Raw genomic sequence first — 57,671 nt, 5'->3', positions numbered from 1 at the left:
GATGTTTACCAACACTCTGCCCATGCGTACACCGGAACTCTTCACCAAGAATTATCGGTAAAAAACTCTGGTATCGCACATAGGGTGCAACATTATACGGACTACTGAACAAAGCGCAACGATCACCGGCAGATCTTCATTTTCTGTTATGATCCTTGGTCCAATTTTACTTTAAATATCGGCTTATTCTCGATCTGCATTTGGCAACCACCATATACTCCACTACCACCCCTTTACATCCCTTTATTTCACAGACAATTTTATCCTGTGGATAAAAAGCGCTTAAACTGTGTAAAAGAATGAAGATCTATATCGTCTTTTGCGCTATGATCCCGGGTCATGATTTGGATCTTATCCTCGGATCATGGGGGGAGCGATGACATTAAAAATCGCCATACACATGACAATCGATCCTTCCTCGCCTTAGAGGAGTCGTTGTTTTGTACCCAATATAATGAGCTAACCACTCCGATTTCTTTAATTGTTAATTGGCCTTGTTTTAGGGGAGTCCACCGTGTCACTTTCGCTTTGGCAGCAATGTCTTGCCCGATTGCAGGATGAATTACCTGCCACAGAATTCAGTATGTGGATACGCCCCCTTCAGGCAGAGCTAAGTGGTAACACTCTGGCACTTTATGCCCCAAATCGGTTTGTTCTGGATTGGGTAAGAGAGAAGTATATCAACAACATCAACGGGTTGTTGAATGACTTCTGTGGAGCAGAAGTACCATTATTACGTTTTGAAGTTGGCAATAAACCCATTTCTCAAAATGATAGCCCGCCACAAAGGGTTGTTGCTCACACGCCGGTTGCACCTACGCCACAAAACACATCAGTACGCCCTAGTTGGGATAACACTGCGGTACAACCAGAACTATCTTATCGCTCTAATGTTAACCCAAAACATACTTTTGATAACTTTGTTGAAGGTAAATCCAACCAACTTGCTCGCGCTGCTGCAAGACAGGTAGCGGATAATCCCGGCGGTGCTTATAACCCACTATTTCTTTATGGTGGCACAGGTTTGGGTAAAACCCATCTATTACATGCCGTAGGCAACAGTATTATGGCACGTAAGGCGAATGCCAAGGTGGTTTATATGCATTCTGAACGTTTCGTTCAGGATATGGTCAAAGCATTACAAAATAATGCAATAGAAGAGTTCAAACGCTATTACCGTTCTGTAGACGCATTATTGATCGATGATATTCAGTTTTTTGCCAATAAAGAACGTTCTCAAGAAGAGTTCTTCCATACATTCAATGCATTACTGGAAGGTAATCAACAGATTATTCTGACATCAGATCGCTATCCAAAAGAGATCAATGGGGTAGAAGATCGGTTAAAATCCCGTTTTGGCTGGGGGTTAACCGTTGCCATTGAACCACCAGAACTCGAAACTCGTGTCGCTATCTTGATGAAAAAGGCAGACGAAAACGAAATCCAGTTGCCTGGAGAAGTTGCTTTCTTTATAGCTAAACGTCTGCGTTCTAATGTCCGTGAACTCGAAGGGGCATTGAACAGGGTAATAGCGAATGCCAATTTTACCGGTCGAGCGATTACTATTGATTTTGTACGTGAAGCATTACGTGACTTATTAGCACTGCAAGAAAAACTGGTTACCATTGATAATATTCAGAAAACAGTCGCTGAGTATTATAAAATCAAGGTGGCCGATTTACTTTCCAAACGGCGCTCCCGTTCCGTTGCCCGTCCAAGGCAAATGGCAATGGCGCTGGCAAAAGAGTTAACCAACCACAGCTTGCCTGAAATCGGGGATGCCTTTGGTGGACGTGACCACACAACTGTGTTGCATGCTTGTCGTAAGATCGAGCAACTGCGTGAAGAAAGTCACGACATCAAAGAGGATTTTTCTAACTTAATCAGAACATTGTCTTCCTAGTGCTATGAAATTTATCATTGAACGCGAGCAATTGTTAAAACCACTGCAACAGGTCAGTAGCCCGCTGAGTGGGCGCCCTACTCTGCCTATCCTTGGTAACTTATTACTACAGGTTACAGAAGGTTCCCTGTTGCTGACCGGCACAGATTTAGAAATGGAAATGATGGCAAGAGTCACGCTTTCATCGCCACACGCAGAAGGTGCAACCACGGTACCGGCGCGTAAATTCTTTGATATCTGGCGAGGTTTGCCAGATGGGGCCGAAATCAGTGTAGAACTGGATGGCGACCGCTTATTGGTGCGTTCTGGCCGCAGCCGTTTCTCGCTCTCCACATTGCCTGCATCTGATTTTCCAAATCTCGATGACTGGCAAAGTGAAGTGGAGTTTTCACTGCCCCAAGCCACACTGAAACGCCTTATTGAATCAACTCAATTCTCAATGGCTCACCAGGATGTCCGCTATTATCTCAACGGTATGTTGTTTGAAACCGAAGGAGAAGAGTTGCGTACAGTTGCAACCGATGGTCACCGTCTGGCAGTCTGTTCTATGGGAATTGGTCAAAAGTTACCTTCCCATTCGGTTATCGTGCCACGTAAAGGCGTGATTGAACTCATGAGATTGCTGGATGGCGGCGATACTCCGCTACAGTTACAAATCGGCAGTAACAATATTCGCGCCCACGTTGGCGACTTTATTTTTACTTCTAAATTGGTGGATGGACGTTTCCCTGATTATCGCCGCGTATTGCCAAAGAACCCGGATAAAACCTTGGAAGCTAATTGCGATATGCTGAAACAGGCTTTTTCACGCGCAGCAATTCTCTCTAACGAGAAATTCCGCGGAGTTCGCCTCTATTTCAGTGAGAACCAGCTAAAAATCACAGCCAATAATCCTGAGCAGGAAGAAGCCGAAGAGATTGTCGATGTCAGCTACCAAGGTACTGAAATGGAAATAGGCTTTAATGTCAGTTACGTGCTAGATGTACTTAATACATTAAGATGTGAAGAGGTTCGTTTATTACTGACTGATGCTATTTCCAGTGTTCAGATAGAAGACTGCGCCAGCCACAATGCGGCTTATGTCGTGATGCCAATGCGCCTGTAACCGGATTTATATTTCAGGTATATGACTCTCACGCGTTTACTTATCCGCGATTTTCGTAATATCGCCGCCGCTGATTTGCCTCTGGCTACCGGATTTAACTTTCTGGTTGGACTTAATGGCAGCGGCAAAACCAGCGTACTGGAAGCGATTTATACGCTAGGTCACGGACGTGCTTTTCGTAGCATTCAGACAGGGCGGATAATTCGTCACGACTGTGATGAATTTGTTCTACATGGGCGGTTAAGACAACAAGAGAACGAGCGAGAGCGATCTATCGGTCTGAGTAAAAACCGTCATGGCGACAGTAAAGTCAGAATTGATGGTAGTGATGGCTGGAAAATTGCCGAACTAGCTAAGATGTTACCTATGCAGCTTATTACTCCAGAAGGGTTTACCCTGTTAAATGGCGGGCCAAAGTATCGACGGGCCTTTATTGACTGGGGTTGCTTTCACAATGAGCCACGCTTTTTTTCCGCATGGGTAAACTTAAAACGGCTACTCAAACAACGCAACGCAGCACTACGACAAGTTACTCGCTACAACCAGATACGGCCTTGGGATCAGGAATTGGTACCACTCGCTAACCAAATAAATCAGTGGCGTGGTGAATATGTTACAAACATCACTCAGGATATTACGGACACCTGTAAGCAATTCTTACCCGAATTTACATTAAGTTTCTCTTTCCAACAGGGATGGGATAAAGAGAGTGATTATGCTGAATTACTGGAGCGCCAATTTGAGCGCGACAGAACATTAACCTATACAGCTTCCGGCCCACATAAGGCAGATCTGCGCATTCGTGCGGAAGGAACGCCAGTAGAAGATATGCTATCCCGCGGTCAATTAAAGTTACTGATGTGCGCACTGCGGCTAGCACAGGGTGAATATTTCACCCGACAGAGCGGACAACAATGTCTGTATCTGCTTGATGATTTTGCCTCCGAACTGGATACCGGCCGCCGTCAGTTGCTGGCCGCTCGTCTAAAATCCACGCAAGCTCAGGTATTTGTCAGTGCGATAAATTCCGATCAAATAACAGACATGCTTGATGGAAACAGCAAGATGTTTCGCGTGGAAAATGGCAAAATAGAGGTTCAACCACAGGATTAAAAATGAGCGAGAAACGTTGATGTCGAATACATATGACTCCTCAAGTATCAAGGTATTAAAAGGGCTGGATGCGGTGCGTAAACGTCCGGGCATGTATATCGGTGATACAGACGATGGTACCGGCTTACACCACATGGTCTTCGAGGTTGTCGACAACGCTATCGACGAAGCCCTCGCAGGTCATTGTAATGAAGTTATCGTTACTATTCATGCTGATAACTCAGTCTCCGTACAGGATGATGGCCGCGGTATTCCTACCGGCATACACGAAGAAGAAGGTGTTTCAGCAGCCGAAGTTATTATGACCGTGCTGCATGCAGGGGGTAAATTCGATGATAACTCTTATAAAGTCTCCGGCGGTTTGCACGGCGTAGGGGTTTCTGTTGTTAACGCCTTGTCTGAAAAGCTGGAGTTGGTTATCCGCCGTGACGGCAAAGTTCATGAACAGACTTATCACCTTGGCGTACCACAAAGCCCACTGAAAGTCGTTGGAGAAACGGAACAGACAGGGACTCGCGTCCGTTTCTGGCCGAGCATGGATACTTTCCGTAATAATACAGAATTCCAGCACGACATTTTGGCTAAACGCCTGCGTGAATTATCCTTCTTGAATTCCGGTGTATCTATCCGCCTCATTGATAAGCGCACTAATATAGAAGACCACTTCCATTATGAGGGTGGAATTAAAGCGTTTGTTGAGTTCCTAAATAAAAACAAAACCCCCATTCATCCAAATGTTTTCTATTTTTCTACAGAAAAAGATGGCATCGGCGTTGAAATTTCAATGCAATGGAATGATGGTTTCCAGGAAAATATTTACTGCTTCACCAATAATATCCCACAACGCGATGGAGGAACTCACTTAGTTGGTTTCCGTACTGCGATGACACGTACCCTTAATAGTTACATGGATAAAGAAGGGTACAACAAGAAATCCAAAGTCAGCGCGACTGGTGATGATGCTCGTGAAGGTTTAGTTGCCGTTATTTCCGTTAAAGTGCCTGATCCAAAATTCTCTTCTCAGACTAAAGACAAACTTGTCTCTTCCGAAGTAAAAACTGCGGTTGAAACGCTGATGAATGAAAAGCTGGTGGAATATCTACTGGAAAATCCAAACGACGCTAAAACTGTCGTCAGTAAAATTATTGATGCTGCTCGCGCTCGTGAAGCAGCTCGCAAAGCGCGTGAAATGACACGCCGTAAAGGGGCGCTGGATCTGGCTGGACTGCCAGGCAAATTGGCTGATTGTCAGGAACGTGATCCGGCACTCTCTGAACTCTACTTAGTGGAAGGAGACTCTGCGGGTGGCTCGGCAAAACAGGGACGTAACCGCAAAAATCAGGCAATTTTGCCGCTAAAAGGTAAAATCCTGAATGTCGAAAAAGCGCGTTTCGATAAAATGCTCTCTTCCCAGGAAGTGGCAACCCTGATCACCGCATTGGGCTGTGGTATTGGCCGTGACGAATACAATCCAGATAAACTGCGTTACCATAGCATTATCATCATGACGGATGCGGACGTCGATGGTTCTCATATTCGTACTCTATTGCTGACTTTCTTCTATCGTCAAATGCCAGAAATCATTGAACGCGGTCATGTGTTTATTGCTCAACCACCGTTGTATAAAGTCAAAAAAGGCAAACAAGAACAATACATTAAAGATGATGAAGCAATGGACGAGTACCAACTATCCATTGCACTGGATGGCGCCTCGCTTTACACCAATGAGCACGCACCAGCCCTGAGAGGCGAACCGCTGGAAAAATTGGTGACCGAATTTAATGGTGTTCAAAAAATCATTAAACGCATGGAACGTCTGTATCCGCTAAGTTTATTGAATAACCTAATTTATCATCCAAAGCTGACCGAAGAAGCATTGTCTGATAAGGCGAAAGTTGAAGAATGGATTGAAATGCTGGTCGCTCGTCTGAATGATAGCGAACAAAACGGCAGCAGCTACAGTTATCGCCTCCATGAAAATCGTGAGCGCCAAATGTACGAACCGGTTCTGTGTGTTCGTACACACGGTGTAGATACTGATTATCTATTGGACTTCGATTTTGTCCACGGCGGCGAATATCACCGTATCACTCAGCTAGGCGATAAACTTCGTAACTTGATTGAAGAAAGTGCTTATATCGAACGTGGCGAACGACGCCAACCAGTTAGCAGTTTTGAACAAGCGCTAAACTGGTTGACTAAAGAGTCTCGCCGTGGGTTGTCTATACAGCGCTATAAAGGCTTGGGAGAAATGAACCCTGAGCAGTTATGGGAAACTACCATGAACCCAGAAACTCGTCGCATGATGCGTGTGACAGTAAAAGATGCCATTGCAACTGACCAACTGTTTACAACTCTAATGGGTGATGCTGTTGAACCTCGCCGTGCATTTATCGAAGAAAATGCCCTGAAAGCAGCTAATATCGATATCTGATTGATATTATTATCAATTTAAAAAACGCTCATATTAATTCTCTATGAGTGTTTTTTTATCTGTTATTTATAGTCAATAAAGTGTAATTTATTTAATGTTTCTGTAAAACATCACTTAAATATAATCTAAGGGTATAATATGGCAGACATGATTTACATGACTATAAAGGGAAAAAAACAGGGATTAATATCTGCTGGATGTTCTTCTGTTGATTCTATTGGTAATAAATATCAAGCAAACCACTTTGATCAGATATTAGTTTATACCCTATGGATTTCAAGTTGCATCGCGGCGGCAAGGGAGTGAATCCCCGGGAACATAGCAAACTATGTGACCGGGGTGAGCGAGTGCAGCCAACAAAGAGGCAGCTTAAAAGATGACGGGTATATAGCTTAAGCCATGCGATAACACAGACTCAAAATGTCGATCATCAACCCATTATTATCCAAAAACCTATCGACAAATCATCACCATTACTCGGTGTTGCTATTTCTGAGAATGAGTCTCTTGAATACTCTATTGATTTTTACCGAACTAACTCAAATGGTGCTCAAGAACGTTATTACAATATAAAGATCACTGGCGCCACAATCACTGAAATAAGTGTCTTACATCCACATTCATTGAATCATAATGAGCTTCCACCACAGGAAAGTATTTCGTTAAAATATACAAACATTACCTGGAATCACCTTATCGCAGGTACTGGCGGTTATAGTATTTGGGATGACAGAATTTATTAAATAATCAAAACAAGGCGTTTTAATTTAACGCCTTGTTTCATTGACGAACTTTCTTGGTAGAACCAAAGCATATAAAATAGAAAACATCACACTACCTACTCTAATTACCTCACTATTTAAATTAATAAACATTGATATAATTTCATGATAACCATCATATTTAACAATAAACAATTGAGCAGTTCCAAACATGACTATTATAAAGAATGAAAAAACAGATAGAATATAACTCCCTCTTTTCTCTATAATAACTTTAACAATAAGAAGTAAAAATAATATTACCAAAGATAAAAAATAGTACAGTAAAATATCTTACCAAGTAGATTGAGTGGAAACTGTAACATCTATATAGTCCATCATTATTTTTCACCAGTAATTTATTGTCAACATTTAAACTTCCTTGGGAACATCATCATGACTAAAATTGAAAATATCACCGCACTTACTCTTATTACCTCATCATTTAAATTCAAAAATATAAATGGTGGAATCAAGGAATAACTAAATTTAGATATAATTAATTGATCTGTACAAAAAGAAAATAAAAACAAAAGATTAATTATAAATAGAGAAATACTCTTTTTACTTTCCGTGTATTTTTTAATAAATAAAAAAACATAGAAAAATTATTATAAATAAAAAATATAATAAAAGATCCATATCAGATGATTGAGTAGATATAATTAGTTCCTGACCCATATTATTTGGCTAATATAACGAGAAGATAACGTCCTTGCCAACTCCCTTAATTCTCTAACCTTTAAAGCTAGTAGTTTATCTTGTTCCATTCCTACCATCTCCATAAAAACGATTCACTATACATTTGGATAGAAGATCATAAATATAGATTATGAATATAACAAAAATAAACCAATAAAGAAACAATGAACAGAACTATATGGATAAATCCACCCGAATAACGAGTGGATTTTCACACAAACAAATATATTAAAATAATTAAACCAAGATACGCAGCATACGACGCAGAGGCTCTGCTGCTCCCCACAACAATTGGTCACCGACAGTAAAAGCAGACAAATACTCTGGGCCCATATTCAGTTTACGTAAACGTCCTACAGGAGTATTCAAAGTTCCCGTTACCGCCGCCGGGGTTAATTCGCGCATACTTAATTCGCGATCATTTGGAATAACACGAACCCAGTCATTATGCACAGCCAGTAATTGCTCAATTTCAGGAATCGAAATATCTTTTTTCAATTTCAGAGTAAATGCCTGACTATGGCAACGCAGCGCCCCAATACGTACACACAAGCCATCCACGGTAATGATGTTATTACCGGTATTCAGAATCTTGTTGGTTTCTGCCTGACCTTTCCACTCTTCACGGCTTTGGCCATTATCAAGTTGTTTATCAATCCACGGAATCAAACTACCTGCCAACGGTACGCCAAATTGCTCAGTTGACATAACTCCACTACGGGTGAAATCCGTTACTTTTCTTTCAATATCCAGAATAGCCGATGCCGGATCTTGCAGCTCTTTTGCTACCTGAGTATGTAGAGCTCCCATCTGAACCAGAAGTTCACGCATATGACGAGCGCCCGCACCAGAAGCTGCCTGATAAGTTGCAACAGAAGCCCATTCAACCAAATTATTAGCAAACAAACCGCCCAAAGACATCAGCATTAGGCTAACGGTACAATTACCACCAACAAAAGTTTTTATGCCTTCATTAAGACCTTGCTGAATATGCGCATGGTTAACTGGATCAAGAATAATGATGGAATCATCATTCATACGCAGTGCTGACGCCGCATCAATCCAATATCCCTGCCAACCCGTTGCTCTTAACTTTGGATAAATCTCATTAGTATAATCTCCCCCCTGACAGCTAATAATAATATCCAAAGCACCAAGAGCTTCGATATCGAAAGCATTCTGTAACGTACCTTGCTGACCAGTAAAATCAGGTGCTGGCTGTCCGTGTTGTGATGTCGAGAAGAATACCGGACGAATAACATCAAAATCCCGCTCTTCAATCATACGCTGCATTAATACTGAGCCGACCATCCCGCGCCAGCCGATAAAGCCCACATTTTTCATCATTATTGTCCTACTTCGGTGAGTGTTGATTCAGTGATTCTGATTACACCAAAGCTGACAAAATATGACCAAGGACGCAAGTGAATTTATTAACTAATTCACAAGATATTTAGCAACGTAGCTAGCAGCAAGATATATAACAAATCTGGCATCTGAGTAAGAAGCCACCGGCTGGTGGCAAATATTTACAATTAACTTTTAATTTCAAGTCACATTCAATTGAGTTTTAGTTTTTTCTTTGGGATGCGGCTTAACACTTATTACTTCACCAGGTTTGGAAATAAAGCGGACAAACGTTTCATGGCTAACGAAAGTTGCACCACAATTGATGTTTTGACATTGATTATAACGTTCTTTTGTATGGCTGGAATGCTCAAAGCTACTGCGTGCATGAGCCGCTTTACCACAAAGAGGACACTTGATCATATTTTCTTACCCTTAACTAAAACATGAACTCTCATAATGTGAACAATATAGCAATGAGATCTCACTTAAAGAACAATTATTTCATATCGAGATCATCAATTTTTAATTCCAGAGTCAGTGCTGTTGTAAAACCACCACCAGATCCATTCACCGTGTGAGTGACTGTCGTTAATGTCCATTCGGCAGCATCTATTTCTGGTTTAAAACCGGTAACCTTGATTGGTATTTCAGGGTAGAGATCTGCACGCCCCTGAGCCAGTTGAATCGAAAACGTCGCTGCTCCACGTTGCATTTTTTCCCAGGCAACCTTGGCTGCACGTTTAGCACTAGCCTCATCAGCATAAGTACGAGAAAGCTCTAATACGTTATCTTTGCTACCGATCAAATAAGATTTTAATTTATCAGCATTTTCCTGATTTTTTCGTTCAACGGTTAAGGTATGTTTTTTCTCCGGTTTACGGACATCCAACCAGTTTGCTACCACGCCGGTATAAGCCTCACGATCGGACAGAGTAAAATTGTGGTTGTCACCTGACCGACGTGTAATCACTAATGCAGGGATAACCGCACCACTGGCTGTTTTGTTCTGTCCTTGCCGAATAAATATCAACTTACCATTTTTTACTGAAGCAATCGCCCCTTCCTGCCTTGCCAAGCGAGTGAGAAAACTACCATCAGACTCATTCGTCTGATCAATATGGTTAATCAATATTTTCGCTATATCTTGATGTAAATCGGCGGTAAGCCTATTCCTTGCAGCAATAGTGCGAACAATATCACCTATCGTTTTCTTATGATAAGACTCTTCACGTCTCATATTGAGAGATTCACGGAAATCAGCACTACGGGCACGAATCGTTAATTTGTCCGGAGCTCCACTGTGGCCAATTTCATCCACAGTAAAACGTCCTTTACTAATCAGTGGCTGATCACGCCATCCCAACGCCAATGAAATCACATTACCTCTGGAAGGTAACACCAAACTTCCATCTGCATCATCCAGTTCAATATCAAGCTGGTCGGCTTCAAAGCCTCGATTATCTGTCATCGTTAGTGACATCAGGCGCGATTGAATGCGCCCGCTGATATCTTTATTATCAATTTCCAAAAGAAATGCCGGTGCACCACCTTTTTCGGAACCTCTGCCAAATTTAGACGTCATGATCATACCTCTTTGACTCTATCTGACAAATTGTCTGTAAGCATAGAGAATTGTCCCTGAAGATCACCGAACATTTCAATTAGAGAACTATCTACTCGCTTCAATGTCAACGTGAAATCAATTTTGCGGGCAGAACCATTCGACATAAATTCAGTTTTTGTCTGGTCGATACTCTCAATGACAAACATACCGTAAACCGTGCCGCTGCCATCTATAAAAGACCAAGCCTTACCGCTGTCAGCCATAACTTGTAGTACCGTCAATGATAAACGGCCACCAGTAATTTCTGGATATAACGAACCGGAAAGTGTCATTGTGTCGTTATCCGGCCCCAGAAATTGCCAGGCAGGCCGCACCCCGATACGGCTATTAAAAGCATGTCGCCATGACTGAGTATATTGCATACTCTGGTATGGCGTGGTTTTCAACATAAAAACAAATAAACCCAGTGCAGCCATCATAATTAGAATTCTCCTCTATCAGAGAATGAACTGCGTAAACGAGCCTGCTGTTTACGTTCCCGATCATCCAATTCGCGCCTAACCGCTGCTGCAATATCCTGCGCAGATTGCCCCGGCGCACCATAGATATTTATATGATAGACCGGCGATTCACTGCGGTATTCAACCACCTGACGTTTGTCCGTTTTCTTTTCCTGAATCTGCGGATAAGCATGAACCGGTAAACTCTGAACATGCAATGGCGCTGTTCTGGCTGCGGTAGAAGGCGCCATTACGCTTAAAGAAAATGCCGCAGCGGCAGCAAGTTTAGCAGTCTGTCGTCTGCTAATAACATTAACAGGGCCAGTGACAATCTCTGGTCCATATTCACCAACAATACCAAATCGACCAGCCGGAATAATGCCCCCTTTGTCATGTTTGGGCAGAACCGAACTGACATTAGGACTTACATTATTATTGGCGTCTTTTGAAATATCCTCCTTTGACCGCATCCAGTCAGGGAGATACTCAGACAATGAAGTCAGTTTCTTTTTCAGGGCTTCCCACTTTTCATTAATCCCCTCCAATAAACTGTTAACTATCGCTGTGCCAACCTCTTTAAATTTACTGGGTAGACTCATTACGTCAGTAATAATTTCATTCCATTTGTCCGAGATAGATATTTTAATATTCTCCCAGACATCCAATGTATTCTGCTTAACTAATTCCCAGGCATTACTGATACTAGTTTTAATATTTTCCCACGTTTGCAGAACACTCTGTTTAATGGATTCCCATTTCTCACTTAGGCTAATTTTAATATTTTCCCAAAGCTGAGAAAATTTCGGCCCCAATGTTTCCCAATTTTGCCAAATATAAACAGCGGCCATAGCAATTATACCAATAATGGCGAGGATTGGATTAGCCATCATCAGACGACCAACTATCATCATGGTGCTACCCAACATTTTTAGAGCATTCCCGACCAATCCAAGAGCTCTCACACCAGTACTACCAAAGAAAGTAAGACTATATTTCGCTACAGCTAATGGAAGCAATATCGAAGCGATCGCCTGTGCCAATGCGCCAAACACAGTTAACATGCCTCCGACTACCACCGTAATAGTCGCAAGCGTTGCAGCCAAGCGTGGGTTGGCTTCCATCCACTCACTTACTTTATTGACTACATTTGTTACTTGCTGGGTGACTTCTCTTGCGGGACCTTCTACACCAGAAAACATCTGAACGCCTAGATCACTCCAAGCGGCATTAAGCTTTTGGATATCACCAGTAAGACTATTCGTCATTGCAGATGCAACTTTTTGAGATTCACCTTGAGCACTTTTTAGTTCAGCGATAAAAGATTGCAATCCTCCTTGTCCTGCCTGATTCGCCAACACATCTAGAGCAGGAGCAGACTTTTCACCACCAATTGCTGTGAAATAACTCGTACGTTGTTTACTGCTCATTGAGCGGGTTTTATCATCTAGTTCAACGAGAATATCAGGTAACTGCCGTAAATTACCTTTAGCATCACGAGTTTTAATATCTAGTTGTTTCAATGCGACAGCAGCAGCTTTAGGTGGTTCAGCCAACCGGCTTAGCACACTACTCAGAGCCTCTCCAGCTTCACTTCCCTTGATATTGGCATCACTTAGCTTTCTTGTAGCAGCCGCAACGGTTTCAATATCAACCCCCAAAGAAGTAGCCGCTGGAGCGACAGATTTCATGGTATCACCCAATCCCGCCAACGTTGTTTTTGAACCAATAAACGTTGCCGTCAAAACATCACTAACATGCCCCATCTCCTTGGATTGTAATTTAAACCCTTCCAGTACCTCAGTGCTAATATCAACCACATTGGCAAAATCTGTACCACTTGCCTGCGACATTAGTACCGCGCCTGGCATCACATTCTTTATCTGGTCAGGAGAATAACCCTTAGAGGCATAAAGGCTCTGTCCCTGTGCAATCTGGCTGGCAGGAATCCCTGTACTTTTACTCAACTCACGACTTTGATTGAGCAACATAGTGTATTCAGGAGAATTTTTTTCAATATTAGTTTGTGCCTGAATTTTGGACATTTGAGCACTGAGATCATAACCCGGCATCAGAAAGTTTTTACTGGTTGTCAGTATCTTACTACCGGCTGATTTTGCACTAACACCATATTGGCTAATGCGGTCACGAAGCTCTTTGATTTTGCTATAACGACCTTCACCGCGATTTTCTTCCTTTTTGTTACTGGTATGCGCAGTTTCCTGCGCATATTCAGGAGCAGAATAAGGTTTAATTGCTTCATAAGTCTGATTTAATCGCTTGAATTCATCACGATTTTGCCGGAGAGAATCCGCCAACCTTTTATTATTTCGCTGGGCAGATTTCAAGGCGTTGGTCAGCTTATTAACGGACTGTATTACCAATTTAAGCTGTGACTGTGTATTACTCATTTTCTGCACCACTTCGTAAGATGGCCCGATGTCGCCAGTCCAGTAATTCCGGTAGTGACATTTCATCTGTCACTGCCGGAGACCAGTGGAAAACGGTGGCAATATCTGCCACCAATTCATCTACGGTTAGTCGGTCTGGAAACCGGACTTCGCCGACTTCGGTAACAAAAAATTGACCACCTCAACACTGAGATTAATCAGATCGCCGGGTGTCATTGACAACAGATCGCTTTTAGTGAGCGCTGGTGTGGTAACACGTGGTAAAACCAAAATCATTGAATCCACATCCATCTCCAGCAAAGCCTGTAGCCGAGCACCACGCAACGCGCCACTGTTCGGTTTACGCACCACCACCTCAGTGATGTTGCTACTACCACGTGCAAGCGGTTCTTCTAATACGATTGTGCGCTGCTCGTCGTTTTGAGTAATTAGTGTTTCTGTCATGGTTCAACCTTGTTTATCCGATTAGATTAAAGACCCATAGCGCGACGGTGATCTGCCAAGCGATCTTCACCATTAACGACTTCAACCATGTTAACGGTATCCACTTCAATCAGAACTTCACCATCCCATGTCAATTTGAAATAGGTGTTTTTAGCACTGATTTTGGTCTGAGTATTATCACCCTGCTTATAGGTACCGTGGTCAAACTCATGGAAACGGCCGCGCATCACGATTTCAACAGCAATCACATCGCTGGTATCATCGCGCTGGCAGGAGCCTGCAAAGCGCAACATTACGCCATCGGCTTTGGTCAGCCCCCATTGCCGATAATGTTGAGCTTCCATACCACCTAGAGTAAATTCAACGTCCAATGCACCTTCATCCAAGCCTAAGTCCACGGTTGCGCTACCGTTCATACCACCACCACGATAGGTTTCCAGTTTACGACTCAGCTTAGGTAGAGTAAGTTCTTCCACTATTCCCTGATAACTATTGCCATCATTAAACAAGTTCAGGAATTTAAGTTTGCGAGGTAATGCCATCTGTGTCCCCTTAGCCGTTTATGCTTTTCGCGAAATCCATCAGGTAACGATCTGTAATACGCTGGCGTAACATCATGTTTTCCAGTGGTGGTACAGGTGTATAGTCGTAATCGAGGGTCAATTTACCCGCTTTCAAGGTGTCTTTATCATTGGCGTTTTCGTCATACCAGCATTGACCGTCAATAATGTAGCCCCCAGATTTCAATTCACGGAACTTAGCATTGATACCTTCGATAATGTCTCGTACGAGTGAAGGAGTTAGTGGCTTATCGATTGCCCACATATGTGCTTCCGCCATAGTGTCAGCCAATACTTGGGCAGTACGAGTGTAACTTTCGAACTGGAACAATGGATCATCAGCGCAGGTACGGGAACCCCAGAAACGGAAGCCATTTTTACGGATAAGTGTCGTAATACCATTTTGGTTTAGCAGGCCTGAATCTGTTGCTGGATCTTGAAGATCCCAGAATACGTCTGCTGAAAGACCGGTCACACCATTGACACCGATGTTCGACAGTGTTTTGTGCCAACCTGTTTCTTCATCAATTTTTGCACGCAAGCCCAGTGCACGAGCAGTCGCGTAGGCGATAGTTTCCTTATTAGAAACAGTGTCCCAACTTAAGAAATCAGGCCAAATTAGCATTAATTCGCGCTGACTGAAGTTTTTGCGATATTCGATAACTTCTGAGATAGTTTTACTACCATAGGCGCTGATATAAGCCATTGCTCTCAGTTTTTGCGCAATACTCGCCAACTCAACAGCAACAGCCTTCGTATCCAGCCCAGGAACCCCCAGAATACGCGGCTTCACACCTAATTGGCTTTGTGCTGCCAACAGTGCCTGTATACCGGTTTTCTTACCTTCATTAGTTGTAGTACCAATGATGTTGCTGGTAGTTTGCTCTTCCGTTTCACCTTGTGCTACACGGACAACAACAGTAACGGGTTTAGACTGGTCTGAGATAGCTTTGAGTGCCTGAGGCAATGTACCGGTTTTACCAGCTTTGCCAATGGCGAGTGAAACATCAGTAATCAAGACCGGAGTATTTAGTGGGAAAGTTTTTTCGTCTGCTTCAGGACCAGTACACACCATACCAACAATAGCGGTGCTAACTGTGGTAATGGTACGCGTACCTTCATTAATTTCCTGTACACGGACGCCGTGATGATAATCTTGTGCCATATTAGCGGTTCTCCTGTTAAGGTGTCCCGCTATGTTGAAGTATCCGAATTATTAAATCATTCGATGGGAAATGTGTGAGAGATGATACAAATCAGGTTGCTTAATTTATTATTTTTTCTAATTATTTGTACTTCATAGATAGTGGAAAAAGAAACCTCTATAAATCAATATCTGTTTCTTCTGGCGTTAACTTTTAGCTCTGTTCATTGATTATTTTTTCACAGATTTTTCCTACAAAAATAGATGATAATTTATACACATCAACGCATTTCTCTGTAAACCACAGTTCTGGTCATTTATTAACACCTGAATATAACCAATCTTCGCCATATATCCCCCTACTTAGAACCAATACGAAACTATTCTTTCAGAAATTTCACGGATTAGTGAGTTTTGAAAAATCTTGGTTTGATAGAAACAGTGAATTTGGCTCAGGGAGCAGTGCCGAATAGCCGGAAAGTGAATGGCAAAGTTCTGACTGAAGATATCAATATTACGTCTCAGGATATTTTTCATGGGCAGGCGGTTTATTTGGGTGATAAGGCAAATTTGGATAACTACAAAATACCAGGGATTTATTTCCAAGATTACAATATTTATGCCCAAAATGGTGCTAACTACCCTGAATTGCTTGCTGGTTCACTTGTCGTTTTACAAGCTGCTGGGATCATTCAACGTTATTTTGTTTATAACAGCAGTCGGGTATATACGCGCAGCCAATATCATAATTTACCGTGGACACCTTGGGCCCAAGAATATAACACGCTCAATAAACCCACTGCGTCGGATATTCTGAGTGAACCACGCTATACCACCACAATTGATCTTACTGGTCTAAGTACTGACCGCTATTATCCGGTTTGGTGGGGTTTCCCACCTAATGTCGGAGCGAATTCTTGGTTAACTCTTCATAGGCCCTATCCATATGATGCAGAAAAAAAACCATTCGGTGAGGGTGTGACACACATTGCAGGATTACTTGCACAAATAGAAGGGGGAGAGCATCTGTGGGGGGGTGATGCACAATATTTGAATATTAAACGCATAAATCAAACCTATCGTAAAACGATAAAAGCAATCCACTACGCCATGATAAGCATCGCTAGACCTGTTGACGGCAAATATCCTCTCTATGGTGATGTTAAATCTGGTGACGTTGTAAGTTGTTATGTTTATAGTGGTTGTTATTTACGTGGTGGTTTAACCTATTTTACGACCAATAATTTCCAACCAATTCGTTATTCACGTGAAGAAGGCGAGGTTGAAATATATCAGTGGTCAAGTGCAGATCTTAAGCGTGAAATGAAGTGGATGGTGAAATCATTAGCCATCAATGATCCATTATTAGGTGAAGAATATCCTGATAATTCAATACCTTATTCTCTAGATTATGATACACGTTATCAAAATAAACCATAATGAGGATATATGATAATATTAAACAAACTAATAGACAAAAATGGCTATGAATATGTTAATGTGCCAGCTGAAGCCCATCAATTAATCTCAATGGGGTTCAGTGATCAAGAGGCTAAGGCATTATATCAGCAGGCCATTATCGAACAGAAAAGTAAGGATGATCATCGCCAACGATATTACTTACTGGAACAAGCAGCTATTAAAATGGCACCATTGCAAGATGCTATTGATTTAGGTATTGCTACTGATAACGAAATAACAAAGTTGATGGAATGGAAAAAATATCGCGTCGCGTTAAATCGAATGGATTCCACAGCACAAAATATTGAATGGCCAGAGTTGCCAGAATAAAATAAATAATTTTTCTGGCAATGATAACTTATTATTTTAATTAAAATTCAATATTACTCTCTATAAATAGCCAACCCAATTTAGTTGGCTATTTATATGATCTTTAATTTATGTCTACTCTATACTTTAAGTATTACCACTGATTGTAAAATCATCATATTTTCTTGCGGACAAATACTGGCTTGTAGTTTTTTATTGACAGTGATTTTTATGGGCTACCAGAAAACATTGAATGTTACTGGTTAAATTACAAGAAAAAACAATGAAGTATAAATACATAAGATTATGAAATTAATTGCTAGTTTTTCTTTTTAAGAATTAAACGCGCTCTCTGAAAGATCTGTTAATGAGTTTTATATAAAAATGGTTTTAGAAACGATAAATACTTACAAATTAGTTTATAAGTCTTAAATCTACGGCCTGAAAAACAGGCCGTTATTATTTATTCTGGTTTTTCAGGCCAATTAATATTATCTGGCGCTGATGAAATATCAATACGACTCAGTAATACTAAATACTTTTTCCAATCTAACAACAATAACTTTTCTTTTTCTGAGGCCAAATTAATATCCACAGCATGTTGTAATAATGTAACTATTTCATTCGCTTGTCGTAATAGTGCTACCCGCTTCTGCTCTGCCTGTTTAATCTGACTATCCTTTATAGCATATTTGTCAGTTACCCACTGTTTACCATCCCATTTATCAAAATCAGTGGCAGGTTGTTTGAATGTCAGAGATTCTGGTGGTTCACCTAACGAAGTAATTTCATATTGTGCTAGGGTTTGCGTGTTATAAACTATTTTTCCTCGGTGATCAGGTACTATTTGCCAACAACTTTTATCTTCACTGCGGCAAATAGCCATATCATCAGAATCTGGAAGTTCTGGTGCATTTGGATAGGAATTGGCAGGAAGTCCCACTCCTTCCATTAGATATTCTGGTCTAGCGCCAATAAATTCTCTGGAATAAGGTTCTGCATGGTAGATTATCAACCAGCCAGCCTTGGTTGCTAATCCATTATTTCCTAATATTGCGGTTTCTGGTTCTAGGGAATATTTTTGTTTCTGTGTTGTCATTACGCTGCTCTCACTATGTAGTTAAATGCGATATTACGGGGACGTACTCTAAATGTAGATAACGAAACTGAACCATAAGGATTTAATGGAGTCGAAAAATATTGTCCGCTCCCGAGTTCTATTTCCTCAAAATCACTAGCCATAATTTCTGATGGATAATTACTTGAAAAACGATTAATAGGAGGAGATACCAGTAGTCCTATATTTTCAGAGGCTGCATGGGTGTAAAGATTAGGTAACTTTGTTGAATTCTGATGAGATAATATCTCCCGCCCAGAATCAATACTTCTCCCATTATCCCAACCTCGAATAAATTCACCACGTAGATCAGGGAGTGTACCAGAGGGATATGCTTCCCCTAATTTAGGGTATATAGATTTGTCAAACTGCTGACCACTACAAATAAGATAACCTGCTGGTGCAGTTGACTTAGACCACGGCAGAGGAATACCAACAAGAATATCGTCCTCTGTTAATATTTTACGTTTCCCCCTGAAATTACCACTTTCATCGAAAGCGTAAGTAGAAATGCTAAATGCTTCTGAATAACCCCCATACTCGAAAGAAAGTCCACGAGCGTGTTGTGAGCTATCAACGCCAGGGTGAGCTATATGAATTGCTAATGCCCCTAGATTATCAATTCCATTAGGTCTTAAAAATCCCGAACGACCCAAATGACGTGAATTAGGATCATCATAATAGTTTGCGGTTTGAGTTAATATATAACCTGATGTTTTTGTATCCGTGTTTAACTGAATAAATCGACTGTCAGACTCTGATTTAGAATAATGCTCATTCGCTATTGCAACATAGCCGTTCTTTCGAGGGAGTTGAACAACATTTATATTTGAGGAGTCAGTCTCACGATATCCTATTGCACAAAAAGAATCTGCTTCATGAGAAGTGGTTTCTACGAAGACATATCGACCATCGCTCTTTGTTAGTGACAAATTGGAATAATTTCCACCTGTTTTAATATTGTGATTGCCTGATATGAGTGATTCAGTTGAGTCTTTAGGAAGAGCATTTTTCGCCAAATTCACCGTTTCTATCAAACCAAGGTTTTTAAAAATTCGCCAATCCGTGATAATTTCGATAATAATAGTCTCATATTGGTATTAGGCAGGGTTACATATGGCAAAGATTGGCTATGTTCGGGTGTCAACAAATGACCAAAACAGTGATTTACAACGAAACGCATTGACAAGTATAAATTGTGAGCAAATTTTTGAGGATAAAATTAGCGGAAAAACATCCAACAGACCAGGTTTAAAACGAGCCTTAAAACAACTTAAAAAAGGTGACACTCTAGTTGTTTGGAAACTGGATCGATTGGGGCGTAGTGTAAAAAATATGGTAACTTTAATTTCTGATTTAAGTGAACGCGGTGTTCATTTTCAAAGCTTGACTGATAGCATTGATACCAGCACTTCTATGGGGAGATTTTTCTTTCATGTTATGAGTGCACTGGCTGAGATGGAACGGGAATTAATCGTTGAAAGAACAAATGCAGGATTAATAGCTGCTCGTGCCCAAGGGAGAGTTGGTGGCAGGCCAGTGTCACTTTCATTCGTTGAACAACAACAAGCAGTAAGATTGTTAGCAAAAGGCCACACACGGAAACAGTTATCATTAATTTACAACACATCGTTATCTACAATATATAAATATTTTCCAGTAAATAAAGAAAATTGTCGATCAAATTAGTATTTGTAGTGCGGCTAGTTAAACGTTTAATTTTGTATTCGTAATACCCAAGTAATTGGTTCTTAATTTATGCAAAATATATCAAGTTTTTTTATCTATGCAAAAAAACTTCCGCCGCACTATACATATTATAAAGGAACAACGGAATAAGTTAACAATTAGCTATTACTGGCAAGAGAACTTATTGTGTATGAAATCCACTGCATCTGGAAGTTTTTGGGTAACGAATTGCCATCAGAGTAGGATTTACATGTCTAAGTAAATTAATTTACTTACACTTGAAAAGTATGTCAGTACCTGGAAACCACTAGGTAAACGCGACCAATAAAGTTGATTTCATTAATTGCACAATCAAAAGTTACGTCGTTATCACAAACCCGGATCTTACTAACTGGGATTTTTGTGATTTTTTTAATGCTATGCATACCTTCAATATCAATTAACCATAAACCATCCTGAACATCAGGTTCCTCTGTATCTAGCAAATACCAAGCGTTATTGTTATCTACAATCAGAGGTTTTTTTATTTCTTTAGCAATAAGTTGATTATCTAAGATCACTGGCTCGTCATTGTTCAGATTTCCACCAATCAATTTAACGCGTTGTATTGTTGGAATAATAATGTTTTTTAAAGATTCCTTTTTCTTTTCTCCATCGGGGAACATTTCTCCCCGTCCTGTGCTTAGCCATAACAATGAAGCATTGGTTTCAAGGCTGCATTGGATAACCCAGTCTGCTGGAAAGCTGTCCCTTAAATAACGGTTCGCCATTGTACTTTTAGACACACCTAAATGGTCGCTCAATGCTTGACGTGATTTAAACCCATATGCACTAACAAGGCGTTCGATAGCTTGTTTTCCTCCACTATCTGCACCCATTTTTATCTCAGTTACGTTTTTTTTCATTGAAAGTACAGTTTAGTGAATTTGCCGTTTCCACAAGGCTCTCTAATTAAGAGCTATAGTGATCCTAAATAACTTATTAGACCCAATAAGGGATATTGCATCATGGGCATTTAAATTTCAATCTATATACTTTGTGAAACTATGTCATCTAGATAAAGAGAAAAAATCTTCCAAACGATAAAATAAGAAAAACTTATTAATTACAATGGATTGTGATCGGAAAGAAACCTTTTTAACCATTAATTATTTCAATAAAAACAATAATTAATATATTAACACTATCAAATATAGTTCTCAAAAAAGATAAAAAACCACTTTAAATTTTTCTAATCAACGTGTACTGTTCTTATATACAGTTATGTTATACGGAGGTAAGTTTGTCAGTGGACTTTCTTATGGAATCAGTAATAGCGCAACGTATCAATTTTATAGCTAGAATGGCAACGAGCTGTGAGTGTAATCATGCTGAAGATAAAGAACTTGCTTTAGTTTGGATTGCTGAGTTGTCGACACCACTTGCAAAACAACTTATTAACCACCACGAAACGCTTGAAGAATAAATACGACAGATAAATGATATAAATGTGGAAATTCTGTATGATAAATAATCTAAAGTTTCTAAGTTGATAATGATTGCATTGGAAAATGAGCTGAAAAATAGATTTTCCCTATAAATTCAGTAAATTCTGCAAGATATGATCAATTATTAAATTAGCCACTGAAAAGTGGCTTCTTGCTCCTCATTTGTACTGTTTCCTTAACAATATTGTTTCATTGGTTCTCTCCCACTATTCAGCGCACCATAACACTTTAACTTAACAATATTGACTAAATTAGAGAGGGTATACCTAATGAAAATAATTGCACAGCAGAATGATACTGTTGATGCTTTATGCTGGCGTCATTATGGTCGGACTCAAGGCATGACAGAACAGGTACTGTTAGTTAACCCAGGTTTGGCTGAATACGGTGTAATCCTGCCACATGGCACAGAAGTTGAGATGCCGGAAATTATGACAGCTACAACGAAACCTATTTTGCAACTATGGGATTAAATATATCCATACTAATTTGATGTTTTTTAAACAGAATTATCACTCTATATCAGAGATTAAACGTATCTATTCTTCTGGCTAGATAAATAAAAAGTTGAACTGAAACGTTATACTTAATATATAGTCAAGCAACACAAATCTGAATTTTTTGAACTATTTGAGTCAAGCTTTAATAAAATAGCACAGATTACATAAGGGCCTTTCTCGGTTGCGAGAAGGGCTTTTTAATTTATGTTGTTACATTTTCTATTTTCAAGAAACTTGTTTTGTCTTTCTTACAATTCCTCTTTGATGTTGGCAACTGCCATTGCTGGCATTCTTTCATACATAAATCCACAACCACCAAATGGCATTTTTCCAAATATGGATACACAACTAACAGAACTTTTGCGCTTATTGCGTAACCTGATCAGAACTGGTGTTGTTACCGAGGTAGATACCACCCGGGGAGTGTGCCGGATTGCAACAGGCAATCTCGAAACTGACTGGCGGCCTTGGTTAACAATGCGAGCAGGTAATTCCCGAACTTGGTGGGCTCCCAGCCGTGGTGAGCAAGTTTTGCTGTTATCTGTTGGCGGTGAATTGACTACCTCCTTTGTATTGCCGGCTGTTTATTCTAATCAATTTCCGGAGCCATTGGCTGTTTCTGGAAAAACTATTGATACTGCTTTTGCTGATCAATTTCCATCAGCGTTGCCTGCTTCTGCGGAAGCTGTCCATATTGCCTTTCCTGATGGAGCAATAATGGAATATGAGCCAGCATTTAGTGCCTTAAAGGTAACAGGTATTAAGACTGCTGTAGTGCAGGCTTCAGATTCCATAACGCTTGAAGCAACAAATATCTCACTCAAAGCACTCAATTCAATCAAACTTGAAGCAATCAACTCTATCGAACTGACTTCAGTCAACAAAATCGATATGAAAACACTACAAGTCGGGATGAATGCATTGGAGGTAAAAGCTGGGGCAGCCAAAGGCATCACACTGCAAGCACCAGAGTTTACTGTAAAAGGAAAAACTAAGCTGGAAGGTGATGTTGAAAATACAGGCGGAAAACTCAGTTCTAACGGCGTAACCCTACATTCGCACCAACACACCGGCGTCATGGCAGGCGGTGCGACAACAGGAGGTCCAGTATAATGATGTACCTTGGAATGAACCGGCAAACCGGTCGTAGCCTGACGGATCTGGATCATGTACGTCAGTCTGTCAGCGACATCTTACTAACCCCCGTTGGTAGTCGTTTGGAACGGCGCACTTATGGCTCTCTACTACCCGAATTAATTGACTGGCCGCAGAATGCGTCTCTACGCCTGCAAATTATGGCAGCCACCTATACAGCTATTAGCCGCTGGGAACCACGAATTAATCTGACAGCTATCACCATAAATACCCAACAAGACGGCAAAATGACAGTAGATATATCTGGTCATTATCAGCTGTCCCCTGGGGGGTTTTCTCTATCAATCCCTGTGAGGTAAAACAATGCCGACCATTGATCTAAGCCAGTTGCCGCCACCTGATGTAGTCGAGCCGCTAGATTATGAAAGCCTGTTGGCTGAACGTAAAGCCAAATTAATATCTCTTTATCCTGAAGAACAACGGGATGCTATTACTCGAACATTGGAATTGGAATCCGAACCTCTGGTTAAGTTACTTGAGGAAAACGCTTACCGGGAATTGATATTGCGCCAACGGGTTAATGAAGCTGCTCGTGCAGTAATGTTGGCCTATGCAACCAATCGCGATTTAGACCAGCTAGGAGCGAACTATAACGTTACCCGGGCAGTTATGGAGCCTGATAGTACCTTCCGTGATCGCATCCAAAGAGCCTTCGAAGGGTTAAGTGTTGCAGGGCCAATAGGTGCGTATGAATATCATGCTCTTAAGGTTAATGAAAGTATTCATGCTAATAGAAATGAATACAAAGGTGAATATCAAACTGTTGCCGATGTTTCTGTTATCAGTCCATCTCCAGCCAATGTGACTGTGACTGTTTTGTCGCGGAAATGGAAATGGGAAAAAGATAAAGAAGACGAAGAAGATAAAGAATATAACGGTGTAGCTTCACAAGAGTTACTGGATAAAGTGATTGCGGCACTTAATGATGAAAACGTCAGACCAGTTGCTGATCGGGTAAAAGTTCAGTCAGCCAACATAGTGGAATATCAAATTGATGCTGTGCTTTATCTCTATCCGACACCTGAATCTGAACCTATCCGTAAATTGGCTCAACAAAATATGGATAAGTACGTGTTAGATCAACATAAATTGGGGAGAGATATTCGGTTATCCGCCATTTATGCTGCGCTGCATGTCGCAGGAGTACAGCAGGTAGAGCTGAGATCCCCGACGAAGGACATAACTCTGTGTAAAGATCAAGCTCCTTATTGTACTGGTGCAAAACTGGAAATAGGGAAAACACAAACTGCTGATTGTTCCAAACCAAATCCAGGTTTGATAGTGGGAGGTTCTGATGAATGACCGCCTGTTACCAACAGGTTCTACGGTTTTGGAGTTGGCTGCTGCTAAGGCGTGTTCGCAATTGCAGAATATTCCAGTACCACTTCGCCAACTCTGGAATCCTGATACTTGCCCTGAGGAGCTATTACCCTATCTAGCGTGGGCGTGGTCGGTTGATCGCTGGGACGAAAAGTGGTCGGTAAGCACTAAGCGTGACGTGATAAAAAACTCGCTGTTTCTGCACAAACATAAGGGAACCATTGGCGCCGTCCGTCGTGTGGTAGAACCGCTAGGTTATCTCATTCAAATAAAGGAATGGTGGCTGAACAACGAAACGCCGGGCACATTCCGGTTGGCGATAGGGGTACAAGAAAATGGGATCACCGAAGAAACTTTTTTAGAGCTGGAACGGCTAATTTCTGATGCCAAGCCTGTAAGTCGTCATTTGATAGGTTTGTCAATCAATCTGGATGTTAAAGGCGAATTTTATTGCGCTGCAACGAGTTATAGTGGAGATGACCTCACTGTTTACCAATATCTCCCTGACGTCATCACAACTAGCGACAATGCTCCTTTAGGGGCAGCAATTCATTTGATCGAGACAGATACATTGAGGGTTTCACCATGAAATACTTTGCAATTTTAACCAACCTGGGAGCGGCGAAACTGGCGAACGCCGCTGCTTTGGGAACAAAAGTCGATATTACTCACATGGCTGTTGGTGACGGTGGCGGTAAATTACCAGATCCTGACGTCAATCAGACAAAATTAGTTAATGAAAAGCGTCGTGCTGCAATTAATACATTAGGCGTTGATCCGGTAAACACCAACCAAATTATTGCTGAACAAATTATCCCTGAAAGTGAGGGTGGTTGGTGGATGCGTGAAATTGGTCTGTTTGACAGTGAAGGTAACTTGATTGCAGTAGCAAACTGCCCGGAAACCTATAAACCACAATTACAGGAAGGTTCGGGCAGAACACAAACTATCAGAATGATCTTGATTGTTAGCAATACGGATTCGGTAACGCTGAAAATCGATCCCTCTGTCGTTCTGGCAACTCGTGATTATGTAGATAGCTCTATTCAGAAACATGAAAAAAGCCGTAATCACCCAGACGCCACGTTGACAGAGAAAGGTTTTACAAAACTTAATAGTGCCATTAACAGTAATGATGAAACGACAGCGGCAACACCCAAAGCGGTAAAAGCAGCTTATGATAATGCTAATAGTAAATTGGCAAAAAACCAAAATGGCGCGGATATCCCAGATAAAAATGCTTTTGTGAAAAACCTTGGTTTATTGGAAAAGCTAATTCCGATAGGAGTGCCACTTCCTTGGCCGACGGCCACACTGCCGGATGGATGGTTGCAATGCAATGGTGCGGCCTTTGATAAAGCGAAATTTCCGGAATTAGCTAAGGCTTATCCTGGTGGTAATTTGCCCGATTTGCGCGGTGAATTTATTCGCGGTTGGGATGACAAACGTGGTGTTGATCCGGATCGTACATTATTGGTATGGCAAGAAGGGTCTTATTTAGTACAGGAAGCTGCTAAAGATGATAATATTGTTAACTTCTCACTCAACGAGCGTACGAAATTACAATGGGATATTCCCCAAAATAAAGATATTCAATTAAGAGCTAGAGCTTCTGGACGCTCAGCAACAACAGAAACTCAGAATATCACCGCAACTTACATAGGGGTATCAAGGCCACGTAACGTAGCGTTTAACTACATTGTAAGGGCGGCATAATGGATAAGGCTGTACTGGATAAAAATAATATTGCCATCAGTACCGGAAGTATCGTTGTGTTTAATTACGATGCGATTACGCTGGAATATTTAAACAGTTCTGATGAGTATCTTCCCGTTGGTATCGGTCTTCCTGCTAACTCCTGCACAGACGCGCCGCCTGATACCCAAGAGGGATATGTCGCTTGCCGTTCATCTGATTTAACCGGCTGGCAAATGGTACCGGATTATCGAGGAAAAATAGCTTACGACACCCAAACTGGGGAACAGAAGGAAATTATTAAACCGGGCGAATTACCAGAAACACTGACGTGCAAACAACCAAGCACCGATTTTGATGAGTGGAATGGTGAAATATGGGTAACGGACATTAAAGCTCAAAAAGCCAATCAGATTAAACAGGCAGAACAACAACGTGTCACTCTTCGCCAACAGGCTAATGAAGCCATGACTTTATTACAATATGCTATTGAGACTGAGATGGCCTCAGACACAGAGAAAGCATTATTACTTGCCTGGAAGAAGTATGTGGTATTACTGAGCCGTGTTGATACTTCAATGGCTTCAAATATTGAGTGGCCACAAATACCAGAATAATACAATTATCAAGACCGGGTGTTATTCTGTTCCCGGTCTTTTTTCAGTTATGATAGGTTATGTTGACTAGTCGATTTCCGATGCTTTTGAAGTATCAATCCGGTTAAGTATGACTTGGTATTTTCTCCATTCCAGTAAGGTCTGACGCATTAGGTAAGCACTTATTGATTGCCCTAAAAACCAGAATAAAAAAAGGCCCGAGGTTTGTGAACTACGGGCCTATATTATTTACACAGGTTGTGCGGGCCACCCAATATCTGGTGCTATGGTGGGATCAATGCGGTTTGCTTGCATTCGGTATTTTTTCCAAGCTTTGAGCCGTTCTATCTCTTCCAGAGTTGCTTCATCTAAATCAACGGCATCTTGTAAGGGAGCAATATTATTGCTGGCAAGGACTAGCAATTCTCCTTTACGTCTCTCCGCTTGAACAACTAACTCGCCCTTTGTGTACTCACGCGAAACAATAGCACCGTTTATATATTGCCATTTGCCAGAAATATCATAAGAATCAGGTAAATTACTTACCTCAGCCACACTCATTCCATCAGGGTTAAAAGCTGATACATCTCCTGATATAGAACGGATCACATTATTAAAATCATACATTACTTTGATTGTGTCAGGGCTAAAGCTTTTCTGGCATTCATACCAGTCCTGACCGTCTTCTGATTTCAAATAAATGACATTAAAATCTTCAATGATTTTTCTGGCTTGTTTTGAGTCAGGTGTATATTGGGAAAAATTTTTAATGTTTTGCATATATTTATGGCCTTACTAAATATTGGATATATTCATCCACATGCCGTTAACCTTCTTCTGTATTGGCCTGCGGTTTACGGTGTCAACTAACTCATCTCTATTTCCATTTATTACAGCAGTGATGGCATACCCACTTGCGTCTGTATCCCCAGAACTTTTCCGTACTTGCACGCGCTCTTTGGCACCAAGGCGAATGTCTTGAATATAACGCGTGTCTGATTCTGATTTTGTATAAGCGCCAATAATTGCAGCGGTTGGTCTATATCCTTCATGGTAGACCTGATGCCCTCTAATTCGGAGGTTATCAGGTTTAAGACTCATCCATTCATTAGTTGGCCCTCCAGAGAGGGCATGCTGCCATTTGAAATATTCGTTACCATTATCTCCTGTTCTAAACCACATATAGGAGTCTGTATCTTCATCTGCGGTGTCTTTAAAACCTATAGAGGCGAAGTCGGTGAGTCTGCTCCAACTCAGCATAGAGTCAGTAGTAATAATTATGTTGCCTGTTACATTGCCACCGCTGCGTTGCAACGCGTCTGCGGCTTTAGTAACGGTTTCCGTCAAACCAAGCTCACTTGCTGTTGGTTTATTCAGGGTATTATATTCTCGTGCCCAAGGTGTCCATCCTAGACTATCCCTCGGGTATAAAGAACGTGTATATATTCGGCTGCTGTTATAAACAAAATAACGCTGAATGATCCCAGCAGCTTGTAAAACGACAAGTGAACCTGCCAGTGGTTCAGGATAGTTATTACCGGTTCCCGCTTGTACATCCAAACCCTGATAATAAAGACCTGGTGTTTGATAGTCATTCAAATCGGTTTTGTCGGGTATAGATATTACCTGCCCATGAAAAATATCCTGAGACGTAATATTGATATCTTCAGTCAGAACTTTGCCATTCACTTTCCGGCTATTCGGTACTGCTCCCTGAGCCAAATTCACCGTTTCTATCAAACCAAGATTTTTCAAAACTCACTTATCCGTGAAATTTCCGAAAGCATAGTTTCGTATTGGTATTAAGCGGGACTATATATGGCGAAGATTGGCTATATTCGGGTGTTAATAAATGACCAGAACGGTGGTTTATGAAAAAATGTGTTGATAAGAGTAAGTTATGAACTATTTTAGAGGGTAAATTTGTAGTAAAAATAACTAATTGAAGGTTTAATTTTATACTATACAATAAGCACTAATGAGGTTTCATTTTGCATAAAATATAAATTTTATTTATCTTAGATTTAATTACACTAACTCCTTCCCCAAATAAAGTTTAAGTCAGTTATTTTCAAGATAATCAGAAGTAAAATTAAATATGGACAATAAACCCACAGTTATAAGCTGCGAGTTCTACCATTAGCAATTGAGCATCAACGTTTCTTTTTCTTTCCCTGAACTGCCTTGAAACGTGGATTAGATTTACAAATAACATATAATCGACCCCGACGACTTACGATTTTGCAATCCGGGTGGCGAGCTTTTGCTGTTTTAAGTGAACTTAACACCTGCATTTTTCATGATCTCTCAATTTATTTATTACCAATAAAACGTCCGAATTTTTTCTGGAATCGCGCAGTGCTGCCTTCCTGAGATAAAGTTTTCTGCTTACCCGTATAAAAAGGATGTGATTCCGATGACACATCAATAGTGACATATGGATACTCTTCCCCATTCAAGGTAATTTTCCGTTCTGTGCGAATAGTGGAGCCAATTGTGAAATAAGCATTAGCACTGGTATCGTGAAATACAACTACCCGGTAGTTTGGATGGATATCTGGTTTCATAATTTCGCCACAATGTAATAATATAACATTACAATAGCGTGATTTATTTTTATCAGCAAGAAAATAATGATAAATTTTCTCTGTTCAAAAAAAAGCCTCTATATTTTTAATGTACAGAGGCTTATTTCAACTTCTTATTATAAAACGATTATTCTACGGTCACTGATTTAGCCAAATTACGAGGCTGATCAACATCAGTTCCTTTAATCAGAGCAACATGATAGGAAAGCAGTTGCAGAGGCACAGTATAAAATATTGGTGCAATCAGCTCTTCAACATGCGGCAACGGAATAATCTTCATTCCTTCACTATCGGTAAAACCTGCGTCCTGATCAGCAAACACATATAGCAATCCACCACGAGCACGGACTTCTTCTATATTGGATTTCAGTTTTTCTAGCAGTTCATTGTTAGGAGCTACAATGATAACCGGCATATCTGCATCAATCAGTGCCAGTGGGCCATGTTTTAATTCACCGGCAGCATAAGCCTCAGCATGGATATAAGAAATCTCTTTTAATTTTAGAGCGCCTTCAACCGCAATCGGATATTGATCACCACGGCCAAGGAACAAAGCGTGGTGTTTATCAGAAAAATCTTCCGCCAGCGCTTCAATAATTTTATCTTTCGATAACATGCTTTCGATACGGCTTGGCAGTGCATGTAATGCATGGACAATTTCTTGCTCCTGCTCTGCATCAACACCTTTCAAACATCCAAGGTAAGCCACCAGCATCAGCAATACTGTCAGCTGAGTTGTAAACGCCTTAGTTGAAGCAACACCAATTTCTGCACCGGCTTTGGTCATCAGAGCAAAATCAGACTCACGTACTAAAGAAGAACCCGCTACGTTACAGACAGTCAATGATGTGAGATATCCAAGTTCTTTGGATAAACGCAGCGCTGCTAATGTATCTGCGGTTTCACCCGATTGAGACAAGGTGATCAGTAAGCTTCCTGAACGGCGTGCTGATTTGCGGTAACGGAATTCAGAAGCAATTTCCACATCACAAGGAATACCTGCCAATGCTTCAAACCAATAACGGGAAACCATACCTGCGTTATAGGATGTACCACAAGCAACTATCTGAATATGCTCTACTTGAGCTAATAATTTAGCTGCGTTAGGACCAAGTTCAGATAGATCTACCTGCCCATGACTCAAGCGTCTTTCCAGAGTGCTTTTAATCGCCATTGGCTGTTCATAGATCTCTTTTTGCATGTAATGACGGTAGACACCTTTGTCACCAGCATCATACTGGACATTGGATTCAATCTGTTCCCGTTCAACCGGTTCGCCCTGTGCATTAAAAATATGCACAGTACGACGAGTTACTTCAGCAATATCCCCTTCCTCAAGGAAGATAAAACGACGAGTAACAGGCAATAGCGCCAACTGATCAGACGCCAGAAAGTTTTCTCCAACGCCCAAACCAATAACCAAAGGACTACCCGATCTTGCAGCAATTATTGTTCCAGGATCACGGCTATCCATGATGACTGCACCATAAGCACCTCGCAGCCGAGGAATAACTCGTTGAATAGCTTCTAACAAAGTACCACCCTGTTTTTGTTCCCAATGAACAAGGTGGGCAATAACTTCTGTATCAGTATCCGAGATAAATTGATAACCGAGTTCAATTAATTGAACTTGCAACTCTTCATAGTTTTCAATAATACCGTTGTGAACAACGGCAATATAATCAGATACATGCGGGTGAGCATTTTTCTCGTTTGGTTCACCATGCGTAGCCCAACGGGTATGAGCAATACCTGTCCCACCAAGGACCGGCTGCTTATCAACTTTATCAGCAAGTACTTGTACCTTGCCGACTTCTCGCAGACGGAACATATTTTTTTCGTTATCAACAACCGCCAAGCCGGCGGAGTCGTAACCACGGTATTCCAAACGACGCAATCCTTCAATCAGGATTTCTGCAATATCTCGTTGTGCTATTGCACCAACAATTCCACACATCAGTTTTATTCCTAAAAATAGGGCTGATGAAAGCCCTTTATATGTCAAGAACCTGATTGTTTTCCGGTTTTTCCGGTCCCCGAGCCTGTAGAGTGGGGATTATTATTTTATTTTTTTTCCTTCACAGGGCGTTTCCACCCCTGAATATGCGTTTGTTTAGTTCTGCTTACTACTAGTTCATTTTCAGCTATGTTTTTTGTCACTGTTGTCCCTGCTCCGATCGTAGCGCCTTTAGCCACAGTCACTGGAGCAACAAGCTGAGTATCGGAACCAACAAAAACATCGTCACCAATAATGGTTTTGAATTTATTAGCGCCGTCGTAGTTACAGGTAATAGTACCTGCACCAATATTTACATCACGACCAATGTCTGCATCGCCAAGATAAGTCAAATGTCCAGCTTTAGAACCTTTACCCAGATAAGATTTCTTCATCTCAACGAAATTCCCTACATGGGCTTTTTCAGCGAGCTTAGAACCGGGACGCAGACGAGCAAAAGGCCCAACAGTACAACCCATTTCCATTTCAGAATCTTCAACAATTGTATAAGGGCTAATAGTAGAATCATCACCAATGATGCAATTCTTTAATACACAACCGGTACCAATCTGTACGTTATTACCAAGGGTTACATTACCCTCAATAATGACATTAGTATCAATAACCACATCACGGCCGTGAATTAGTGTGCCACGTAAATCAAAACGAGCAGGATCCAACAACATAACACCCGCTAGTAATAATTTTTCCGCTTGCTCAGATTGATAAATACGCTCAAGAACAGAAAGTTGAAGGCGGTTATTTACACCTTCCATTTCACTCAAGCGAGTTGGGTGCACCGCTTCAATTTTTCTGCCTTCTTTATAAGCTAGCGCAATCACATCGGTCAGGTAATATTCACCCTGAACATTGTTGTTATCTAACTGGGACAACCAACGTTTTAAATCACCACCATTAGCAACCAGAATTCCTGTATTTATTTCATTGATTTTACGTTGATCTTCAGTTGCGTCTTTTTGCTCAATGATGCCCGTTACTTCCCCGTTTTCACGAACAATACGACCATAACCCGTTGGATTATCCAAAATTGCTGTTAATAAACCTATACCACCCTCAGGTTTAACCGCCAGTAAACGTTCAAGAGTATCCGCACCAATAAGCGGTACGTCGCCATACAATATTAAAATATCTTCATCATCAGCGAAATGTGGTGCTGCCTGCTGCATTGCATGGCCAGTCCCTAATTGCTCTGCTTGTAATACCCAATTCAGTGTCTTATCAGAAAGGGTTTGTTTCATCAGGTCACCACCATGTCCATAAACTAGGTGAACATTTTTAGCGCCCAATGCCATTGCAGTATCAATTACATGCTGAACCATCGGTTTACCGGCCAGCAAGTGCAACACTTTAGGGAGATCAGAGTACATGCGAGTTCCTTTACCTGCGGCAAGGATTACAACACTTTTTGCACTGTTAGACATAAGAAACCTGATAGCTCCAATTTAAGATAAAAAAAGTAAACCTGTTTGCGAGATAAATTACTACATATTTCGCAATACAAAAAAGCCAGTTAGTTTTCACCAACTGGCTTTTTTATTTAACCGCCTGTATTACATCGCTTTTTTTGTCAGTTCGATTACACGAAGTTTTGCAATCGCTTTAGACAATTCAGCAGATGCCTGAGCATAGTCAACATCACCGTGAGAATTACGGATGTGTTCTTCAGCTTTACGCTTAGATTCCAACGCTTTAGCTTCATCCAAATCTTTACCACGGATCGCAGTGTCAGCCAGTACGATAACGCCGCTCGGTTGTACCTCAAGGATACCACCAGAAAGGTAAATGACCTCTTCTTCACCGAACTGCTTAACAATACGTACCATGCCAGGTTTTATGGCAGTCAGTAGCGGCGCATGTCCCGGGTAAATACCCAGCTCACCTTCACTACCTGTCACCTGAATTTTCTGTACCAAACCTTCAAACATCTGGTTCTCAGCACTGACAACATTCAGATGGTAAGTCATCGCAGCCATGTCAACCTCCGGTCAGCCGTATTAAAGTTTCTTCGCTTTTTCCACAGCTTCTTCGATGGTGCCAACCATGTAGAACGCCTGTTCTGGCAAGTGGTCATAGTCACCATTCAGGATACCTTTAAAGCCACGGATAGTGTCTTTCAAGGAAACGAATTTACCTGGTGAACCTGTAAAGACCTCTGCAACGAAGAATGGCTGAGACAGGAAGCGCTGGATCTTACGAGCACGCGCAACTACCAGCTTATCGTCTTCTGACAGTTCATCCATACCCAAGATAGCGATAATATCTTTCAGTTCCTGATAACGTTGCAGGATAGACTGAACGCCACGAGCAACGTTATAGTGCTCCTGACCAACAACCAGTGGATCGAGCTGACGACTGGTAGAATCCAGCGGATCAACCGCAGGATAAATACCCAAAGAAGCGATCTGACGGCTCAGTACTACGGTTGCGTCCAAATGGGCGAAAGTCGTCGCTGGAGATGGGTCAGTCAAGTCATCCGCAGGTACGTAAACAGCCTGTACGGAAGTGATAGAGCCGGTTTTGGTAGAAGTAATACGTTCTTGCAGAACACCCATTTCTTCTGCCAGAGTTGGCTGATAACCTACCGCAGATGGCATACGACCAAGCAATGCGGATACTTCAGTACCTGCCAGGGTATAACGATAGATGTTATCAACAAATAACAGAACATCGCGGCCTTCATCACGGAATTTCTCAGCCATCGTCAAACCAGTCAACGCAACACGCAGACGGTTTCCCGGCGGCTCGTTCATCTGACCATATACCAGAGATACTTTATCCAGTACGTTAGAGTCTGTCATTTCGTGGTAGAAGTCGTTACCTTCACGGGTACGTTCACCTACACCGGCGAATACGGAGTAACCCGAATGCTCAATCGCAATGTTACGGATCAACTCCATCATGTTTACGGTTTTACCTACACCCGCACCACCAAACAGACCAACTTTACCCCCCTTAGCGAATGGGCAAATCAGGTCCATTACCTTAATACCGGTTTCCAGTAGTTCTTGAGAGTTAGATAACTCTTCATAGCTTGGAGCCGGACGATGAATGGCCCAACGCTCTTCTTCACCGATATCGCCTTTCATGTCGATTGGTTCACCCAATACGTTCATGATACGACCCAATGTCGCTTTACCAACCGGAACTTCAATTGGGTGGCCTAAATCAGTGACACTTAAACCACGACTTAAGCCATCAGAAGTACCCATTGCAATACAACGAACAACGCCGCCGCCCAACTGCTGCTGAACTTCCAGCACCAGCTTAGCTTCGCCGTTTTGAACCTCAAGAGCATCGTATACTTTTGGTACGGTATCTTGAGGGAATTCGACGTCCACCACGGCGCCGATTACCTGGATAATCTTTCCAGTAGCCATCTTGAATCCTCTACGTAATTCATAAACCTAGCTGTTAAACCGCGGAAGCACCCGAGACAATCTCGGTCAGCTCCTGAGTTATGCTGGCCTGACGAGCTTTGTTATAAACCAACTGCAACTCTTTGATCAGGCTGCCACCATTATCAGTCGCGGCTTTCATCGCCACCATTCGTGCGGCCTGTTCACTAGCCAGGTTTTCAACGACGCCCTGATAAACCTGCGATTCTACATAACGACGCAGCAGTATATCTAGCAACGCCTTAGGATCAGGTTCGTATAAATAATCCCAGGATTTCTTCTTCAGTGTCTCATCATCTCCGGCAGGCAGAGGCAATAACTGAGTAACAGTCGGTTCCTGGGACATTGTATTGATAAATTTGTTTGTCACCACATACAATTTATCCAGACGTCCTTCATCGTATGCCCGCAGCATGATATTCACTGGCCCGATCAATTCGGATAGTGAAGGGTTATCTCCCATGCCTGTCACCTGAGCAACAACGTTGCCCCCAACAGAAGCAAAGAAAGAGGTAGCCTTAGAGCCGATAAGCGCCAGATCACACTGGACACCTTTATCAGACCAGTCTTTCATTTCTGAAAGCAGTTTTTTGAACAGATTAGTGTTCAAACCACCGCACAAGCCACGATCGGTAGAAACAACCAGATACCCAACACGTTTGGTTTCACGCTCTTCAAGGTATGGATGTTTATATTCCAGATTACCTAACGCAAGGTGACCAATCACGTTGCGTATGGTTTCTGCATAAGGACGGCTGGCCGCCATGCGATCCTGCGTTTTACGCATTTTGGACGCAGCAACCATCTCCATCACTTTAGTGATTTTTTGCGTGTTTTGCACGCTGGCGATCTTGGTACGTATCTCTTTTGCGCCGGCCATTCCTGATTCTCCTCATTAACCAGACGGCCCATGTTTAATTAAACCGGGCCGAATAGTGTTACCAGGACTGAGTTGCCTTGAAGGAATCCAGCAGAGCTTTCAGCTTTGCTTCGATCTCTTCATTGTAACCACCAGACTGGTCAATCTCTTTTAGCAGATCAGCATGTTCACGGTTGGCATATGCAAGCAACGCAGATTCGAAATCAATAACCTTAGCAATTTCGATATCTTCCAGATAACCACGTTCCGCAGAAAACAGAGACAACGACTGCTGTGCAACAGACATTGGCGCATATTGTTTCTGTTTCAGCAATTCAGTTACTTTTTGACCATGATCCAACTGCTTACGGGTTGCATCATCAAGGTCAGAAGCAAACTGAGAAAATGCTGCCAGTTCGCGATATTGAGCCAGAGCAGTACGAATGCCCCCAGACAATTTCTTAACGATTTTAGTCTGAGCGGCACCACCCACACGGGATACGGAAATCCCTGGGTTAACTGCTGGACGAATACCCGCATTGAACAAACTAGATTCCAAGAAAATCTGACCATCAGTAATTGAAATAACGTTTGTTGGTACGAATGCTGATACGTCGCCTGCCTGGGTTTCAATGATAGGCAAGGCCGTCAGAGAACCGGTTTTACCTTTCACTTCACCATTGGTGAATTTTTCCACATATTCAGCGTTAACACGTGCAGCACGTTCCAGCAAACGAGAGTGCAGATAGAAAACGTCGCCTGGGAATGCTTCACGTCCTGGTGGACGACGGAGCAACAGAGAAATTTGACGATAAGCTACAGCCTGCTTAGACAAATCATCGTAAACAATCAGCGCATCTTCACCGCGATCACGGAAGTATTCGCCCATTGCACAACCCGAATATGGCGCCAGGTATTGTAATGCCGCAGATTCTGAAGCAGTCGCAACAACTACAATAGTATTGGCAAGAGCGCCATGCTCCTCTAACTTACGAACAACGTTCGCAATAGTAGAAGCTTTCTGACCAACTGCGACATAGACACATTTTATGCCTGAGTCACGCTGGTTAATGATTGCGTCAATAGCCAGTGCTGTTTTACCCGTCTGACGGTCACCGATAATCAGTTCACGTTGACCACGACCGATAGGGATCATTGCGTCAACGGATTTATAACCAGTTTGTACCGGCTGATCAACAGATTGACGGTCGATAACACCTGGAGCAATCATTTCAACAGCAGAGAAACCATCATGCTCAACAGGTCCTTTACCATCAATTGGCTCACCCAGCGTGTTTACTACACGACCAAGCAGACCACGACCAACAGGTACTTCAAGAATACGGCCAGTACATTTAACTTTCATGCCTTCTGCTAAGTCAGCATACGGGCCCATCACAACCGCACCTACGGAGTCACGCTCCAAGTTCAATGCGATTGCATAACGATTGCCAGGCAGTGCGATCATCTCACCCTGCATAACTTCGGCTAAACCGTGAATACGAATGATACCGTCGTTAACGGATACAATCGTACCTTCATTGTGAGCTTCACTCACTACATTGAACTGAGCAATGCGCTGCTTGATCAGTTCGCTGATTTCGGTGGAATTCAGTTGCATATGCTCCAGTCCCCTTAAGACTGCAAGACGTCTGTTAAGCGATCTAAACGGCCACGAATACTACCATCGATCACCAAATCACCTGCGCGGACAACCACACCAGCAATAACAGACTTATCAATTTTGCAATTCAGCTTAACTTTGCGTGACAGACGTTTTTCCATCGCTACAGAAATTTTAGCTAGCTGTTGTTCTCTCAGTTCGGCGGCAGAAATTACTTCAACATCAACAGTTGATTCAAGTGATGCACGCAATTGAATAAATTGCTGCAAAACTTCCGGTAACGCCAGTAAGCGACCGTTCTCTGCCATAACACGAATAAAATTCTGAGCATGTTCATCAACCTGTTCACCGCAAATTGCGATAAAGGTATTAGCTAATGTTTCCGATGCCAATGAACCGGAAAGCAGCTCGCCAACTTGCTCATTACGAGTCACCTCAGCCGTGAACGCCAGCATATTCTGCCATTGTTCAAGCGATTGTTTTTCCACAGCAAAGTCAAAAGCTGCTTTGGCGTAGGGGCGAGCTACAGTAGCAAATTCAGACATGCCCCTCCCTCCTTACAGTTCAGCGACCAGTTTATCAACGATGTCGCTATTAGCAGCTTCATCCACGGAACGTTCAATGATTTTCTCGGCACCTGCGATAGCCAACATAGCGACCTGCTTACGCAACTCTTCCCGAGCACGCTTACGTTCGGCATCAATTTCTGCCTGAGCTTGCGTTACGATTCTGTTACGTTCCTGCTCAGCTTCCGCTTTTGCATCATCAAGGATCTGGGCTTTTTGTTTATTAGCCTGTTCAATGATGACCTGAGCTTCCGCTTTCGCTTTCTTCATTTGGTCGGTCGCATTGGCTTGCGCTAAGTCCAGGTCCTTTTTGGCACGTTCCGCAGAAGCTAAACCGTCAGCAATTTCTTTTTGACGTTTTTCTATGGCCGCCATGATCGGTGGCCATACGAACTTCATACAAAACATAACAAACAGGACAAACGCAATGGCCTGGCCGAGGATTGATGCATTAAGATTCACAGCACAATACCTCTTTTAAAATTAATGAGTTGACGTAGTTTCAGATTATTTCTACAAACTACGCGACAGCAAACATTACGTACAAGCCAAGGCCCACAGCAATCATTGGGATGGCGTCAACCAGACCCATAACGATAAAGAACTGTGTACGCAGCAGAGGGATTAAATCCGGCTGACGAGCAGCGCCTTCCAAAAATTTACCTCCGAGGATGCCGATACCGATCGCAGCACCGATTGCCGCTAAACCCATCATTACAGCGGCAGCCATGTACAGCAGATCCATATTCAGGTTTTCCATGACAGTCTCCAGTTTGTTTCAGTTAAAACACAGTTAGTTGTTGTGGTAAAAATTAATGTTCTTCAGACGCCATCGACAGATAAACAATCGTCAGAACCATGAAAATAAAGGCTTGTAACGTAATAATCAGTATGTGGAAAATAGCCCAAGGCAGGCTGAGCATCCACTGCGACCACCACGGTAACAGACCAGCTATAAGAATAAAGATCAATTCACCCGCATACATGTTACCAAACAGTCGCAGACCGAGTGATACCGGTTTTGAAAGCAGGCTAACGCCTTCCAGAATTAAGTTAATTGGAATAAACAGTGGATGATTAAAAGGCTGTAAAGTCAGCTCTTTTGTAAAACCACCAATCCCTTTCATCTTAATGCTGTAGTAGAGGATGAGAACAAAGACACCAATAGCCATCGACAAGGTAATACTGACATCTGCTGTTGGCACAACACGCAGAGCCGGTAAACCAAAGACATGTTCACCGATATAAGGGAGAAAATCGATTGGCAATAAGTCCATCACGTTCATTAATAACACCCAAACGAACACTGTCAGTGCCAAAGGGGCAATAACTTTGCTCTTCCCGTGATACATATCACGAACGCTGTTATCAACAAAACCCATGATCAATTCTATAGCAGTCTGAAGTTTGCCAGGTACGCCACTGGTGGCATTAACTGCAACCTTTCTGAATACATACAGAAATAAGATCCCTAATACGACTGAGAAAAAAAGCGAGTCAATGTTCAACGTCCAGAACGTTGCAGAACCACCAGAGTTGGGATCGACCAACTCAAAGGTACGTAGGTCCAACTGAAGGTTATTCAGGTGGTGGCCTATGTAGTCCCTTGCAGTTGAAACTTCTCCTGATGCAGACATGATGCCTCTTACCCTTTTATTGTTGAAAACCTAACCGTTTATCACAGCAGGTGCGATGATTTGCACAATCAGCACCGCTAAATAAGTTAAACCTAGTGGTGCAAATGCCGCTTTAAACACGCCTAAAGCAACAACCAGCACAGTTATTGTAATAATAACTTTCAACCCTTCGCCAACGGCGAAAGACCATGCAATACGTACAGGAACCTCTTCTTCTTTTGCTTTTTGAAAACTGGCAAACAGCATAAATATGGCATTAGGTAACCAGCATGCTAGCCCACCAGCAAAAGCAGAAGCGCCCCATTCTATACTTTTGGTACAAAAAGCCACACTGAGAACAACAAAAGTCATTAACTGCAAAAAAAGCAGCTTCAGTGCAATTTTACCGCTGTAAAGGGATACAGACATGACTTTTGTTTTCTCCCCTCGCACGCCTTGCATATCAGGTTTTGCTAAATGTTGTATAAAACTGCCTTTGCTTAAGAGTGTCAAGTGACAAAAACGTGCAAATTATACGGGCCGCCAAAATGAATTCAATCCATAAGTAGCGAAAAGGTGAACAATTATTTAAATTTTTTATTTTGGCGCCAGGTTGCAAGCTAATGATTGTGCTGATCTCTTGTTTTTAATAATTTCATGCATTTCGGACTTAAGTGTGATTTAAATCACATAATTTTTTCGTTTGTTAATTATATTTAACATTCACAGGTGATAAAAATAAAATAAATTAATAATAAAATCAATTCGTTAATTTAATTTCATATAAAAGAGTGATTATATTATTGATTTAAATCACCTAGCTAACTTCTGACTAGTTTAAGAAAGTGGATCTGATGAAAAAATGCTTTATTTGATTTTAAAAGGTTCAACTATCTTAATATCAAGATAACGTTATTTTTGTGTAATAACTCGGTAAATTAAAGCTGAAACGAGGTAAACTATAATTAACGATGCTGATTACAGTATAATTGTGCTCAACATCACTAATTATTTATAACTTTATTGACAAATAACAAAATCAGTTTGATTTAAGGATAACCAAATGACGTTGCCCTTCTAGTTCAGGAACATCTAATTTAATAACCGAATCAACAGAAATTCCAAAGGGTAACATAGTCAATTCCTCTTCAGGAAGCACACCTTTAAGCGCATAGAAACGCCCGTGAATAGGTTCTGGCAAATGACTGCACCAAGAGACCATATCTTGTAACGACGCAAAAGCACGGCTTACTACGCCATCAAAAGGAAGCTCAGAAGAATATGCTTCAACCCTACTTTGTACTGGTTCGATATTTACCAAATCAAGTTCATGCTGAACCTGACGCAAAAATCTCACCCTTTTACCTAAACTATCCAGCAATGTGAAGTGAGAATCAGGACAAACGATAGCTAGCGGAATGCCAGGCAATCCCGGGCCTGTTCCCACATCGATAAAACGATGACCTTGCAGATAAGGACCGACAACAATGCTGTCCATGATATGACGTACCAGCATTTGCTCCGGCTCACGTACTGATGTGAGATTGTAAGCTTTATTCCACTTATTGAGCATGTCAACATAGGCTACAAGCTGCTGTTTCTGCTGTAGTGACAGCTCTATTCCTGCTTTGGTCAGCAGCAATTCTAGTTTGTTAAGCACAATTAAAATCCTCTCAGGCACTGCGGCGCAATAATCCTTGTTTTTTCAACCACACAAGTAAAATTGAAATGGCAGCAGGTGTTACCCCTGAAATACGAGAGGCTTGACCAATTGAACTTGGCTTATGATCATTGAGCTTAGCGACAACTTCATTGGAAAGACCACTGATTTGACCGTAATCGAGATCAACCGGTAATGATGTGTTTTCATTACGTAGCTGTTTTTCGATTTCTTCCTGCTGGCGGGCAATATACCCCTCGTATTTAACCTGAATTTCAACCTGATCAGCGGCTTGTGGTTCTTCAAGACCCGGAGAAAACAGGGGCAACGAGGTCAAAAGTTCATAGTTCATTTCAGGCCGACGTAATAGATCTTCACCATTAGCCTCTTTCGACAATGGCATTTTCAATATGTTGTTTATGTCATCAAGATTACTTGAATTAGGGTGAATCCAAATATTACGTAAACGCTGACGTTCTTGTTCAACCATTTCGACTTTACGGCAATAATGTTCCCAACGTGAATCATCTACCAACCCTAATTCACGGCCTTTTTCAGTTAAACGTAGGTCTGCATTATCTTCACGTAGCATCAAACGATATTCAGCTCGAGAAGTAAACATACGGTACGGTTCTTTAGTCCCTAAAGTACATAAATCATCGACTAAAACGCCAATATAAGCTTGATCACGGCGAGGGAACCAACCTTCTTCCTCTGAAGCATGACGAGCTGCGTTAAGACCAGCCAGGAGTCCTTGAGCGGCCGCTTCTTCATAACCTGTGGTACCGTTAATTTGTCCAGCAAAGAATAGACCGTGGATAAATTTACTTTCTAATGTTTGTTTCAGATCTCTTGGATCGAAGAAATCGTATTCTATTGCGTAACCAGGACGAATAATGCAAGCATTTTCCATTCCTTTCATGGAGTGAACAATTTGCATCTGTACATCAAATGGTAAACTGGTAGAAATACCATTTGGGTAGATTTCATTGCTGGTCAACCCTTCCGGTTCAAGAAAGATCTGGTGAGCGTTACGATCCGCAAAACGCATAACTTTATCTTCGATTGAAGGACAGTAGCGTGGACCGATCCCTTCAATGATCCCCGCATACATTGGGCTACGATCCAAATTATTGCGGATCACATCGTGGGTTTTTTCATTCGTATGAGTGATGTAGCACGGTATTTGTTGTGGATGTTGTTTCGCGTTCCCAAGGAAAGAGAATATTGGTACTGGGTTATCACCTAGTTGTTGTGTTAACTGACTAAAATCAATAGTTCTGGCATCAATACGTGGTGGTGTCCCTGTTTTTAATCTGTTCACACGTAAAGGCAACTCACGCAGGCGCTGTGCCAACGAAATTGCCGGGGGATCGCCAGCCCTTCCACCACTATAATTTTCCAAACCGATATGGATCTTACCGTCAAGAAATGTTCCTACAGTTAAAACAACAGCTTTGGCTCTGAATTTAAGCCCCATGCGTGTTACTGCGCCAGTAACTGTGTCATTTTCAACAATGAGATCTTCTACAGGTTGTTGGAAGATCATCAGATTAGGTTGATTCTCCAATGTCATGCGCACAGCTTGACGATAGAGAACTCTATCAGCTTGAGCTCGTGTTGCACGAACTGCTGGCCCTTTACTGGCATTCAAAGTTCTAAATTGGATACCTGCTTGGTCAGTGGCTTTAGCCATTAAACCACCAAGCGCATCAATTTCTTTAACCAGATGTCCTTTACCGATCCCGCCAATAGCTGGGTTACATGACATTTGGCCCAAAGTGTCAATATTGTGGGTCAGTAATAAGGTTTGACGGCCCATACGAGCGGCTGCCATAGCAGCTTCGGTACCGGCATGACCACCACCGATAATGATGACGTCAAATTGTTCTGGATAAAACATGGTGATGAACCTTTTGTTATAAGAAAGCTCAGTGTTGCATTAGGGAAGAGAATTCTACTCAAGTTTTAGCGATAGACCAAGTAGGTGAGATCACCGGTAATTAAAAGAAGATCTTTTTTATTTAAAGATCTGTTTATTAGATCTTTTATTAGGATCATGATCTTTTGTGGATAAGTTATTTTTCCTTAGAAAGATCATAAAGCTGCAAAGGATCATTTGTTGTGAATGATCCGTGATCCCACGAGGTATAAACTGGGATCTAAATCGGTGGTTATTCACAAGGCGATCATTGTCAGAGAGTTATACTATGGATAACTACGGGTTAACCCCGGGTTTTTAGATAAGTTATCCACAATCGTTTGCTGTTTTTTTGTTCTTATTAGAGTGACTTTGCCCAATTTTTGACCCATTCTTCCGCGGGATCTTCGGGGATCTCGTGTTGTTGAATATCAATTTCCAGACGATCACCGAGGCGTTTAGCTCCGCTTTCTATTAATATTTGGTCAAATGATCTTATTGCACCGCAAAAAGTATCGTATTCAGAACTACCAAGGCCAACAGCGCCAAACGTTACCTTGCGGAGATCAGGTTTTTGTTCAGAAATTTCTGCTGCTAATGGTTGTATATTTTCTGGCAATTCTCCTGCTCCATGTGTGGATGTGACGACTAGCCAGATCCCTTCTTGAGGAAGTTCATCTAAAGAGGGGCCATGTAGCATTTCAGTGGAGAAGCCTGCGTCTTCCAAAATTTCAGCCATATGTTCAGCTACGTATTCAGCACTGCCCATTGTGCTACCGCTGATTAAGGTAATAGTGGCCATAGTGATCCCAACAGATTTCAAGAATCGCTATTGTACGCTGTGAATCTGTTGGGATCTACCTGTGGATAATGTGGTTATAACAAATTTTATTTTATGGCTTGATTGTTCGCATGATCGGGTTTTGTAAGGAGATTAGGGTTTCTGTTGATTGAATTTCATCGATAGTCTGTATTTTGTTGATAAGTACATCTTGAAGGGATTCAATTGAACGGCACATAACTTTAATAAAGATGCTGTAGTGGCCTGTTGTGTAGTAAACCTCAACTACTTCATCCAGGTTGTCTAGTTTTTTCAGGGCTGATGGATAATCTTTAGCACTCTTAAGAATAATGCCAATAAAGCAACACACATCGTAACCAAGTTGTTTCGTGCTGATATCTACTCTGGTGCCGGTGATGATTCCTGCTTGCTTCATTTTTTCCACACGAACGTGAATTGTTCCTGGGCTGACTGCAAATTTCTTTGCTAGCTCGGCATAAGGTGTACGTGCGTTGTCCATTAAAGCGTGAAGTATGTCACGGTCTAAATTGTCGATCTGATAAATTTCTGCCATTTTTAGCCCCGTTTTTTAATGAATTTTCATTTTTTGCATCTTAAAAATGAATTTTATGAATCATAAAGGCTATTTTTATTAAAGTATATTGAATTTATCCCTCATTTTATTGCTTAATGTTTCCAACAGGACATCAGGGCTACCTAAAAAATTAGAGAATAACATTATGAAAAAGTCGTTTATTGAAAAGCAGCAACAAATCAGTTTCGTGAAATCCTACTTTTCCCGTTTGCTGGAAAGCAAATTGGGTCTGATTGAAGTACAAGGGCCAATCCTAAGTTGTTTGGGAGATGGTATTCAGGACAACTTGTCTGGTCATGAAAAAGCTGTTCAGGTAAAAGTAAAAACTTTACCGGATTCAACTTTCGAAGTAGTGCATTCATTGGCTAAATGGAAACGTAAGACACTGGGACGTTTTGGCTTTCAGCCTGAACAAGGGCTTTATACTCACATGAAAGCATTGCGTCCGGATGAGGATCGCTTAACGCCAATCCACTCTGTTTATGTTGATCAATGGGATTGGGAAAAAGTGATGGGAGATGGGCAACGCTCACTTGCTTATCTTAAACAGACAGTAGGTAAAATTTACGAAGCAATAAAAGAAACAGAAAAAGCTGTCAGCAAAGAGTTTGGTCTGGCACCGTTCCTGCCAGATCAAATTCACTTTGTCCATAGTGAAACGCTTCTGAGCCGTTATCCGGATCTGGACGCAAAAGGTCGTGAACGTGCTATTGCTAAAGAATTGGGTGCTGTCTTCCTCATAGGTATTGGTGCGAAATTATCTGATGGTCAATCTCATGATGTGCGTGCGCCTGATTATGACGACTGGACGACGCCAAACTGCGATGGTTTTTTGGGTCTAAACGGCGACATCATTGTCTGGAACCCTGTTTTGGAAGATGCGTTTGAGATCTCTTCTATGGGTATCCGTGTTGATGCAGAAGCACTGGAGCGTCAGTTAGCACTGACTGGTGATGAAAAGCGTTTACAATATGATTGGCATCAGGCGTTACTCAACGGTGACATGCCACAATCGATTGGTGGTGGTATTGGTCAATCTCGTTTAGTGATGTTATTGCTGCAAATGAAGCATATCGGTCAAGTTCAGTGCAGTATCTGGTCACCAGAAGTACGCGAAACTGTAGAAGATATGCTTTGATTCAATTAGTGACGCCATTTTCGCAGTAAACGACTTTTAAGTCCGGTATCAAAGCGCCAGATATGATCGAATATCCGCATAATATCTGGCTTACCATATTGGGACATGGAGACCGCATGGAAGCGGTGTTGCTGATGCAGTTGCAGATTTTTTATCTGATGGATTAGTGAGTCCGGCAGGCGCTGGGCAATGAAATCTGAGATAACAACAGCATCAGCATCTTTCCAACGCTGTTCTTTCATTTTTTCTATTGTGCTTGTCAGACAGAAAGCGAGATCTGTTCCTCCTTTGAAAGTCTGGCTGAGAAAACGAATAGCTTGCTCCAGACCATCTGGTGAGGATAGTTCATAGTGCACAATTTCTGTCGTAAATAGCATGATATGACAGTTGCGATTATCAGCTAGAGCAATGCGTAACAGTGCCAGACAAAAAGCTTTGGCGCATTTTTCATTGAATCTCCCCATAGAACCGGAAGTATCTACACAAATAATAAATGGTCCTCGTGGTTTTTCTTCCTGGCTATAATGAGTGACTGGCCGTAATGTTGTTTTTTCTTGCCAGTTATCACCTTGTAATCGATAGGTCAGGAGTTTTTTTTCCACTAATTTGCGATAAAACTCATATTCCAGATCTTCAATTCCTAATATCGCCAATTCTATTGGCAGTAGGCGTAGAATATCATCACTTTGTCCGATTCCATTTACCTGTTCAGGAACGGTATCAGGTGTTCGTTCGATTGTGGTAAATGGTTCGAAAAAATGATTTTCCTGTGGTTTTGATTTTGCAGATTGGCTGCGTCCGAGTAATTGAGCTAATTTTTCCAGTTCCGGCTGTTGGCGAAGAAATTCGCTATAGCGAATCAATAACTGTTTATCATTTTGGAAATGATTTAACTGACTTTTACTCATATCCCATAACCGCCCTGCTGCCCTATCATTTTCACTAAAAATAGGATCAAGATTACCGCTTAGTGCCAGCCTTTGTTGCAGTTCTGCTAGTAATTGCTCTTTTTCTTGTTCTAGCAATTGCTTATGGAGGGTTGTGGTTTGCAGGATCAAACTGATCCTCCATCGTTGAATAAATAGGGTTTGCAGTGTATTTGAATCAGCAATGGTGTTGGTTGCGAGTTTCTGTGCTTCTTTACTAAAAGGGGATTCAATTCGGTTCAGAGTTTCTAAAATGTCGGGAAGCTTAAGGTAAAAATGATTTGTATTGGCAGAGAGCAATTGTTGATATAACTGAAATTCTTCTGCCAGAGTTGCAGGAATGAGCGCTTCTTTAATCCTTTGTTGTAAATCGATTTTCCAACCAGGGATATCTTTTAGTAGCGCACGTTTCAAACGAGGATATTTTTCAAAAAAGATAGCTAACTGAGGTGAAGCTAGAATCGTTAATATGATCTCTTCTATCATCTCTCCTTCGTTTATTGACAGTAAAAGATCAAGGGTTGTCAGACTAATCATTTAATTAGTTGCCCATTTTTATTTTCAACTGATTAATTTTATCGGCTAACTGGATAAAGCTTTGCTCTATCGTAGCAAGCCAATGACTTTCAATAAACAGACATGGTTGATGGTGATTAAACAATTGGTGTTGGTGATGGATTTCTTGATTAATCTTTTCCAATCTTTCCAGCCACTCGTTGTTTTCTTCATTTTGCTGATGCTGACGGTCTGGTAAATATAGCGTGGATGAACGACGGCTGATATCAAAAATCTCTGGCTGGTGTATTGAATTAATTTCGGCTGCTATGTTTTGTGGGAAACCAATACCGTTCAGACGAGCTGATAGTTCTCCGCCTTTGTTTATCCAGTTATTCAGCGCTTTTTTATCCAATTCAATGAAATTAACTTTAATATCATGGAGATGAAGAGGTGTATGTAGGAATAAAATCAATTTTTCTTCATTGATATGATCGGGTAACGAATACTGTATTTTATGTCCAAACAGACTGGTTTGTTTTTCCAGCTTTAACGCTTGCTGATTATTTTTATCCTGACAGACTTGAGTCCATTGGTGATAGAGCGAATCCATTTTTTGAGATAATACTCTTTGCTGATATGCCTGTTCGGTTATGAGAGTATTTAGGTACTGAGGTAATAATTTAAAAGAGTGAAGATCATGCCACAAACAATCTTTCAGCAATATTAAATCAATAGGGGATATCTCTTTTCTACCATTAAAGAAAGCGCTGGCTTGTAATAAATGAATGGCTTTCTTCCAGCGTCGATCTGAAATGTAAGGTGAATGTTCTGTCGTATCAAGTTGCTGGCGTAAATGATAGATAATATCAAAACAACTATCAGGTAGAATTATCTTATCAATCTCCTTTTGCCATTGGTAAAATTCTTCACTTGTGATCTGAATGTCTACTGGGACAGGATTATCATTTTCATTTTTGTGGCTAGTGAGTAACGCTCGGAAATTCTTTTTTTCTTGAATTTTGTCCAACCAAATACGAATTAACATTCTGTCATAGAGCGCTTCCAGGCTGTTATCTGCTTCAGGCAGCTCATTGGATGCTGTTACAAGTAATCGCATTGGAATTTTCTCTTCTGTATCGCCATTTCTGAATTTTCTTTCATTAATTGCGGTCAGTAGGGTATTAAGAATTGCTGGACCGGCTTTCCATATTTCATCAAGGAAGACAATTTCGGTTTCAGGTAAATATCCGTTAGTTAGACGTTGGTAACGTCCTTCTTCTTTCAATGCCTGAATAGAAAGAGGACCAAAAATTTCTTCAGGAGTTGAAAAGCGAGTCATCAGATATTCAAATGCTCTGGCATCACGAAACGCAAATTTTAATCGTCGGGCTATCAGGCTTTTTGCGATACCAGGAGGACCGAGTAGAAAAACACTTTCCCCACATAATGCCGCTAGCAAACATAAACGAATAGTCTGTTGTCTTTCATACAGACCACTTTCCAGATAGTGACTTAAGCAAACTATTTTTTCTGCTAACAACATAATTCGTACCAATATTATCTGTTGGATTAGATGAAACCTAATTGGCCTTCTCCATAGATTTTAATCATTATTTGTTGATGTAGACAATATTTACCTTAAAAATCGATTCAGCGTCAAATATTCAATAAGTTAGCATTTATTTTCGTTTCTTTCATTATCGAAACGTTTCGATAGTGATCACACTTTTGTATCACTAATGTTGTATTTTAAATATTACTTTCTATATTACTAAATAGCGAAACGTTTCGCTAATGGAATAAAAAAATGAAAAAAGGTGTATTACTTAATTCTGAAATTTCAGCCGTAATTTCTCAGCTAGGGCATGCTGACCAGATTACAATTGGTGATGCTGGATTACCAATTCCTTCTTTAGCCCAGCGGATTGATTTAGCGCTAACCCAGGGAATTCCTAGTTTTATATCCGTTCTTAATGTTGTTACACACGAAATGCAGATTGAAGCTGCATTTTTAGCTGAGGAGATCATTGACCATAATCCTTTGATACATCAATTAATATTGACTCAAATTAAAGAACTTGAGAAACAGCAAGGGAATTCAATTACTGTAGACTATATTAGTCATAATATGTTGAAAGAGAAAACAGAACATAGCCGAGCGGTGATTCGCACAGGAGAGCATTCTCCTTATGCCAATATTATCCTTTGTGCTGGTGTGACTTTCTGAGGTGATTATGCAGCCTGTACTGGAACTAAAAGGAATTAGTAAATCTTTTCCTGGTGTCAAAGCATTATCTGGTGCGGCACTACGTGTTTACCCGGGTAAAGTGATGGCACTGGTAGGGGAGAATGGTGCAGGTAAATCCACGATGATGAAAGTGTTGACTGGGATATATACCAGAGATACAGGCACGGTTCATTACCAGGGAAAAGAAGTAATTTTTTCTGGCCCTAGATCCTCTCAGGAAGCGGGGATCGGAATTATCCATCAGGAATTAAATCTTATTCCCCAACTGACTATTGCTGAAAATATTTTCCTGGGACGAGAATTTGTTAATAAATTCGGAGCAATTGATTGGAGAAAAATGTATCAGGAAGCAGATCGCCTGTTAAAAAAATTGAATCTGAGTTACAGCAGTCACTGTTTAGTCGCTGAACTTTCTATCGGTGATCAACAAATGGTTGAAATTGCTAAGGTGCTGAGTTTTAAATCCAAAGTTATCATTATGGATGAGCCAACTGATGCGCTGACCGATACAGAAACTGAATCATTATTTAGTGTAATACATGAACTAAAATCTCAGGGATGCGGTATTGTTTATATCTCCCATCGTTTGAAAGAAATTTTTGAAATTTGCGATGATGTGACGGTATTCCGTGATGGACAATTTATTGGTGAAAAGCCGGTAAAAGAGTTAAAAGAAGAAGCTCTGATTGAAATGATGGTTGGGCGAAAACTGGAAGATCAATATCCTCGCCTGAATTTACCTCGGGGTAAAAAACGACTTGAAGTTAAGCAGATTTCTGGTCCCGGTGTGACAAATGCCAGTTTTTCCCTTTATAGCGGGGAAATTTTGGGTATATCAGGGCTAATGGGGGCTGGCCGGACTGAATTGATGAAAATTATTTATGGTGCGTTGCCGAAAACTCAAGGACAAATCACACTGGATGGAACACCCATTGTAATTCGTAACCCTCAAGATGGGCTAGCTTGTGGGATTGTTTATATTTCAGAAGATCGTAAACATGATGGTTTAGTTTTGGGAATGTCAATTAAAGAGAATATGTCTCTTACTGCCTTACGTTATTTCAGTAACTGGTTAGGGGGTCTTAATCATAAAGAAGAACAGAGTGCAGTTAGTGACTTTATTAAATTGTTTAGTATCAAGACACCTTCAATGGGACAAGCTATTGATTTGCTTTCTGGTGGTAATCAGCAAAAAGTAGCTATTGCCCGTGGATTAATGACCAGACCAAAAGTTCTTATTCTGGATGAACCTACACGTGGTGTAGATGTTGGCGCAAAAAAAGAAATTTATCAGTTAATTAATCAGTTTAAGAAAGAAGGACTAAGTATTATTCTCGTTTCTTCTGAAATGCCAGAAGTGATGGGAATGAGTGACCGTATTTTGGTTATGTGTGAAGGCCAGATCAGCGGAGAATTTTTTGCTGAACAGGTAACTCAAGAAGTTTTGATGGCGGCGGCTGTAGGCAAACAATATGGAGCAATTCAGGGGTAATTCAGTATGAGTTCTAATATATCACCGACATTTAAACGTTGGTTTACTAGAGAGTGGTTACTGGAACAAAAGTCACTGATTGCATTGTTAGTGTTGATCGCAGTAGTTTCTTCTCTTAGCCAAAATTTTTTCACTTTAAATAATTTGTTTAATATTCTGCAACAAACATCAGTCAATGCCATTATGGCCGTTGGGATGACATTAGTTATTCTGACATCGGGTATTGACCTGTCTGTTGGTTCATTGCTTGCGTTAACAGGTGCAATAGCTGCTTCATTGGTTGGTACGGAAATTAATGCACTGGTGGCTATCGTGGGTGCTTTGGCTTTAGGTGCTGCAATTGGTGCTTGTACAGGAATAATAATTGCTAAAGGTAAAGTACAGGCTTTTATTGCCACTCTAGTCATGATGTTATTACTTCGTGGAATAACTCGTGTCTATACTGATGGTAGCCCAATAAATACAGGATTCAGTGATAACGCGGATCTGTTTGGTTGGTTTGGTATTGGTCGTCCACTGGGAGTTCCTACTCCAGTATGGCTGATGTTGATAGTTTTTATTATCGCATGGTATATCCTGCATCACACTCGCTTAGGTCGTTATATTTATGCCTTGGGGGGGAATGAATCGGCTACCCGTTTATCCGGTATCAATATTGATAAAATTAAAATTATCGTTTACTCCTTATGCGGCTTACTGACGGCATTGGCAAGTATTATTGAAGTCGCTCGCCTTTCTTCTGCTCAACCTATGGCGGGGGGAGGTTATGAATTAGATGCTATTGCTGCCGTAGTACTGGGAGGTACTCGCCTTGCTGGTGGTAAGGGGTTAATTATTGGTACTCTGATTGGTGCGCTAATCCTCGGTTTTTTAAACAATGGCTTAAACTTATTAGGTATTTCTTCTAACTATCAGATGATTGTTAAAGCTATTGTAATATTGTTAGCCGTTCTGGTTGATAACAAAAGTGGTAAATAACCTCACCCTACAGGAAATAACACGATGAAAGTGAAGAAATTAGTAACAATTTTATCTGCTGTTGCACTAAGTATGACTGTAAGTGTAAACGCATTGGCGAAAGACACTATCGCGTTAGTCATTTCTACACTGAATAATCCATTCTTTGTCACAATGAAAGATAGTGCTCAAAAAGAGGCGGATAAGTTGGGTTATGACCTAATTGTGTTGGATTCTCAGGATAATCCAGCGAAAGAATTAGCTAATGTTCAGGATTTGACAGTACGTGGTACGAAACTCATGCTAATTAATCCGACTGACTCCGATGCTGTTGGTAATGCCATTATGATGGCTAACAATGCCAAAATTCCGGTCATTACTCTCGATCGGATAGCGAATAAAGGTATTGTTGTCAGTCATATTGCTTCTGATAACCGCTTGGCGGGTAAAATAGCAGGTGATTTTATCGCCGAAAAACTGGGAAATGAAGCCAAAATTATTCAGTTAGAAGGTATTGCCGGCACTTCTGCCGCCCGTGAACGTGGTGAAGGGTTTAATAAGGTAGCACAGGAACATAAATTCAATGTGTTGGCTAGTCAGCCGGCTGATTTCGATCGTACTAAGGGACTGAATGTTACGCAGAACTTACTGATAGCTCATCCGGCGGTACAAGCTGTATTTGCTCAGAATGATGAGATGGCGTTAGGTGCTTTACGCGCTTTACAGACAGCAGGTAAAAACGATGTATTAGTTGTTGGTTTTGATGGTACTGGAGATGGTATCAAAGCCGTTCAAAATGGAAAACTAGGAGCGACAATCGCTCAGCGGCCTGATCAAATTGGTATCGTTGGTGTTCAGACTGCAAATAAAGTGCTGAGAGGCGAAAAAGTTGAAGTCGTCATCCCTGTAGAATTGGAGTTAGTTATTAGAAAATAAATCGATATTTGTGCTGTTACTCATTGATGGTGGTGACGGCATAATTGAAAAGGAATAAATGTAATGAGTACAGCAAAACTTGCGGTGCTTGGCAGCATTAATGCTGACCATATTTTGAATCTTAAGTCATTCCCTCGCCCGGGGGAAACGGTGATCGGGGAACAATATCAGGTTGCTTTTGGTGGTAAAGGTGCTAATCAGGCGGTAGCAGCAGGCCGCAGTGGTGCTGACATTACATTTATTGCTTGTGTTGGTGAGGACGATATTGGTTTTCGTATCTATCAGCAATTAGCAAAGGATAATATTAAAACTTCTGGCATTGAAGTGATTAAAGGAGAAACAACGGGTGTAGCGTTGATTTTCGTTAATCAGCAAGGTGAGAACGTTATTGGTATCAATGCAGGCGCTAATGCAGCGTTGACACCGGAATATTTCTATCGCTACCAAAATATTATCGAGGAAGCGGATGCATTATTAATGCAACTTGAGTCTCCATTGGAAACTGTGCTACTTGCTGCAACAATAGCTAAACAAAATAATACAAAAGTGATACTCAATCCGGCTCCGGCCCGAAAATTATCTGATCAACTGCTCTTGCTGGTGGATATCATTACACCGAATGAAACTGAAGCGGAGTACCTCACTGGAATTAAAGTAGAAAATGATTTAGATGCGGAAAATGCGGCTCGAATACTGCATGATAAAGGTATTGAAACGGTAATTATCACATTGGGTTGCCGTGGTGTATGGTTGAGTCAAATAGGTCAGAAAGGAAAAATTGTTCCGGGATTTAAAGTTAACGTTGTAGATACTGTTGCGGCAGGAGATACATTCAACGGTGCACTGGTGACAGCATTATTGGAAAGAAAACCCATATTATCTGCCATACGATTTGCTCATTCTGCTGCTGCGATAGCGGTAACCCGTCAGGGAGCTCAACCTTCCGTTCCGTGGCGAAATGAAATTGATGCATTTTTAACTGAACAGGATTAACTGTGGCTACAATGAAAGATGTTGCTCGTTTTGCTGGCGTTTCTACATCAACTGTATCTCATGTTATTAATAATAATCGTTATGTCAGTGATGGTGTGAAAAAGAAAGTTAATGATGCGATTGAGCAATTGAATTATGCGCCATCAGCGCTGGCTCGAAGTCTTAAGATCAAGCAAACCAAAACCATCGGTATGCTGGTGACAACCAGTAATAATCCTTTTTATGCTGAAATTGTAAGAGGGGTTGAACGAAGCTGTTATGAGCGTGGTTACAGCCTTATCTTGTGTAATACAGAAGGTGATGCCAAACGAATGGATTACAGCATGGAAACTTTGCTGCAAAAGCGAGTAGATGGGGTGCTGATTATGTGTACTGAAAATCAGCACAGTTCCTGTGATGTTCTGCGCCGTTATCCTCCTTTACCGATGGTTATGATGGATTGGTCTCCATTTGATATTGTCAACGATATTATTCAGGACAACTCCTTGTTAGGGGGTGAGATAGCGACTAATCACCTTATTAGCTGTGGCTTTAAAAAAATAGCTTGTATTGCAGGTCCACAAGATAAAACACCTGCTAATCATCGATTGAAGGGATATAGAAAGGCAATGGCAAATGCTGGCCTTATTATTCCTGACGGATATGAAATTTATAGTGATTTTGAATTTGCTGGTGGTTTTAAATCAATGCAGAAATTACTACAACATCCAGAACCGCCAGAAGCTGTTTTTGCCGGAAATGATGCAATGGCTGTTGGCGCTTATCAGGCTCTATACCAAGCAGGGCTTTCTGTGCCGGATGATATTTCCATCATAGGTTATGATGATATCGACCTCGCCCCTTATATGATCCCACCGTTGACAACCATTCATCAGCCAAAAGATGAGTTAGGAAAGTTAGCTGTTGATACTTTGCTTTATCGGATGGATAACCCAGAAAGTGATCCTAAATTATTAGTATTAACTCCGACACTGATTGAGCGTAGTTCAGTTTCTCGTTCTTAAGTGTTCTTTTTCTTGATCATATTATCTCCATCTTCCTTATGTAATAGCAGGAAGGTGGAAGAAGAGAGTAAAGTGATTATTCCTACGGTAATAAAAGTGTTGTGGAAGCTATCAATGGTTGTTCCATAATGTATGGATTCATAGAAACGAAGAATAGCGGCACTTACCGCAACACCGAAGCTAATAGATAACTGTTGAGTTACCGCTAATAAACTATTTCCTGAACTGGCATTATTATCGGTCAAATCTGCGAGAGTAATGGTATTCATCGAAGTAAATTGGATGGATACAGCCATGCCCAGTAAGAATAGTGGAATAGACAGAAGGACAGCGGACATTCCTGGTGATTGCAGTGAAAATTGAGAAATCATTAATCCAATAATGATTGTTATGCTAACCAGCGTCTTACGATATCCAAAGCGAGTTAATACATTAGTAACGAAAGATTTGGCTATAACAGAACCAATAGCTGTTGGTGCCATCATCATGCCGGCAATGACTGCTGAATAACCAAATCCAACTTGTAGCATCAAAGGCATTAGGAAAGGAATGCACCCAGTTCCCAAGCGTGTAACAATATTACCTATAATACCGATAGAGAATGTACGAACACGGAATAATTTCAGACTAATAAGGGGTTGAGTTTGTCTTCTGGCATGCATTAGATAACCAAATAATATCATAAAACCACCAACCATCATTGTTAGTGGTATATAGCCTGGTAACGTACTTTCTCCTAGTAAATCTAAACTGACAGAAACCATTATTAAACTCAGTCCAAAAAGTATAAAACCGAAAAAGTCGAATGAACGTTTTGGCATTGTAAAATTAGGCATATGCTTTTTAGCATAAATAATCCCCAATAAACCAATAGGAATATTGATAATAAATATCCAGTGCCAGGTAGCATAAGTGACTAATAACCCACCGAGCATGGGACCAAGAATTGGCCCTACTAACCCTGGCATGGTGACAAAATTCATAACGGGTAGAAGTTCGCTACGTGGGTATGCACGTAATAAAGCAAGGCGAGCAACCGGCATCATCATTGCGCCACCAATTCCTTGAATTACACGTGAAGCAACTAGAAAAGCTAAATTACCTGACAAAGCACAGGCAAGGGAGCCTAAAGAAAATAAGGATACAGCAAATATAAATATCCGACGGGTACCGAAACGATCCGCTAACCAGCCGCTGACTGGGATTAGCAAAGCAACAGTCAGAGTATAGCTGACAACAGCAGATTGCATCGCCAGAGGTGAATGTTTGAGGCTTTCAGCAATAGCGGGCAATGCTGTGTTGAGAATTGTTGCATCTAAAGCTTGCATAAAGAAAGCTATTGCAGCAATCCAGGGTAGCCCCGCCATATTACGAGCGGTTTTTACCATTAATAATCCTGCTTATTTTATCTAGTTAATGTTTGGTTAGATATTAATCTAATACACTACTATATAAGATCATTCACGCTCTGTTAATAACTTTTGGCAAGCGAGAAGTGCACTGTAACTGTCACCTTGGATGATAGAATTAACAATTGTTTTATGAGCTTCCAGTTGTACAACTTTATCGGAAATAATAGCTTCAAAGTGGTTCTGGTAAACCAAATGAAATAAGTTGGCAAAAGAGCATAAGAATGGGTTTCCACAAGATTTGTAAATGGTATAGTGAAACTGGTAATCAATCTCTATCCATTTTTCCCGGTTAAAATTTTCTTTTAGTAGATACATTTCATCTATTACCTGTAAGAGCTGCTTCCTTTGTTTTTGTGTGGCATTTTGTGCAGCAAGAAAGCAAGCTTGTGGCTCTATTGCTAATCTTACTATGTGGAAATGTTCAACCACTTGGTTAAGGTTGTCTCGATTCATCCACCACTTTAATAAATCCTGATCAAGGAAATTCCAATGAATCGTTGGCATGATTCGAGTACCAATACGTGGGCGAGGTAATAACATACCCTTGGCTGCAAGTATTTTTATTGCTTCACGAACAGAAGTTCTGCTGACGTCAAATTGTTCAGCGAGTTCTATTTCACTAGGAAGGGTAGTTTCAGCTTTATATTCACCAGACAAAATCTGTTGTCCGATTTTTTCAGCTAAAAGATAAGAAAGGTTTTTCTGGGAAGCTTTTCTTTGTTCTTTAAATTGCATAGTAGATTTGAACCCTTGCCCGCATTTGTCTGCTTAATAGTACTTTAGTTTGGGAATAATTATTGTCGATGCCATCAATTTTGTATAAAAAAAACACAAAAATGCAGGTTTTGTTGAAAAAAGTCGCGAATAGCAATTTTTTTTCAATAAACGCTTGCCAGCGTCAAAGAACTCCCTATAATGCGCCACCACTGACCGACACAACGCTGATAAACATTGTGAGGTCAGGCAGAGGAAAGCGAATAAGCGCTTGACTCTGCGGGCGAACAGCGTAGTATGCGCAGCCCGGCTGAACGAGAATATGGTTTTTTGATTCAGCCTGCTCTTTAACAATTAATCAGACAATCTGTGTGGGCACTCACAAGACCGTATCACAAAAAAATACGTTTTAAA

General features: G+C 41.2%; 58 protein-coding genes and 2 pseudogenes. 24 read left to right on the top strand and 36 right to left on the bottom strand.

What is annotated here, in order from left to right; all coding sequences use genetic code 11:
- Positions 1-514 precede the first annotated feature (514 nt).
- The 6 genes and pseudogenes from dnaA to tssD (Phpb_RS01215) form a co-directional block, all read left to right on the top strand.
- Positions 515-1,903, top strand: coding sequence for a chromosomal replication initiator protein DnaA (gene dnaA, locus Phpb_RS01235; protein WP_065388813.1), 1,389 nt, complete (start codon positions 515-517; stop codon positions 1,901-1,903).
- 4 nt (positions 1,904-1,907) lie between these two features.
- A complete protein-coding gene (gene dnaN / locus Phpb_RS01230; RefSeq protein ID WP_065388812.1) occupies positions 1,908-3,008 on the top strand; it encodes a DNA polymerase III subunit beta in 1,101 nt (366 codons plus the stop codon).
- Positions 3,009-3,029: 21 nt separating this feature from the next.
- On the top strand, positions 3,030-4,121 hold the full coding sequence (recF, locus tag Phpb_RS01225; RefSeq protein WP_065388811.1) for a DNA replication/repair protein RecF: 1,092 nt from the start codon (positions 3,030-3,032) through the stop codon (positions 4,119-4,121).
- Positions 4,122-4,140: 19 nt separating this feature from the next.
- Positions 4,141-6,555: a DNA topoisomerase (ATP-hydrolyzing) subunit B gene (gene gyrB / locus Phpb_RS01220; RefSeq protein ID WP_065388810.1), complete on the top strand. Its 2,415-nt coding sequence runs from the start codon at positions 4,141-4,143 to the stop codon at positions 6,553-6,555.
- A gap of 138 nt (positions 6,556-6,693) precedes the next feature.
- Positions 6,694-6,813 (top strand): annotated as a pseudogene (tssD, locus tag Phpb_RS23265) (type VI secretion system tube protein TssD); the annotation flags it as partial.
- Between the two features lie 125 nt (positions 6,814-6,938).
- Positions 6,939-7,298, top strand: a pseudogene (tssD, locus tag Phpb_RS01215) (type VI secretion system tube protein TssD); the annotation flags it as partial.
- Between the two features lie 957 nt (positions 7,299-8,255).
- On the opposite strand, the gene asd reads toward tssD (Phpb_RS01215), so the two are convergent.
- The 9 genes from asd to Phpb_RS01175 form a co-directional block, all read right to left on the bottom strand.
- On the bottom strand, positions 8,256-9,362 hold the full coding sequence (gene asd / locus Phpb_RS01210; RefSeq protein WP_065388809.1) for an aspartate-semialdehyde dehydrogenase: 1,107 nt from the start codon (positions 9,360-9,362) through the stop codon (positions 8,256-8,258).
- Positions 9,363-9,566: 204 nt separating this feature from the next.
- Positions 9,567-9,788, bottom strand: a complete 222-nt coding sequence (locus tag Phpb_RS01205; protein ID WP_036782400.1) for an ogr/Delta-like zinc finger family protein — start codon at positions 9,786-9,788, stop codon at positions 9,567-9,569.
- Positions 9,789-9,864: 76 nt separating this feature from the next.
- Positions 9,865-10,950, bottom strand: coding sequence for a phage late control D family protein (locus Phpb_RS01200; protein WP_105396539.1), 1,086 nt, complete (start codon positions 10,948-10,950; stop codon positions 9,865-9,867).
- Between the two features lie 2 nt (positions 10,951-10,952).
- Positions 10,953-11,411: a phage tail protein gene (locus Phpb_RS01195; protein ID WP_046396587.1), complete on the bottom strand. Its 459-nt coding sequence runs from the start codon at positions 11,409-11,411 to the stop codon at positions 10,953-10,955.
- A gap of 2 nt (positions 11,412-11,413) precedes the next feature.
- Positions 11,414-13,840: a phage tail tape measure protein gene (locus Phpb_RS01190; RefSeq protein WP_240492371.1), complete on the bottom strand. Its 2,427-nt coding sequence runs from the start codon at positions 13,838-13,840 to the stop codon at positions 11,414-11,416.
- Positions 13,833-13,952 (bottom strand): GpE family phage tail protein, encoded by a 120-nt coding sequence (locus Phpb_RS23260; protein ID WP_011144425.1) that lies wholly within the window; start codon positions 13,950-13,952, stop codon positions 13,833-13,835. The genes Phpb_RS01190 and Phpb_RS23260 overlap by 8 nt, the downstream gene beginning before the upstream one ends.
- Positions 13,953-13,966: 14 nt before the next feature.
- Positions 13,967-14,284, bottom strand: a complete 318-nt coding sequence (locus tag Phpb_RS01185; protein WP_011144426.1) for a phage tail assembly protein — start codon at positions 14,282-14,284, stop codon at positions 13,967-13,969.
- 26 nt (positions 14,285-14,310) lie between these two features.
- Entirely contained in the window at positions 14,311-14,826 is a 516-nt protein-coding gene (locus Phpb_RS01180; RefSeq protein ID WP_036782412.1) for a phage major tail tube protein, read from the bottom strand.
- A gap of 10 nt (positions 14,827-14,836) precedes the next feature.
- The gene (locus tag Phpb_RS01175; RefSeq protein WP_036782415.1) at positions 14,837-16,009 is read right to left on the bottom strand and encodes a phage tail sheath protein; all 1,173 of its coding nucleotides are present in this window, start codon (positions 16,007-16,009) and stop codon (positions 14,837-14,839) included.
- Positions 16,010-16,402: 393 nt separating this feature from the next.
- Between Phpb_RS01175 and Phpb_RS26455 the strand changes: the two genes are divergently transcribed.
- Together Phpb_RS26455 and Phpb_RS01165 are read left to right on the top strand one after the other, a co-directional pair.
- The gene (locus tag Phpb_RS26455) at positions 16,403-17,428 is read left to right on the top strand and encodes a pyocin knob domain-containing protein (RefSeq protein ID WP_065388808.1); all 1,026 of its coding nucleotides are present in this window, start codon (positions 16,403-16,405) and stop codon (positions 17,426-17,428) included.
- Positions 17,429-17,437: 9 nt separating this feature from the next.
- Entirely contained in the window at positions 17,438-17,779 is a 342-nt protein-coding gene (locus Phpb_RS01165; RefSeq protein WP_065388807.1) for a tail fiber assembly protein, read from the top strand.
- A gap of 442 nt (positions 17,780-18,221) precedes the next feature.
- On the opposite strand, the gene Phpb_RS01160 is transcribed toward Phpb_RS01165, so the two are convergent.
- Positions 18,222-18,857 carry a tail fiber assembly protein gene (locus tag Phpb_RS01160; protein ID WP_065388806.1) on the bottom strand — a complete coding sequence of 212 codons (636 nt, stop codon included), beginning with the start codon at positions 18,855-18,857 and terminating at the stop codon, positions 18,222-18,224.
- Positions 18,857-19,894 carry a phage tail protein gene (locus tag Phpb_RS23250; protein WP_420848319.1) on the bottom strand — a complete coding sequence of 346 codons (1,038 nt, stop codon included), beginning with the start codon at positions 19,892-19,894 and terminating at the stop codon, positions 18,857-18,859. The genes Phpb_RS01160 and Phpb_RS23250 overlap by 1 nt, the downstream gene beginning before the upstream one ends.
- Before the next feature lie 97 nt (positions 19,895-19,991).
- Between Phpb_RS23250 and Phpb_RS01150 the strand changes: the two genes are divergently transcribed.
- The gene (locus tag Phpb_RS01150) at positions 19,992-20,564 is read left to right on the top strand and encodes a recombinase family protein (protein WP_065388805.1); all 573 of its coding nucleotides are present in this window, start codon (positions 19,992-19,994) and stop codon (positions 20,562-20,564) included.
- A gap of 290 nt (positions 20,565-20,854) precedes the next feature.
- Here Phpb_RS01150 and Phpb_RS01145 read toward each other — a convergent pair whose 3' ends face one another.
- A complete protein-coding gene (locus tag Phpb_RS01145; protein ID WP_065388804.1) occupies positions 20,855-21,469 on the bottom strand; it encodes a phage repressor protein CI in 615 nt (204 codons plus the stop codon).
- A 395-nt stretch (positions 21,470-21,864) separates the two neighbouring features.
- On the opposite strand from Phpb_RS01145, the gene Phpb_RS25805 reads away from it, so the two are divergent.
- From Phpb_RS25805 to Phpb_RS01110, 8 genes are all read left to right on the top strand, one after another.
- Positions 21,865-22,029, top strand: a complete 165-nt coding sequence (locus Phpb_RS25805) for a hypothetical protein (protein WP_165603259.1) — start codon at positions 21,865-21,867, stop codon at positions 22,027-22,029.
- A 291-nt stretch (positions 22,030-22,320) separates the two neighbouring features.
- Positions 22,321-22,524, top strand: coding sequence for a tail protein X (locus Phpb_RS01140; RefSeq protein ID WP_011144439.1), 204 nt, complete (start codon positions 22,321-22,323; stop codon positions 22,522-22,524).
- A gap of 363 nt (positions 22,525-22,887) precedes the next feature.
- Positions 22,888-23,664 carry a phage baseplate assembly protein V gene (locus Phpb_RS01135; protein WP_065388816.1) on the top strand — a complete coding sequence of 259 codons (777 nt, stop codon included), beginning with the start codon at positions 22,888-22,890 and terminating at the stop codon, positions 23,662-23,664.
- Positions 23,664-24,005, top strand: coding sequence for a GPW/gp25 family protein (locus tag Phpb_RS01130; protein ID WP_065388803.1), 342 nt, complete (start codon positions 23,664-23,666; stop codon positions 24,003-24,005). The genes Phpb_RS01135 and Phpb_RS01130 overlap by 1 nt, the downstream gene beginning before the upstream one ends.
- Positions 24,006-24,009: 4 nt before the next feature.
- The gene (locus Phpb_RS01125) at positions 24,010-25,008 is read left to right on the top strand and encodes a baseplate assembly protein (protein ID WP_065388802.1); all 999 of its coding nucleotides are present in this window, start codon (positions 24,010-24,012) and stop codon (positions 25,006-25,008) included.
- Entirely contained in the window at positions 25,001-25,615 is a 615-nt protein-coding gene (locus Phpb_RS01120) for a phage tail protein I (RefSeq protein ID WP_036783328.1), read from the top strand. Before Phpb_RS01125 ends, Phpb_RS01120 begins: the two co-directional genes overlap by 8 nt.
- Positions 25,612-26,742 carry a phage tail protein gene (locus tag Phpb_RS01115; RefSeq protein ID WP_065388801.1) on the top strand — a complete coding sequence of 377 codons (1,131 nt, stop codon included), beginning with the start codon at positions 25,612-25,614 and terminating at the stop codon, positions 26,740-26,742. The genes Phpb_RS01120 and Phpb_RS01115 overlap by 4 nt, the downstream gene beginning before the upstream one ends.
- Positions 26,742-27,338: a tail fiber assembly protein gene (locus tag Phpb_RS01110; RefSeq protein WP_065388800.1), complete on the top strand. Its 597-nt coding sequence runs from the start codon at positions 26,742-26,744 to the stop codon at positions 27,336-27,338. Before Phpb_RS01115 ends, Phpb_RS01110 begins: the two co-directional genes overlap by 1 nt.
- 66 nt (positions 27,339-27,404) lie before the next feature.
- Here Phpb_RS01110 and Phpb_RS27450 read toward each other — a convergent pair whose 3' ends face one another.
- The 20 genes from Phpb_RS27450 to asnC form a co-directional block, all read right to left on the bottom strand.
- A complete protein-coding gene (locus Phpb_RS27450; protein WP_075489360.1) occupies positions 27,405-27,488 on the bottom strand; it encodes a tail fiber assembly protein in 84 nt (27 codons plus the stop codon).
- A gap of 78 nt (positions 27,489-27,566) precedes the next feature.
- Entirely contained in the window at positions 27,567-28,097 is a 531-nt protein-coding gene (locus Phpb_RS01105) for a tail fiber assembly protein (protein WP_065388799.1), read from the bottom strand.
- 15 nt (positions 28,098-28,112) lie between these two features.
- The gene (locus Phpb_RS26220; protein WP_065388798.1) at positions 28,113-29,072 is read right to left on the bottom strand and encodes a pyocin knob domain-containing protein; all 960 of its coding nucleotides are present in this window, start codon (positions 29,070-29,072) and stop codon (positions 28,113-28,115) included.
- A gap of 398 nt (positions 29,073-29,470) precedes the next feature.
- A complete protein-coding gene (gene ykgO / locus Phpb_RS23240) occupies positions 29,471-29,611 on the bottom strand; it encodes a type B 50S ribosomal protein L36 (protein ID WP_075489358.1) in 141 nt (46 codons plus the stop codon).
- A gap of 18 nt (positions 29,612-29,629) precedes the next feature.
- Positions 29,630-29,884 (bottom strand): type B 50S ribosomal protein L31, encoded by a 255-nt coding sequence (locus Phpb_RS01095; RefSeq protein ID WP_065388797.1) that lies wholly within the window; start codon positions 29,882-29,884, stop codon positions 29,630-29,632.
- Between the two features lie 148 nt (positions 29,885-30,032).
- The gene (glmS, locus tag Phpb_RS01090; protein ID WP_065388796.1) at positions 30,033-31,862 is read right to left on the bottom strand and encodes a glutamine--fructose-6-phosphate transaminase (isomerizing); all 1,830 of its coding nucleotides are present in this window, start codon (positions 31,860-31,862) and stop codon (positions 30,033-30,035) included.
- Between the two features lie 107 nt (positions 31,863-31,969).
- Positions 31,970-33,343, bottom strand: a complete 1,374-nt coding sequence (gene glmU, locus Phpb_RS01085) for a bifunctional UDP-N-acetylglucosamine diphosphorylase/glucosamine-1-phosphate N-acetyltransferase GlmU (RefSeq protein ID WP_065388795.1) — start codon at positions 33,341-33,343, stop codon at positions 31,970-31,972.
- 129 nt (positions 33,344-33,472) lie between these two features.
- Positions 33,473-33,895, bottom strand: a complete 423-nt coding sequence (locus tag Phpb_RS01080) for a F0F1 ATP synthase subunit epsilon (RefSeq protein ID WP_065388794.1) — start codon at positions 33,893-33,895, stop codon at positions 33,473-33,475.
- A gap of 21 nt (positions 33,896-33,916) precedes the next feature.
- Positions 33,917-35,299: a F0F1 ATP synthase subunit beta gene (atpD, locus tag Phpb_RS01075; RefSeq protein ID WP_049585020.1), complete on the bottom strand. Its 1,383-nt coding sequence runs from the start codon at positions 35,297-35,299 to the stop codon at positions 33,917-33,919.
- A gap of 34 nt (positions 35,300-35,333) precedes the next feature.
- Complete coding sequence (atpG, locus tag Phpb_RS01070) at positions 35,334-36,197, bottom strand: F0F1 ATP synthase subunit gamma (protein ID WP_065388793.1); 864 nt, start codon at positions 36,195-36,197, stop codon at positions 35,334-35,336.
- 58 nt (positions 36,198-36,255) lie between these two features.
- Positions 36,256-37,797, bottom strand: a complete 1,542-nt coding sequence (atpA, locus tag Phpb_RS01065) for a F0F1 ATP synthase subunit alpha (protein ID WP_036814820.1) — start codon at positions 37,795-37,797, stop codon at positions 36,256-36,258.
- Positions 37,798-37,811: 14 nt separating this feature from the next.
- Positions 37,812-38,345, bottom strand: coding sequence for a F0F1 ATP synthase subunit delta (atpH, locus tag Phpb_RS01060; RefSeq protein ID WP_046396704.1), 534 nt, complete (start codon positions 38,343-38,345; stop codon positions 37,812-37,814).
- A 12-nt stretch (positions 38,346-38,357) separates the two neighbouring features.
- A complete protein-coding gene (gene atpF, locus Phpb_RS01055; RefSeq protein WP_065388792.1) occupies positions 38,358-38,828 on the bottom strand; it encodes a F0F1 ATP synthase subunit B in 471 nt (156 codons plus the stop codon).
- Between the two features lie 58 nt (positions 38,829-38,886).
- Positions 38,887-39,126 (bottom strand): F0F1 ATP synthase subunit C, encoded by a 240-nt coding sequence (gene atpE / locus Phpb_RS01050; protein ID WP_000429386.1) that lies wholly within the window; start codon positions 39,124-39,126, stop codon positions 38,887-38,889.
- 52 nt (positions 39,127-39,178) lie between these two features.
- Positions 39,179-40,003, bottom strand: coding sequence for a F0F1 ATP synthase subunit A (gene atpB / locus Phpb_RS01045; protein ID WP_065388791.1), 825 nt, complete (start codon positions 40,001-40,003; stop codon positions 39,179-39,181).
- Positions 40,004-40,033: 30 nt separating this feature from the next.
- Positions 40,034-40,411, bottom strand: a complete 378-nt coding sequence (gene atpI / locus Phpb_RS01040) for a F0F1 ATP synthase subunit I (protein WP_065388790.1) — start codon at positions 40,409-40,411, stop codon at positions 40,034-40,036.
- 610 nt (positions 40,412-41,021) lie between these two features.
- Positions 41,022-41,642 carry a 16S rRNA (guanine(527)-N(7))-methyltransferase RsmG gene (gene rsmG, locus Phpb_RS01035; protein WP_065388789.1) on the bottom strand — a complete coding sequence of 207 codons (621 nt, stop codon included), beginning with the start codon at positions 41,640-41,642 and terminating at the stop codon, positions 41,022-41,024.
- Positions 41,643-41,655: 13 nt separating this feature from the next.
- Positions 41,656-43,545, bottom strand: a complete 1,890-nt coding sequence (gene mnmG, locus Phpb_RS01030) for a tRNA uridine-5-carboxymethylaminomethyl(34) synthesis enzyme MnmG (RefSeq protein WP_065388788.1) — start codon at positions 43,543-43,545, stop codon at positions 41,656-41,658.
- A gap of 379 nt (positions 43,546-43,924) precedes the next feature.
- Positions 43,925-44,365, bottom strand: a complete 441-nt coding sequence (mioC, locus tag Phpb_RS01025; RefSeq protein ID WP_046396707.1) for an FMN-binding protein MioC — start codon at positions 44,363-44,365, stop codon at positions 43,925-43,927.
- A gap of 91 nt (positions 44,366-44,456) precedes the next feature.
- The gene (asnC, locus tag Phpb_RS01020) at positions 44,457-44,918 is read right to left on the bottom strand and encodes a transcriptional regulator AsnC (protein WP_011144463.1); all 462 of its coding nucleotides are present in this window, start codon (positions 44,916-44,918) and stop codon (positions 44,457-44,459) included.
- Between the two features lie 166 nt (positions 44,919-45,084).
- On the opposite strand from asnC, the gene asnA reads away from it, so the two are divergent.
- Positions 45,085-46,077 (top strand): aspartate--ammonia ligase, encoded by a 993-nt coding sequence (gene asnA / locus Phpb_RS01015; RefSeq protein WP_065388787.1) that lies wholly within the window; start codon positions 45,085-45,087, stop codon positions 46,075-46,077.
- Positions 46,078-46,082: 5 nt separating this feature from the next.
- Here asnA and viaA read toward each other — a convergent pair whose 3' ends face one another.
- Entirely contained in the window at positions 46,083-47,540 is a 1,458-nt protein-coding gene (gene viaA / locus Phpb_RS01010) for an ATPase RavA stimulator ViaA (protein WP_065388786.1), read from the bottom strand.
- Positions 47,541-47,544: 4 nt separating this feature from the next.
- A complete protein-coding gene (gene ravA / locus Phpb_RS01005; protein ID WP_420848318.1) occupies positions 47,545-49,056 on the bottom strand; it encodes an ATPase RavA in 1,512 nt (503 codons plus the stop codon).
- Positions 49,057-49,308: 252 nt separating this feature from the next.
- Here ravA and rbsD point away from each other — a divergent pair, with 252 nt between their 5' ends.
- The 6 genes from rbsD to rbsR all read left to right on the top strand — a co-directional run bounded on the left by rbsD (position 49,309) and on the right by rbsR (position 55,131).
- Positions 49,309-49,728, top strand: coding sequence for a D-ribose pyranase (gene rbsD / locus Phpb_RS01000; RefSeq protein WP_036782045.1), 420 nt, complete (start codon positions 49,309-49,311; stop codon positions 49,726-49,728).
- 7 nt (positions 49,729-49,735) lie between these two features.
- Positions 49,736-51,241, top strand: a complete 1,506-nt coding sequence (gene rbsA, locus Phpb_RS00995; RefSeq protein WP_065388784.1) for a ribose ABC transporter ATP-binding protein RbsA — start codon at positions 49,736-49,738, stop codon at positions 51,239-51,241.
- A gap of 6 nt (positions 51,242-51,247) precedes the next feature.
- Complete coding sequence (rbsC, locus tag Phpb_RS00990) at positions 51,248-52,219, top strand: ribose ABC transporter permease (RefSeq protein ID WP_065388783.1); 972 nt, start codon at positions 51,248-51,250, stop codon at positions 52,217-52,219.
- Positions 52,220-52,243: 24 nt separating this feature from the next.
- The gene (gene rbsB / locus Phpb_RS00985) at positions 52,244-53,134 is read left to right on the top strand and encodes a ribose ABC transporter substrate-binding protein RbsB (protein ID WP_065388782.1); all 891 of its coding nucleotides are present in this window, start codon (positions 52,244-52,246) and stop codon (positions 53,132-53,134) included.
- Between the two features lie 63 nt (positions 53,135-53,197).
- The gene (rbsK, locus tag Phpb_RS00980) at positions 53,198-54,127 is read left to right on the top strand and encodes a ribokinase (RefSeq protein WP_065388781.1); all 930 of its coding nucleotides are present in this window, start codon (positions 53,198-53,200) and stop codon (positions 54,125-54,127) included.
- A 2-nt stretch (positions 54,128-54,129) separates the two neighbouring features.
- Positions 54,130-55,131 (top strand): ribose operon transcriptional repressor RbsR, encoded by a 1,002-nt coding sequence (gene rbsR, locus Phpb_RS00975; RefSeq protein ID WP_065388780.1) that lies wholly within the window; start codon positions 54,130-54,132, stop codon positions 55,129-55,131.
- On the opposite strand, the gene mdtD is transcribed toward rbsR, so the two are convergent.
- Complete coding sequence (gene mdtD, locus Phpb_RS00970; RefSeq protein WP_065388779.1) at positions 55,128-56,519, bottom strand: multidrug transporter subunit MdtD; 1,392 nt, start codon at positions 56,517-56,519, stop codon at positions 55,128-55,130. The two genes, rbsR and mdtD, sit on opposite strands and share 4 nt — an antisense overlap.
- Positions 56,520-56,588: 69 nt before the next feature.
- On the bottom strand, positions 56,589-57,278 hold the full coding sequence (locus Phpb_RS00965; protein WP_065388778.1) for a FadR/GntR family transcriptional regulator: 690 nt from the start codon (positions 57,276-57,278) through the stop codon (positions 56,589-56,591).
- Positions 57,279-57,671 lie beyond the last annotated feature (393 nt).

It is taken from the genome of Photorhabdus namnaonensis (assembly GCF_001684335.1).
GTDB lineage: Bacteria > Pseudomonadota > Gammaproteobacteria > Enterobacterales > Enterobacteriaceae > Photorhabdus > Photorhabdus namnaonensis.
The sequence above is the reverse complement of the archived record's forward strand: the minus strand, read 5'-3'. Positions and strand labels throughout refer to the sequence as shown.

Excerpts from the sequence above, each read along its gene's own strand:
- dnaN (WP_065388812.1), top strand. The coding sequence starts at position 1,908 with ATGAAATTTATCATTGAACGCGAGCAATTGTTAAAACCACTGCAACAG.
- recF (WP_065388811.1), top strand. The coding sequence starts at position 3,030 with ATGACTCTCACGCGTTTACTTATCCGCGATTTTCGTAATATCGCCGCC.
- gyrB (WP_065388810.1), top strand. The coding sequence starts at position 4,141 with ATGTCGAATACATATGACTCCTCAAGTATCAAGGTATTAAAAGGGCTG.
- asd (WP_065388809.1), bottom strand. The coding sequence starts at position 9,362 with ATGAAAAATGTGGGCTTTATCGGCTGGCGCGGGATGGTCGGCTCAGTA.
- Phpb_RS01205 (WP_036782400.1), bottom strand. The coding sequence starts at position 9,788 with ATGATCAAGTGTCCTCTTTGTGGTAAAGCGGCTCATGCACGCAGTAGC.
- Phpb_RS01200 (WP_105396539.1), bottom strand. The coding sequence starts at position 10,950 with ATGACGTCTAAATTTGGCAGAGGTTCCGAAAAAGGTGGTGCACCGGCA.
- Phpb_RS01195 (WP_046396587.1), bottom strand. The coding sequence starts at position 11,411 with ATGATGGCTGCACTGGGTTTATTTGTTTTTATGTTGAAAACCACGCCA.
- Phpb_RS01190 (WP_240492371.1), bottom strand. The coding sequence starts at position 13,840 with ATGAGTAATACACAGTCACAGCTTAAATTGGTAATACAGTCCGTTAAT.
- Phpb_RS01185 (WP_011144426.1), bottom strand. The coding sequence starts at position 14,284 with ATGACAGAAACACTAATTACTCAAAACGACGAGCAGCGCACAATCGTA.
- Phpb_RS01180 (WP_036782412.1), bottom strand. The coding sequence starts at position 14,826 with ATGGCATTACCTCGCAAACTTAAATTCCTGAACTTGTTTAATGATGGC.
- Phpb_RS01175 (WP_036782415.1), bottom strand. The coding sequence starts at position 16,009 with ATGGCACAAGATTATCATCACGGCGTCCGTGTACAGGAAATTAATGAA.
- Phpb_RS01165 (WP_065388807.1), top strand. The coding sequence starts at position 17,438 with ATGATAATATTAAACAAACTAATAGACAAAAATGGCTATGAATATGTT.
- Phpb_RS01160 (WP_065388806.1), bottom strand. The coding sequence starts at position 18,857 with ATGACAACACAGAAACAAAAATATTCCCTAGAACCAGAAACCGCAATA.
- Phpb_RS01150 (WP_065388805.1), top strand. The coding sequence starts at position 19,992 with ATGGCAAAGATTGGCTATGTTCGGGTGTCAACAAATGACCAAAACAGT.
- Phpb_RS01145 (WP_065388804.1), bottom strand. The coding sequence starts at position 21,469 with ATGAAAAAAAACGTAACTGAGATAAAAATGGGTGCAGATAGTGGAGGA.
- Phpb_RS25805 (WP_165603259.1), top strand. The coding sequence starts at position 21,865 with ATGGAATCAGTAATAGCGCAACGTATCAATTTTATAGCTAGAATGGCA.
- Phpb_RS01140 (WP_011144439.1), top strand. The coding sequence starts at position 22,321 with ATGAAAATAATTGCACAGCAGAATGATACTGTTGATGCTTTATGCTGG.
- Phpb_RS01135 (WP_065388816.1), top strand. The coding sequence starts at position 22,888 with ATGGATACACAACTAACAGAACTTTTGCGCTTATTGCGTAACCTGATC.
- Phpb_RS01130 (WP_065388803.1), top strand. The coding sequence starts at position 23,664 with ATGATGTACCTTGGAATGAACCGGCAAACCGGTCGTAGCCTGACGGAT.
- Phpb_RS01125 (WP_065388802.1), top strand. The coding sequence starts at position 24,010 with ATGCCGACCATTGATCTAAGCCAGTTGCCGCCACCTGATGTAGTCGAG.
- Phpb_RS01120 (WP_036783328.1), top strand. The coding sequence starts at position 25,001 with ATGAATGACCGCCTGTTACCAACAGGTTCTACGGTTTTGGAGTTGGCT.
- Phpb_RS01115 (WP_065388801.1), top strand. The coding sequence starts at position 25,612 with ATGAAATACTTTGCAATTTTAACCAACCTGGGAGCGGCGAAACTGGCG.
- Phpb_RS01110 (WP_065388800.1), top strand. The coding sequence starts at position 26,742 with ATGGATAAGGCTGTACTGGATAAAAATAATATTGCCATCAGTACCGGA.
- Phpb_RS27450 (WP_075489360.1), bottom strand. The coding sequence starts at position 27,488 with ATGCGTCAGACCTTACTGGAATGGAGAAAATACCAAGTCATACTTAAC.
- Phpb_RS01105 (WP_065388799.1), bottom strand. The coding sequence starts at position 28,097 with ATGCAAAACATTAAAAATTTTTCCCAATATACACCTGACTCAAAACAA.
- ykgO (WP_075489358.1), bottom strand. The coding sequence starts at position 29,611 with ATGCAGGTGTTAAGTTCACTTAAAACAGCAAAAGCTCGCCACCCGGAT.
- Phpb_RS01095 (WP_065388797.1), bottom strand. The coding sequence starts at position 29,884 with ATGAAACCAGATATCCATCCAAACTACCGGGTAGTTGTATTTCACGAT.
- glmS (WP_065388796.1), bottom strand. The coding sequence starts at position 31,862 with ATGTGTGGAATTGTTGGTGCAATAGCACAACGAGATATTGCAGAAATC.
- glmU (WP_065388795.1), bottom strand. The coding sequence starts at position 33,343 with ATGTCTAACAGTGCAAAAAGTGTTGTAATCCTTGCCGCAGGTAAAGGA.
- Phpb_RS01080 (WP_065388794.1), bottom strand. The coding sequence starts at position 33,895 with ATGGCTGCGATGACTTACCATCTGAATGTTGTCAGTGCTGAGAACCAG.
- atpD (WP_049585020.1), bottom strand. The coding sequence starts at position 35,299 with ATGGCTACTGGAAAGATTATCCAGGTAATCGGCGCCGTGGTGGACGTC.
- atpG (WP_065388793.1), bottom strand. The coding sequence starts at position 36,197 with ATGGCCGGCGCAAAAGAGATACGTACCAAGATCGCCAGCGTGCAAAAC.
- atpA (WP_036814820.1), bottom strand. The coding sequence starts at position 37,797 with ATGCAACTGAATTCCACCGAAATCAGCGAACTGATCAAGCAGCGCATT.
- atpH (WP_046396704.1), bottom strand. The coding sequence starts at position 38,345 with ATGTCTGAATTTGCTACTGTAGCTCGCCCCTACGCCAAAGCAGCTTTT.
- atpE (WP_000429386.1), bottom strand. The coding sequence starts at position 39,126 with ATGGAAAACCTGAATATGGATCTGCTGTACATGGCTGCCGCTGTAATG.
- atpB (WP_065388791.1), bottom strand. The coding sequence starts at position 40,003 with ATGTCTGCATCAGGAGAAGTTTCAACTGCAAGGGACTACATAGGCCAC.
- atpI (WP_065388790.1), bottom strand. The coding sequence starts at position 40,411 with ATGTCTGTATCCCTTTACAGCGGTAAAATTGCACTGAAGCTGCTTTTT.
- mnmG (WP_065388788.1), bottom strand. The coding sequence starts at position 43,545 with ATGTTTTATCCAGAACAATTTGACGTCATCATTATCGGTGGTGGTCAT.
- mioC (WP_046396707.1), bottom strand. The coding sequence starts at position 44,365 with ATGGCCACTATTACCTTAATCAGCGGTAGCACAATGGGCAGTGCTGAA.
- asnC (WP_011144463.1), bottom strand. The coding sequence starts at position 44,918 with ATGGCAGAAATTTATCAGATCGACAATTTAGACCGTGACATACTTCAC.
- asnA (WP_065388787.1), top strand. The coding sequence starts at position 45,085 with ATGAAAAAGTCGTTTATTGAAAAGCAGCAACAAATCAGTTTCGTGAAA.
- viaA (WP_065388786.1), bottom strand. The coding sequence starts at position 47,540 with ATGATTAGTCTGACAACCCTTGATCTTTTACTGTCAATAAACGAAGGA.
- rbsD (WP_036782045.1), top strand. The coding sequence starts at position 49,309 with ATGAAAAAAGGTGTATTACTTAATTCTGAAATTTCAGCCGTAATTTCT.
- rbsA (WP_065388784.1), top strand. The coding sequence starts at position 49,736 with ATGCAGCCTGTACTGGAACTAAAAGGAATTAGTAAATCTTTTCCTGGT.
- rbsC (WP_065388783.1), top strand. The coding sequence starts at position 51,248 with ATGAGTTCTAATATATCACCGACATTTAAACGTTGGTTTACTAGAGAG.
- rbsB (WP_065388782.1), top strand. The coding sequence starts at position 52,244 with ATGAAAGTGAAGAAATTAGTAACAATTTTATCTGCTGTTGCACTAAGT.
- rbsK (WP_065388781.1), top strand. The coding sequence starts at position 53,198 with ATGAGTACAGCAAAACTTGCGGTGCTTGGCAGCATTAATGCTGACCAT.
- mdtD (WP_065388779.1), bottom strand. The coding sequence starts at position 56,519 with ATGGTAAAAACCGCTCGTAATATGGCGGGGCTACCCTGGATTGCTGCA.
- Phpb_RS00965 (WP_065388778.1), bottom strand. The coding sequence starts at position 57,278 with ATGCAATTTAAAGAACAAAGAAAAGCTTCCCAGAAAAACCTTTCTTAT.